Here is a 55660-nt window from a genome sequence, read left to right as displayed (position 1 = left end):
GGCAATGCCCTCGAAAGGCCGAACTTGAGCGCCGCACGGCCCCGGAGCAAGAACTGGCACACATAGTGCTCAGGTAATACCCGGTAGCCAACGGCGGCTGCCCCACCCCGACAAAGACGTCGCATTTCCCTTCGTGAAAACGAGCAGGGATGCGGCGTTTTTTTGTTTCTGGCGTCGGCAACAGGGCACAGGCGGCCGGTGAAATCCCCCCGTCCACAAGCCCCAGGCCTTCGTCGAACCCCTTGGCAGATGAGGTGTTAGATGCACAACAGTTTCTGGAAAGCCGGCCATACACCGACCCTGTTCGCCGCGTTCTTGTATTTCGACCTGAGCTTCATGGTCTGGTACCTGCTCGGGCCGCTGGCGGTGCAGATCGCCACCGACCTGCAGCTGACCACCCAACAGCGCGGCTTCATGGTCGCCACGCCGATCCTGGCCGGCGCCTTCCTGCGCTTCATCATGGGCATGCTCGCCGACCGCCTGTCACCGAAAACCGCCGGCATCATCGGCCAGGTGATTGTCATCGGCGCCCTGCTGATGGCCTGGAAGCTGGGCATCCACAGCTATGAACAAACGCTGCTGCTGGGGGTGTTCCTCGGCATGGCCGGGGCCTCTTTCGCCGTGGCCCTGCCGCTGGCCTCACAATGGTATCCACCGCAGCACCAGGGCAAGGCCATGGGCATCGCCGGGGCCGGCAACTCCGGCACCGTGATCGCTGCATTGGCGGCGCCGCTGCTGGCCGCCGCGTTCGGCTGGAGCAACGTGTTCGGCCTGGCCCTGATCCCCTTGGTGTTGACCCTGGTGCTGTTCAGCCTGCTGGCCCGCAACGCCCCCAACCGCGCCAAGGCCAAATCCATGGCCGACTACCTGAACGCCCTGGGCGACCGTGACAGCTGGTGGTTCATGTTCTTCTACAGCGTCACCTTCGGCGGCTTTATCGGCCTGGCCAGCGCCCTGCCCGGTTACTTCCACGACCAGTACGGCCTCAACCCGCAAACCGCCGGCTACTACACCGCGGCCTGCGTGTTCGCCGGCAGCCTGATGCGCCCTTTGGGCGGCGCCCTGGCGGATCGTTTCGGCGGTATTCGCGCCCTGCTCGGCACCTACACCATTGCCACCCTGTGCATCGGCGCGGTGGGCTTCCACCTGTCCAGCTCGGTGGCGGCCCTGGCACTGTTCGTCAGCGCCATGCTTGGCCTCGGCGCGGGCAACGGCGCGGTGTTCCAACTGGTGCCGCAGCGCTTTGCCAAGGAAATCGGCGTGATGACCGGTCTGGTCGGTATGGCCGGTGGTATCGGCGGCTTCCTCCTCACCGCGGGCCTGGGGGCGATCAAGCAGAGTACCGGTGACTACCAGCTCGCCCTGTGGTTGTTCGCCAGCCTCGGGCTGATCGCCTGGTTCGGCCTCTACGGGGTCAAGCGGCGCTGGAGAACCACCTGGGGTTCGGCGGCCTTCTCCGCCGCCCGGGTCTGAGCCAAGCTCATGGGCCTGCAACTCAGCTATGCCGAGGCCAGCGCCAGCGGCCCCCGGGAGCAGAACCAGGATGCGACGCGCCTGGTCATCCCGGTGCCCGCCCTGGCCGCCAGCAAGGGTTACCTGTTCGCCCTGGCCGACGGTGTCAGCCACTGCGCCGACGGCGGCCTGGCCGCGCGCTCGACCTTGCAGGCCCTGGCGCTGGATTACTACGCCACCCCGCCGACCTGGGGCGTGTCGCAAGCGCTGGACCGGTTGCTGCTGGCACAGAATCGCTGGCTGCATGCCAATGGCGGCCAGTCACCACTGTTGACCACCCTCAGTGCGCTGGTGCTGCGCGGGCGTTCATTCACCCTCGCGCATATCGGCGACTGCCGGGTGTATCGCTGGTTTGCCGGGCAGTTGCAGCGCATCAGCGAGGACCACGTCTGGGGCCAGGCCGGCATGCAACATGTGCTGAAACGGGCCCTGGGCCTGGAACAGCACCTGGTGGTCGACTACCTGGAAGGCGAGTTGCGCCAGGACGAACAGTTCCTGATCCTCAGCGACGGTGTCTGGGCGACCCTCAGCGACGCCTCGATCAGCGGCATCCTGCAGCGTGACCTGCCGCTGGAAGACGCCACCCAGGCCCTGGTCGAGGCGGCGCATCAGTCCGGCAGCCAGGACAATGCCAGTGCCGTGCTGGTGCGCGTCGACGAACTGGCCGACACCGACCTCGACGACCTGCTCGGGCAAGCCGACCAATGGCCGCTGCCGCCATCATTGAAGCCGGGACAACTGTTCGAAGGCTGGCAGGTCGAGGGTCTGTTGAAACAGAGTCGCCAGTCACTGCTGTACCGGGTCCACGACGCCCAGCAACAAGCCTGGCTGTTGAAAACCCTGCCAACCCAACGACAGGACGACACGGCGGCGGCCCAGAGCCTGTTGCTGGAGGAATGGTTCCTGCGACGCATGGCCGGCCGCCACTTCCCCGAAGTGCACCCCGCCGACCAGCGCCAGCACCTGTATTACCTGATGCGCGAATACCCGGGGACCACCCTGGCCGAACACTTCAACGCCCACGGCAACCTCGGACTCAACCAATGGCTGGAGCTGGCGTCGCGACTGCTGCGGGCCGTGGGCCTGATGCACCGGCGCAACATCCTGCACCGTGACATCAAGCCGGAGAACCTGCTGCTGGGGGTCGACGGCGAACTGCGGGTGCTGGACTTCGGCCTGGCCTACTGCCCCGGGCTGACCCGCCAGCGCGATGGCGAACTTCCAGGCACGCCCAGCTACATCGCCCCGGAAGCCTACAACGGTGTGCCACCGAGTCCGGTGCAAGACCTGTATGGCGTCGGCGTCAGCCTGTATTACCTGCTGACCGGGCACTACCCCTATGGCGAAATCGAAGCCTTCCAGCGTCCACGGTTCGGCTCGCCGGTGCCGGCCAGCCGCTATCGTCCGGACCTGCCCGACTGGCTCGAACGCAGCCTCGACAAGGCCCTGGCCAGCGACCCGACGCAGCGCTACGAAACCGCCGAGGAATGGCTGCTGGCCCTGCAACAGGCCGAGCACCTGCCGCCACCGCGCCCCCGGCCCTTGCTGGAGCGCGAGCCGGTCAAAGTCTGGCGCGCCCTGGCGCTGGGCTCCCTTTTACTGAACCTGGTCCTGCTGGCCTGGCGGCTGCACGGCTGAAGCGAACGCCCCTCTGGAGAAATGAACATGCATGGCAAAGTCTGGTTGGTTGGCGCGGGCCCCGGTGACCCGGAACTCTTGACCCTGAAGGCCGCGCGCGTCCTGCGCGGCGCCCAGGTGGTGATGGTCGATGACCTGGTCAATCGCGCCGTACTCGAACACTGCCCCGAAGCCCGGGTGATCGCCGTGGGCAAGCGCGGCGGCTGCCGTTCCACGCCCCAGGCGTTCATTCATCGGCTGATGCTGCGCTATGCCCGCCAGGGCAAATGCGTGGTCCGCCTCAAGGGCGGCGATCCGTGCATCTTTGGCCGCGCCAGCGAAGAAGCCGACTGGCTGCAGGCCCGCGGGATCGAGGTCGAAGTGGTCAACGGCATCACCGCCGGCCTGGCCGGCGCCACCCATTTCGGCATCCCGTTGACCTTGCGCGGCGTGGCCCGTGGCGTGAGCTTCGTCACCGCCCACACCCAGGACGACAGCCCGCTGGACTGGACCGCCCTGGCGCAAAGCGGCACGACCCTGGTGGTCTACATGGGGGTGGCCAAGCTGGCGGAAATCCGCGGCAACCTGATCGCCGCCGGGCTCGCCGCCAGCACCCCCGTGGCACTGATCGAGAACGCCTCGCTGCCGCAGCAACGCGAATGCCGCAGCGACCTGGCGAACATGCACGAGGATGCCCTGGCCTTCGAACTGAAAAGCCCGGCGATCCTGGTGATCGGCGAGGTGGCGGCCAGCGCGTCAGGCAGCGTTCAAGCCGCCCGCTCGTCCCCGGGGCTGCGTTCGAAGTAGCGCTTGTACTCGCGGCTGAACTGCGAGGAACTCTGGTACCCCACCCGATGCGCGACCTGGGCCACGCCCAGGCCGTCGGCCAGCAACAACTGCTGCGCCTTGAGCAGGCGCAGGCGCTTGAGGTATTGCACCGGCGACAGCAGGGTGACGCGCTTGAAATGCTCGTGGAAGGTCGACAGGCTCATGTTCGCGCAACTGGCCAGGGTCTCGACGTTCAACGGCTCGGTGTAATGGGCATGCAGGTGGCCCAGGGACGCCGCGATCCGGGAAAAATGCCCCTGCTGCTCCACCAGCGCGCGCAGCACTTCCGACTGTGGCCCGCGCAAGGCGGCGAACAACAACTCGCGCACCCGCGCCTCCCCCATGACCCGGCACTCCAGCGGATCCTGCAGACAACGCAGCAAACGCTCGACACAGCCGCGCATCGTGTCGTCCAGCACCACCGAGGCCATGGACTCCGGCGTCTGGGCCGCCGCCGGGCTGTCATGGTTGATGCCCATGGCCAACACCAGTTCACCGAGCATCCCCCGGTCGATCGCGACTGAAATCCCCAGCAGGGGCGCGCCGTCGCCGCCGGCAAAGGTCTCGCACTCGAACGGCACCGCCAGCGCCTGGATCAGATAGTGTCCGGCGCCATATTCCAGGGTCCGCACGCCCAGGTAGGCCAGCTTGCTGCCCTGGACGATGATCATCAGGCTGGGCTCATAGATCTGCGGACCACGGGCCACGTCACAACCGACCCGCAACACCTGCACGCCCGGCAACAAGGTCGGCACGAAGCCGTCGCGAGTGGCCAGGGGTTCGATCAGCGCAACCAGGGGGGCATTGGCGTCCAGATGACGGGTCAACAGCATGGCAAAAACTTCACGGAAAAAGGGATGGGAGCATCTTCGCAGGTCCGGGGACACAGGCGAATGGCGAAAACGCGATACCGGAGGAATAGGCAAGATACGCGGAGGAATCGCCATGGCCGTCCCCGCGCTCGACGCCGAGAATGACTCGCCTCAACCGTCACAGCTTTGCGAGGTTCCTCATGTACACCGCCATCGGTTACGCCGCCCAATCGTCTACCACCCCCCTCGCCCCCATGACCTTCAAGCGTCGCTCGCCGCGACCCGACGATGTCGCCATCGAGATTCTCTACTGCGGCGTCTGTCACTCCGACATCCACCAGGCCCGCAACGAGTGGGGCATTGCCGTCTACCCGCTGATGCCCGGCCATGAAATCGTCGGCAAGGTCACCGCCGTGGGTGCCAACGTCACCCGGCACAAGGTCGGCGACCTGGTGGGCGTCGGCTGCATGGTCGACTCCTGCCGCCACTGCGAAGCCTGCCACGCCGACCTCGAGCAATACTGCCTCGAAGGGGCGACCATGACCTACGCCACCCCCGACCGGGTCGACGGCAGCAACACCATGGGCGGTTATTCCGACAGCATCGTGGTCAGCGAACACTTCGTCGTGCGCATTCCGGAAAAACTCGACCTGGCCAGCGCCGCGCCGATTCTCTGCGCCGGTATCACCACCTACTCGCCCCTCAAGCACTATGGCGTCAAGCCCGGCGACAAGGTCGGGATTCTCGGCATGGGTGGCCTGGGCCACATGGGCATCAAGTTCGCCAAGGCCATGGGCGCCGAGGTCACCCTGTTCACCCGTTCGGCGAGCAAGGCCGAGGAAGCGCGTCGCCAGGGCGCCGATCATGTGATCGTGTCCACCGATGCCGGGCAGATGGCCGCGGCGGCGGGTCGCTTCAATTTCCTGCTGGACACCATCCCGGTGCAGCACGATCTCAACCCCTACCTCGACACCCTGGCCTTCGACGGCGTGCACATCCTGGTGGGCCTGATCGAACCGGTGGACCCGGCGCTGCATGCCGCCAAGCTGGTGCTCAAGCGCCGGGTACTGGCCGGCTCGCTGATCGGCGGCATTGCCGAAACCCAGGAAGTGCTGGATTTCTGCGCCGAGCACGGCATCACCTGCGACATCGAGATGCTCGACATCCGCCAGATCAACGAGGCCTACAGCCGCATGATCGCCGGTGATGTGAAGTACCGCTTCGTGATCGACATGGCGACCCTCAAGGTCTGATAAAAACCCGTGCTCCGGCGGTGCTCATTGCACCGCGATCGCCAGCAAGCTGGCTCCTACAGTATCCGCGTCGCACGCAGAAATTGCGTCAGACGCAACATTGTGGGAGCCGGCTTGCCGGCGATGAGGCCCGCAAGACTGGCATCAACCTTAACCCACGTCACCGTCGGCACTACGGCCGCATGTTATATTCCCGTCCCTTTCCGACCCTCAGAAGGAATGCCGACGGTGAACAAGAAGACCGGCATCAGAGCCCAGCAAGCCGACCAGACCCGCGCGCGCATCCTCAAGGCGGCGGTGAAGGTGTTCACCCGCGATGGTTATTCCGGTGGCCGGGTCGAAAGCATTTCCCGTGAGGCCGACTCCAACGACCGCATGCTCTATTACTATTTCGGCAGCAAGGAACGCCTGTTCATCTGCGTGCTGGAACACATCTACGAGCAGTTCAACAAAGCCGAAAGCAAGCTCAAGCTGAATCTGGAAGAGCCGCTGCAGGCCTTGCAGGCGCTGGTGGCCTTCGTCTGGAACTACTACGTCAAGCACCCCGAATTCGTCGCCATCCTGAGCATCGAGAACCTGCACAAGGGCCGGCATGCCCAGCAGTCGGGCGAGCTGCGGCGCCTTTCCGGCGAAGCGGTGGGCGTGCTGCGCCCGATCATCGAGGCGGGCCAGGCCAAGGGCCTCTTTCGCCAGGACCTGGACATCAAGCATGTGTACCTGATGATTGCCTCGCTCTGCTATTTCTATAACTCCAACCAGCACACCCTGAGTTCGTTCCTCGGTGAGCCGCTGGCGGAGAAGCGCCAGCAGCAGGACTGGCTGGCGTTTATCAGTGACCTGGTGGTGCGCGGCGTACTGCGCCTGCCGTAACTCTTCTGCCTGACACAAAACCTTGTAGGAGCGCCGGTCGACGCTCGATTGCCAGCGATGAGGCCCTCAAGCCTTGCAGCGCCCTTTCGGCCGCCATCGCCAGCAAGCCGGCTCCCACAAATCCGCGCTTCGCCGAAAATTATCGTCGTACCCAAAACCCTGTGGGAGCTGGCTTGCCAGCGATGAGGCACTTGAGCCTTGCGCCGCCTGTGCGGATGCCATCGCCAGCAAGCCGGCTCCTACAGGTTTTGCGGCGCGGCAATGAACAGCGCCAGTCAGTGAGTGCCGGGGTTGGCTCGTAGGTGGGCCACCGTTTTCTCCAACCCTTGCCATGGCGCCGCTTCACCGGCAAACCGACTGCGCAGATACGCCGCCAACTCCGCCACCTGGGTATCCGACAGGCTGTCCTTGAACCCCGGCATATAACCCAGGTCCCGGGTCGCCGGATTCTGAATCCCCTGCAGGATCACCTTGAGCAGGTTGTCCGGCACATCGCTGTGTACATTGCTGTTGGTCGCCAGTGACGGGCTGACCCCGAACAGCTTCGGCCCCAGCCCGTCGGCATGACAGCCCTGGCAGGAACCCTCGAACAACCGCTGGCCATTACTCAGCGACACCTTCACCTCCGGCACCGCCCGCACGACCGTCGCCACCGGCCGGGTCGCCCTCTCCACCACCTGCGCCTCAGCCTGCGCACCGTTGAGCGATGCCAGGTACACCGCCATCGCCCGCACATCCTCTTTCGGCAATTTCGCCAGCTCCGTGACCACCGGCCCCATCGGCCCCGTCGCCACGCCGTGGGCCTCGGAGTAGCCCGTGCTCAGGTAGGTGAACAACTGATCCTCGGTCCAGGGCGTCGGCGCCTTCGACAAGCCGTTCAGCGCCGGAGCCTCCCAGCCATCGACCATCGCCCCCGCGAGAAACGCCGCCCCGCCCTTCTCCGCGCCCAGGAGATTGCGCGGCGAATGACAGGCCGCGCAGTGCCCCAGACCATTGACCAGGTAGGCCCCACGATTCCATTGCTCGCTACGCTGCGGCTGCGCCTGGATCTCCCCCTTGCGCAGGAACAAGGCATTCCAGCCGGCCATCAACGGCCGCTGGTTGAACGGAAAACGCATGGCATTGGCCTTGGCCGGTTGGCTGACCGGTGCCTGAGACATCAGGTAGGCATACAGCGCCTGCATATCGGCATCGTTGATATTGCGAAACGCCGTATAAGGAAACGCCGGGTACAGATTCCGCCCGTCACGGCCAATGCCTTCGCGCATCGCCCGCTCGAAGGCCGGATAGGACCAACTGCCGATGCCGGTCTGCACATCCGGAGTGATATTGCTGCTGTAAAGCGTGCCGAACGGCGTCTCCATCGCCAACCCGCCGGCATTGGTCGTGCCGCCCGGTGCCGTGTGGCACACCGCACAGTCACCGACCGCCGCCAGCAAGCGCCCGCGCTCAAGGGTCGCCGCCGACCAGGTCCCGGCGCTCGGCGGCGCGATGGGGGCGATTTCGCCATGCCAGGGCCAAGCCGTGGCGGCCATCCCGAGCAGCGCGCCGAAGGCCGCGAACAGCGAACCGAACAACCACTTCGAGCGCTTGCCTGGCGACTTCGGCGGGTCCCCGGCGGTCCCGGCATTGAGCGCCTGCAACACCCGCTCCGGGGTGATCGGCAGCTCGCGAAAGCGAATCCCGGTGGCATCGAAGATCGCATTGGCAATCGCCGCCGCGCTCGGCACCGAGGCCGATTCGCCGGCGCCCATGGGCGGCTCGCTCTGGCGCGGCATCATCAGCACATCGATCGGCGGCACCTCGGGAAAGGTCAGGATCGGATAGCCGCCCCACTCCTTGCTCGTCACCGTCGACTCCTCGAAGGTCACCCGCTCCTTGAGCACCCGGCTGGTGGACTGGATCACGTTGCCGTGGATCTGGTGCCGCACCCCGTCGGGGTTGATCATCATCCCCGAGTCGTGGCCGATCACCACCCGGGTCACCGAGACATCGCCGGTCTGCCGGTCCACCGCCACATCCGCGACCCAGGCCGCCCACGCCGCGCCGAAGCCGGGGAACTTGCTGTGGATATAACGCGCATAGGCGAAACCGCGACCGCGCAGCAGATGGTCTTCGCTTGGCGTTTGCATGGGCGCGGTGCGCGGGGTCCAGGCGGCCCGTTCGGCGGTGGACTTCACCAGGTCCACGGCCCGCTGGTCCGGCAGGTAACGCAGGCGATACTCCACCGGATCGACCCCGGCGGCGAAGGCCAGTTCATCGATATAGGACTCATGGGCAAAGGTGTTGGGCAAGGCCGACACCCCGCGCATCCACGAGGCCCGGACAATCGGCGACATGTCGTTGATGCTCACCCGCATGTGCTCGTAGGCGTAGGGTGGGATCGAGGTGCGGTCGCCCATTTCGAACATCGCCGCCACCGGCTCGACCCGGCCGGTCAGCAGCAAGGCCAGGGTCGGCGCACCGTTGGACGGGTAGCTGGTCTGGAAATCGTAGGCGGCCACACTACCGTCGGCATTCAGACCGCCATCGATGTCCATCAGCTGCGCCGTGCCCTTGGGCTCCCAGGCGTGTTCCTGCTCGCGGGTCAGTTGCACCCGCACCGGCTTGCCCACCGCCCGGGACAGCAGCAAGGCGTCGGCGCAGACATCATCGGCGCAGTTGCGGCCATAACAGCCGGAGGCCTCCATGCGGATGATCTCGATGCGCTCTTCCGGGTACTCCAGCAGCCAGGCCAGGTCAGCCCGCAACAGATGCGGATTCTGGCTGCCGGACCAGACCCGGATACCCTCCTCGCGATAGTCCGCCAGGCCGCAGGACGGGCCGATGGAGGCATGCATCTGATAGGGCCATAGGTAAGTGCGCGGCATGCGCTGGCTGGCGCCGGCGAGTGCCGCGTCCACGTTGCCCTGGTCCAGCACCGTGCGCTTGATTCGCGGGTTGTCGCGAATCGCCTGCTCGACATTGCTCAGGTCCGGCAGCTTCTGCGTCCAGTCCTTCCAGCGCACCCGCAGTTCCCGGGCGGCCTTCGCCGCCTGTTCCTCGCGCAGCGCAACCACCCCGACAAAGTCGCGGATCACCACCACCGCGACGATCCCGGGGATATGCGCGATGGACGACTCGTCGACCTCCAGCAGGCTGTTGCCGACAAAATCGCCGCTGTCGAAACCGGCATAGGGTGGGCGCACGACCCGGCCATGGAGCATGTCCGGCACACGCATGTCATGGACATAGGTCAACTCGCCGGTGGCCTTGCCCGGAATATCCACCCGCGCCGTGCCCTTGCCCACCAGCCGATAGTCTTGCGCCGGCTTGAGCGGTGCGTTGCCGCTGATGCGCAACCGGTCATGCGCGCCCGCCACCAGTTCGCCGTAGCTCAGGCTCCGGCCATCTGCCGCCTTGACCACACCCTGTTCGACCCGCAGCGCCTGCGCGCTCAACGACCAGCGCGCGGCGGCCCGCTCCAACAGGAAGCGCCGGGCTTCGGCCGCGGCATTGCGCAGGGGAATCGCGGAAATCTGCAAGGTGGCGCTGGCAATGGTCGCGCCCTGGTTCGGCGCGCGCTCGGTGTCGCCGAGCACCATGCACACCTGCTCCAGCTCCAGGTCCAGCTCTTCGGCGACGATCTGCGCCAGCGAGGTGCGAATGCCGGTGCCCAGGTCCACGTGACCGTTGAAGGCATAGACCCGGCCATCGTCGTTGACCGCGATGAACAGCCCCAGCTCCTTGGGTTTTACCAACGGCGTACCGCCCTTGGCCACCGGCCCCGAGGGCGGCAGGATGTCGTCGACGATCAGCAGCACGCCGGTCTTGGCCAGCCATTGATCGCGGGTGGGGATGGCGTCGCTCATGGTCGTCGATCCTGGTTCAAGGCAATGGACGGGCGGCACGCAGCACCGCGCGAAGGATTTCGATATGGGTGCCGCAGCGGCAGAGATTGGCCGAGAGTTCCTGGCGGATCTGCGCTTCGCTGGGGTGAGGATTGCGGTCGAGCAAGGCCTTGGCGGTCATGATCATGCCGTTCAGGCAATAGCCGCACTGGGCCGCCTGTTCGTCGATAAAGGCCTGCTGCACCGGGTGCGGCGCCTCGCGACTGCCGAGGCCTTCGAGGGTGACGATCTGCCGATCCGCCGCGCCGGCCAGGGGAAAGACGCAGGAGCGCGCGGCCACGCCGTCGACGATCACCGTGCAGGCGCCGCACTCCCCCAGGCCGCAGCCGTACTTGGGGCCGTTGAGCCGCAGGTCGTTGCGCAGCACCAGCAACAGCGGCGTATCGGCCATGGCCGTGACCGAATGGCGCTGGCCGTTGACCTCGAGGGTCAGGGTGATTTCCTGCGTCGTCATGGGGTGCGCCCGCTTCATTTGATGAAGTGATTACTTCATGAAAAAGGCGTGGGTCGAGGACTATGTCTCCTGACGACACACTTTTTCCATGAAGTAGTTACTACATGAATGGAGAGCAAGAAGAGTGCCAGCCAGCCTTGCAGGCCAAAACACAGAACCTGTGGGAGCCGGCTTGCTGGCGATGAGGCCTTCATGTCCTGCGCCAACAGGACGGGCGCTATCGCTGGCAAGCCAGCTCCTTGTATCTCGACTAACGCCTCGTCAGAGGCGATAGTTCTCGACTGATCATCGAGGGAAGACCGAGAAGCCGTCCAGCTCCTAGGGCCTCGAGCCCGCATTATAGATACGTGCTCCGGCCTTCCACACTCACTCAGCAAGTTCGAACGGTATCTAGTGGCCCGCTTCGGCGTGAGCACGTATTGGCAAGGCAGAACCGAGTGCAGTGGTGATCTTTTCGGATTTCAGGGAGAAGACCATGTCCGCTTTCGTGGGTATCGACACAGCCAAAAACACCTTCGACATCGCTACGCCGTTGGACAACGGCAAGTTCCGTACGAAGGCCAAGCTGCCCAATAACGCTTCAGGCTTCAGCGAGGTCGAGGCCTGGCTGGAGAAACATGCCGATCCGCAAGCCTGGGTCGTCATGGAGGCTACCGGCACCTATCACGAGGCTCTCGCAGACTTCCTGCATGCAAAAGGTTATCGAGTTTGCATCGTTAACCCTGCCGTCATTCATGCGTTCGGCAAGGAGGATTTGCGTCGGGTCAAAACCGACAAAGCCGATGCCAAACTGATCGCCGCCTATGCCCAGCAGAAGCAGCACAAACTCAGAGCCTGGGTACCAGAACTGCCTGCTCGCCGTCGTTTAAGGGCTTTAGTCCGGCGACTGGAGGATCTCCAGGAAATCCTGCAAATGGAGACCAACCGCCTGGACGTCGCCCAAGCCAACGTCCAAGCCTCGATCCTGTCCGTGATCAATCACGTGAAAAGTGAGATTGCCGCGACTCAGAAGGCCATCAAAGACAACATTGATGACGATCCTGACCTACGTCAGAAGCGTGATTTGATCGTGTCCATCGACGGGTTGGGTGAAACGAGCGCCGCCTTGATCCTCGCCGAACTGGGCGACCCTCTGGACTACAGTGGCCCTCGCGCTGTTGTGGCATTTGCAGGCCTGAATCCATTGATAGACCAATCAGGTAACTACGTTGGTCCGACGCCGATATCCAAGACCGGCTCGGCCAGCCTACGGACCGGAATGTACATGCCTGCGATGGTGGCGATGAGATGGAACCCGGCGGTCAGGGCACTGAGCGAGCGCCTGAAAGCCAAAGGAAAGGCCCCTAAACAGATCATCTGTGCAGCAATGCGCAAGCTGTTACATCTGGTCTACGGAGTGCTCAAATCAGGCATACCGTTTGACCCAAACATCGCGCTTGCGCGATGAGGGTCAAGACGGTATCTACAAGGGAACGCGTCAGGTCGGCAGATAGCGTCAATAATGCAAGAGCGGATTCCGGTGACGGTCAGCCGGAGTCCACAGTGGAACAACAACAATAATCACTGTGGCCCCCAGGGCCGAGGACAGGGCAAATGTCGGACTACATTGAGCAGCCGGTGAGTGCAACCGTGAGCACCGGCAAGGAAGAACGGAAGATCATCTTTGCGTCATCCCTCGGGACGGTTTTCGAGTGGTATGACTTTTTTCTCTATGGCGCCCTGGCGGCGGTGATCAGCAAGCAGTTCTTTGCAGGGGTCAACGACACCACGGCGTTTATCTTCGCCCTCATGGCCTTCGCCGCGGGCTTCCTGGTCCGGCCTTTCGGCGCCCTGGTGTTCGGGCGCCTGGGGGACATGATCGGGCGCAAATACACCTTCCTCATGACCATCGTCCTGATGGGCCTGTCCACCTTTGCCGTCGGCCTGTTGCCGACCTACACCAGCATTGGCATCGCCGCGCCGATCATCCTGGTCCTGCTGCGCATGCTCCAGGGCCTGGCGCTGGGCGGTGAATACGGCGGTGCCGCGACCTATGTGGCGGAACACGCCCCGACGGGCAAGCGCGGCTCGCATACCGGCTGGATTCAATCCACCGCCACCCTGGGCCTGCTCCTGTCCCTGCTGGTGGTGCTCGCCAGCCGCGCGATCAGCGGCGACCAGTTCGAAGTCTGGGGCTGGCGCCTGCCGTTCCTGCTGTCGATCTTCCTGCTGGCGATTTCCACCTGGATCCGCCTGAGCATGCACGAGTCGCCGGCCTTCGTGAAAATGAAGGCCCAGGGCAAGGCCAGCCGCTCGCCGATCCGCGAATCCTTCGGCTCCTGGCAGAACCTGAAGATCGTCCTGACCGCCCTCTTCAGCATCAACGCCGGGCAGGCGGTGACCTTCTACACCGCACAGTTCTATGTGCTGTTCTTCATGACCCAGATGCTCAAGATGGACCCGACCCAGGCCAATACCCTGCTGATCATCAGCGTGGTGATCGGCGCGCCGTTCTTCGTGCTGTTCGGCTGGCTGTCGGACAGGGTCGGCCGCAAGCCGATCCTGATGCTCGGCCTGTTGTTGGCGACACTGTGCTATTTCCCGCTGTTCAAAGCCTTGAGCCATTACGCCAACCCGCAGATCGACGCGGCCAGCCGGCAGGCGCCGATCGTGGTGATGGCCGATCCGGCGACTTGCACCTTCCAGTTCGACCCGGTGGGCAAGGCGCGTTTCGACAGCCCGTGCGACAAGGTCAAGACCTTCCTGGTCAAGCAGGGCCTGCCCTATAGCTCACAGGCCGCGGCGCCCGGGGCGAACGTGATGGTGTCGGTGGGTGAACAGAAGATCGGCGGCTTCGACGAAGCGGCGATGCGTTCGGCGATCACGGCGGCAGGCTACCCGGCCAAGGCCGATAGTGCCTCGGTGAACGAACCGATGGTGGTACTGCTGATCGTGTTGATGATCCTGATTGCCACCATGACCTATGGCCCGCTGGCGGCGGTGATGGTCGAGCTGTTCCCGACGCGCATCCGCTACACCTCCATGTCGCTGCCCTACCATATCGGCAACGGCTGGTTCGGTGGGTTCCTGCCCACGGTGTCCTTTGCGCTGGTGGTCTACACCGGGGATATCTTCTATGGCCTGTGGTACCCGGTGCTGATTACCGGGGGCAGCCTGTTGGTGGGGTTGTTCTGCCTGAAGGAAACCAAGGGCGTGGATCTCGACAAGGTCTGAGGTATTCCACGATCCTGCGGATACCGCAGAACCTTGTAGGAGCCTGGCTTGCCAGCGATGAGGCCGTCATGAGCGATGCAAGTCTCAAGGGCCCCCAACGCCAGCAAGCTGGCTCCTACAAGTACCCTGAAAGACCGGCATCAAAGCCGGTTTTTTTATCGCCAGAAAAAACTTATGCACGATTTACAGCAGAAAGTCATACAGAAAAATAAGCAATAAAATCATCTACTTACGTTATTTTTCTGAAGACAATCCAAATCTTGTGCACAAGTTATCCACAATCGCGTCAAACCGCGACAGGCGTCTCTGCCGCAGGCGCCGGTGGCAAGGACCCCATGTCCCGCTGGGTCTGCTCGTTCCAGGCCTGGACCCGGTCATTGAGCTCGGCAATCGCCCGTGGCCCGCTGCCTTCGGCCGTCATCGGCGCACCGATCACCACCGTGATGGTGCCGGCTTTCTTCGCCCAGCCGGTCTTCGGCCAGAACTTGCCGGCGTTGTGGGCAATCGGCAGTACCGGCAGTTCGGCGTTCACCGCCAGTGCCGTACCGCCCCGGGAAAACTTGCCGACCGTGCCGTACGGCACGCGGGTGCCTTCCGGGAAGATCAGCACCCAGACATGGTCCTTGAGCAGCTCATCGCCCTTCTTCGCCACGTGCTTGAGCGCCGCCTTCGGGTTGTCCCGGTCAATGGCGATCGGCCGCAGCATGGCCATGGCCCAGCCGAAGAACGGCACATACAGCAGCTCGCGCTTGAGCACCTGGCTCAAGGGCGAGAAGTAGGCCGACAGGAAGAAGGTTTCCCAGGTGCTCTGGTGATTCGACAGAATCACGCAAGGGCGCTCGGGTACGTTCTCCGCGCCCTTGATCTCGACCGTGATCCCCAGGAAGACCTTGGTCAGCCATAGGGCACAGCGGCACCAGAACACGTTGATAAAGCGATAACGTGCCTTGAACGGCAGGAACGGCGCGATAAAAAAGCTCAGGGAGCACCACAGCAGCGAACTGGTGCCCAGCAGCAGGTAAAAGAAAAAGGTTCTGATGGCCTGCAGGATCGACATAGCGGCATTTACCGTTGCGGGCATTGCCCGCCTATAAAAAGCGCTTCCTGAACAGTCCTTGGTCAGGAGGTCAGAAGAGCTTCAGTTGTGGATAAGTTCTGCGGCAACCGCCGCCAGATCGTCAAAAACCAGAGTGCCCACCGGCAGGGTTTTACCCAGTGTCTTTTCGCCTTTACCGGTTTTTACCAAAACGGGCTGACAGTCGACGGCGTATGCGGCCTCCAAGTCACCGAGGCTGTCGCCGACAAACCATAGCCTAGCCAACGGCACGCCGTAATGCTCGGCGATGGTGTGCAGCATGCCCGGCTTGGGTTTGCGGCAAGCGCAGCCTTCGTCCGGCCCATGGGGGCAATACACCACCAGGCCGAGCTCGCCGCCCTGCTGCGCCACCAACGAACGCAGGCGCTCGTGCATGGCTTCCAGGGTGGCGATGTCGTAGTAGCCGCGAGCGATACCGGACTGGTTGGTGGCCACCGCCACCGTCCAGCCGGCCTTGCTCAACTGCGCGATGGCTTCGATCGAGCCGGGGAGTGGAATCCATTCCTCCACCGACTTGATGTAGGCGTCGGAGTCCTGGTTGATCACCCCGTCCCGGTCGAGAATCAGCAGCTTCAAGACGCGTCCTCAGCCCAGCAGCGAAATATCGGCGACACCCAGGAACAGGCCTCGCAGACGCGCCAGCAGCGCATAACGGTTGGCGCGCACCTTGGCGTCTTCGGCATTGACCATCACCGCTTCGAAGAAGGCGTCGACCGGCTCGCGCAGGGCGGCCAGGCGCGCCAGCGACTCGTTGTACTGGCGTGCCGCGGCCATCGGCTGGACCGCCTGGTCCGCCTGCTGGATCGCCGAGTACAGCGAGAACTCGTTGGCGTTGTCGAAGTACTTGGCTTCCACGGTGGTCGGAACGCTGCCTTCGATCTTGCTCAGCAGGTTCGACACGCGCTTGTTCACCGCCGCCAGGGCAGCCGCTTCCGGCAACTGGCGGAACTTCTGCACGGCCTGTACGCGCTGGTCGAAGTCCAGGGCCGAGCCCGGCTTGAGGGCGCGCACCGACAGGTAGGTCGCCACATCCACGCCTTCGTCTTCGTAACGCGCACGCAGACGGTCGAAAATGAACTCCAGCACCTGGTCGGCCAGGCCTGCGGCCTTGACCCGGGCACCGAAGGCCTTGACCGCGAACTCCACGGTCTCGATCAGGTCGAGGTCCAGCTGCTTGTCGATCAGGATGCGCAGCACGCCCAGGGCGGCGCGACGCAGGGCGTAGGGGTCCTTGCTGCCGGTGGGCAGCATGCCGATGCCGAAGATGCCGACCAGGGTGTCGAGCTTGTCGGCAATCGCCACCGCCGCACCGGTCAGGGTGCTTGGCAGTTCGGCGCCGGCGCCGCGCGGCATGTACTGTTCGTTCAGGGCCAGGGCGACGTCTTCCGGCTCGCCGTCATTGAGGGCGTAGTAGTAACCGGCGATACCTTGCATCTCCGGGAACTCGCCGACCATCTCGGTGGCCAGGTCGCACTTGGACAGCAGGCCGGCGCGAGCCGCGCGCTGGGCGTCGCCGCCGATGCGCGGGGCGATGAAGGCGGCCAGTTTCGACACGCGCTCGGCCTTGTCGTAGACGCTGCCCAGTTTTTCCTGAAACACCACGTTCTGCAGGCGCAGGTTGAACTGTTCAAGCTTCTGCTTCTTGTCCTGCTTGAAGAAGAACTCGGCGTCGGTCAGGCGCGGGCGAACGACTTTCTCGTTACCGGCGATGATCTGTTGCGGGTCCTTGCTCTCGACGTTGGCGACGGTGATGAAGCGCGGCAGCAGCTTGCCGTCGACGTCCAGCAGGCAGAAGTACTTCTGGTTGTCCTGCATGGTGGTGATCAGGGCTTCCTGCGGCACGTCGAGGAAACGTTCCTCGAAGGAACACACCAGCGGCACCGGCCATTCGACCAGGGCGCTGACTTCGTCGAGCAGGTCCGCCGGCATGATGGCCGTGCCTTCCTGCAAGGTCGCCAGCTCCGTGGTGCGCTTGCTGATGATCTCGCGACGTTCGGTGGCGTCGGCCAGCACGTAGGCGGCGCGCAGGTCGTCCAGGTAGTTGGCCGGCGAAGTGATGCGCACGCTGTCCGGGTGGTGGAAGCGGTGGCCACGGGAATCGCGACCGGCTTTCTGGGCGAGGATGGTGCAGTCGATGACCTGGTCACCGAGCAGCATCACCAGCCATTGGGTCGGACGCACGAACTCTTCCTTGCGCGCGGCCCAGCGCATGCGCTTGGGAATCGGCAGGTCGTTCAGCGAATCCTCGACGATGGTCGGCAACAGGCTGGCGGTCGGCTTGCCCTGGATGCTCTGGGTGTAGCGCAGTTTCGGCCCGCTCTGGTCGATCTCGCTCAGTTCCACGCCGCATTTCTTGGCGAAGCCCAGGGCCGCCTGGGTCGGGTTGCCTTCGGCGTCGAAGGCGGCCTGGCGTGGCGGCCCGTCGAGGTTGATGCTGCGGTCCGGCTGCTGGGTCTCCAGCTTGGTCAGCAGAACGGCCAGACGGCGTGGCGCGGCGTAGACCTGTTTGCTCTCGAAGCTCAGGCCGGCGCTTTGCAGGCCCTTTTCGATACCGGCGAGAAAAGCCTCGGCCAGGGTATTGAGGGCCTTGGGTGGCAGCTCTTCCGTGCCCAGTTCAACCAGAAAATCTTGAGCACTCATTGTGCAGCCTCCAACTTAGCCAACACTTCGTCACGCAAATCCGGGGTCGCCATCGGGAAGCCCAGCTTGGCCCGGGCCATCAGGTAGGCCTGTGCCACGGAACGGGCCAGGGTGCGGACCCGCAGGATGTACTGCTGGCGCGCGGTCACCGAGATCGCCCGGCGTGCATCCAGCAGGTTGAAGGTGTGCGAGGCCTTCAGGACCATTTCGTAGCTCGGCAACGGCAGCGGCTGGTCCAGTTCGATCAGGCGCTTGGCTTCGCTTTCATAGAAATCGAACAGTTCGAACAGCTTCTCGACGTTGGCGTGCTCGAAGTTGTAGGTCGACTGCTCCACTTCGTTCTGGTGGAACACGTCGCCGTAGGTCACCTTGCCGAACGGGCCGTCGGCCCAGACCAGGTCGTAGACCGAATCGACGCCCTGCAGGTACATCGCCAGGCGTTCCAGGCCGTAGGTGATCTCGCCGGTCACCGGGTAGCACTCGATGCCGCCTGCCTGCTGGAAGTAGGTGAACTGGGTGACTTCCATGCCGTTGAGCCAGACTTCCCAGCCCAGGCCCCAGGCGCCGAGGGTCGGCGATTCCCAGTTGTCCTCGACGAAACGGATGTCGTGCACCAGCGGGTCGAGGCCGACGCGCTTGAGCGAGCCCAGGTACAGCTCCTGGAAGTTGTCCGGGTTGGGCTTGAGGACGACCTGGAACTGGTAGTAGTGCTGCAAGCGGTTCGGGTTTTCGCCGTAGCGGCCGTCAGTCGGGCGACGGCTGGGCTGTACGTAGGCGGCGTTCCAGGTTTCCGGGCCGATGGCGCGCAGGAACGTGGCGGTATGAAAGGTGCCGGCGCCTACTTCCATATCGTAGGGCTGAAGTACCACACAACCTTGCTCGGCCCAGTATTGTTGCAGGGCGAGGATCAAGTCTTGGAAGGTACGCACGGCTGGCGTAGGCTGGCTCACGAAATTCACCTGTTACTTGGGCTGCGATTCAAAAGGCGGGAGTATACCCGATTCGGCCACGCGCACGCCTCCTGGAGCCTTATGCCACGCTGCTTTTGGTGCAACGACGATCCTTTGTACATGGCCTATCACGATCAGGAGTGGGGCGTGCCGCTGCGCGATGGGCAGCGTCTGTTCGAGTTGCTTTTGCTCGAAGGGTTCCAGGCCGGGTTGTCCTGGATCACTATCCTGAAGAAACGTGAGCACTACCGGAAGGTCTTGTTCGGTTTCGACGTGCGAAAAGTAGCGGCCATGAGCGACGCCCACCTCGAGCAACTGATGCTCGACCCCGGGATCATCCGCAATCGCCTGAAACTCCAGGCCGCGCGGCGCAATGCCCAGGTCTGGCTGACCCTGGAAGATCCGGTGGCGCTGCTCTGGTCCTTTGTCGACGATGTGCCCAGGGTCAATCATTTCAACGGGCGCGGCGAGGTCCCGGCCGTCACGCCCCAGGCCGAGGCCATGAGCAAGGCCCTGAAGAAACTCGGCTTCAAATTCGTCGGTCCGACCATCTGCTACGCCTTCATGCAGGCCTCGGGCATGGTCATGGACCACACCACCGATTGTGATCGCTACGCCACATTGGCTACACCACGGTTACAATAGCCGGCTGATGACAAGCTCGATCACGACAGGAGTGGCCTGTGGAAAAGTTTAAAGGCGCCATGCTGGTGGGGGCGTTGCGGTTGTTTGCGCTGCTGCCCTGGTGTGCCGTGCAGCGGGTGGGCGCAGCCATCGGCTGGGTGATGTGGAAGCTGCCCAACCGTTCCCGCGACGTGGTGCGGATCAACCTGGCGAAATGTTTTCCGGAACTGGACCCGGTGGCCCGCGAGCAGCTGGTGGGCCGCAGCCTGATGGGGATCGGCAAGTCCTTTACCGAAAGCGCCTGCGCCTGGATCTGGCCGGCCCATCGGTCGATGGAGCGGGTGCGCGAAGTCGAAGGCCTCGACATCCTCAAGGAGGCCCTGGCCTCGGGCAAGGGGGTGGTGGGCATCACCAGCCACCTGGGCAACTGGGAAGTGCTCAATCACTTCTATTGCAGCCAGTGCAAACCGATCATTTTCTACCGTCCGCCCAAGCTCAAGGCGGTGGACGAACTGTTGCGCAAACAGCGGGTGCAGTTGGGCAACCGGGTTGCCGCCTCCACCAAGGAAGGCATCCTCAGCGTTATCAAGGAAGTGCGCAAAGGTGGTGCGGTGGGCATTCCCGCCGACCCGGAACCGGCCGAATCCGCCGGGGTTTTCGTGCCGTTCCTCGGCACCACGGCGTTGACCAGCAAGTTCGTGCCCAACATGCTGGCCGGCGGCAAGGCGGTGGGCGTGTTCCTGCACGCGCTGCGCCTGCCGGACGGCTCGGGCTTCAAGGTGATCCTGGAAGCCGCGCCCGAAGCCATGTACAGCACCGATACCGAGACCTCCGTGGCCGCCATGAGCCAGGTGGTGGCGCGTTATGTGCGGGCTTATCCGGACCAGTACATGTGGAGCATGAAGCGCTTCAGGAAACGTCCGGCGGGTGAGAAACGCTGGTACTGAGATCCGGTTGGCATGATCTGTGGATAAGTCGGTGCGACTGATTTATCCACAGCTGCACCTTTCAAGGACGCAACAGATGTCCGATCACAAAAATTCGCTGCGTATCAAGATCCAGCACCCCAGCATCGGCGAGTGCCTGGGACAGACACGCAACCTGTCCAGCAAGGGCGTGTATGTGACGCACCCGAGCTTGTCGCGCCTGACCACCGGTGCGGTGGTCTATGGCCAGGTGCAGGATCTGCCGGCGGCGGCGCCGCGGATTCGGATGGAAGTGGTACGGGTCGACGCCGAGGGCATCGGCCTGCGCTTCATCGATCTTTGAGCGCGGCTTTTTCCAGCTTTTTCAGAAACACCGTCATTTCCTTTTCCGCCTGCTTGTCGCCATGGGCGCGGGCGGCTTCCAGTCCCTGTTCCCAGGCCTCTTTGGCAGCGGCGTTGTCGCCCGCGGCCTGATGCGCCTTGCCCAGCAGTTTCCAGGCGGCGGAGTATTTCGGGTCGAAGCCGACACAGCGTTGCAGGTGGTCGACGGCCTTGGTGTTTTCCCCCAGATCCAGATAACCCTTGCCGAGGCCGAAGCGCAGCAGTGAGTTATCCACACCCTTGGCGAGCATTTTTTCCAGTGATTCGAGCATGGCGAGCCTCCGGTAGGGTCACAGGTCAGAAAAAGCTCAGACCGACATGAAACAACTTTTCCACATCGCGGATCTGCTTTTTATCCACAAGGAACAGAATGACATGGTCGCCGACCTGGATCACCGTCGCATCGTGGGCGATCAGCACCTCTTCATCGCGAATGATCGCGCCGATGGTCGCCCCCGGCGGCAAGGCGATGTCGGCGATGGCCCGGCCAATCACCCTGCTCGACTTCGCGTCGCCATGGGCAATCGCCTCGATAGCCTCCGCCGCCCCGCGCCTGAGGGAGTGCACGCTGACGATATCGCCCCGGCGCACATGGGCCAGCAAGGTGCCGATGGTCGCCAGTTGCGGGCTGATGGCGATGTCGATCTCGCCACCCTGGACCAGGTCGACATAGGCCGGGTTGTTGATCAGGGTCATGACTTTCTTCGCCCCGAGGCGCTTGGCCAGCAGCGACGACATGATGTTGGCTTCATCGTCGTTGGTCAGGGCCAGGAACACATCGGTGTCGCCGATGTTCTCTTCCAGCAGCAGGTCGCGGTCCGACGCGCTGCCTTGCAGCACCACGGTGCTGTCCAGGGTGTCCGAGAGGTGGCGGCAGCGCGCCGGGCTCTTCTCGATGATCTTGACCTGGTAGCGGCTTTCGATGGCTTCGGCCAGCCGCTCGCCGATCTGCCCGCCGCCGGCGATGACGATGCGCTTGTAGGTCTCGTCAAGGCGGCGCATTTCACCCATCACCGCGCGGATATGCGCCTTGGCGGCGATGAAAAAGACTTCGTCGTCGGCTTCGATCACCGTGTCGCCGCGGGGCAGGATCGGCCGGTCGCGACGGAAGATCGCCGCCACGCGGGTGTCGACGTTGGGCATGCGTTCGCGCAACTGGCGCAGTTGCTGCCCCACCAGCGGCCCGCCGTAGTAGGCCTTGACCGCCACCAGCAAGGCCTTGCCCCCGGCGAAATCGATCACCTGCAAGGCGCCCGGATGTTCGATCAGGCGCTTGATGTAGTGGGTGACCACCTGTTCCGGGCTGATCAGCACGTCCACCGGAATCGCGTCGTTGTCGAACAGCCCGGCGCGGGTCAGGTAGGCCGCTTCGCGGACCCGGGCGATCTTGGTCGGGGTGTGGAACAGGGTGTGGGCGACCTGGCAGGCGACCATGTTGGTTTCGTCGCTGTTGGTCACCGCCACCAGCAGGTCGGCATCATCCGCGCCGGCCTGGCGCAGGATCGTCGGGAACGAGGCGCGGCCCTGGACGGTGCGGATGTCCAGGCGGTCGCCGAGATCGCGCAGGCGTTCGCCATCGGTGTCGACCACGGTGATGTCGTTGGCTTCGCTGGCCAGGTGCTCGGCCAGCGTGCCGCCGACCTGCCCGGCACCGAGAATGATGATTTTCATCGGGTCGCTCCGTTACCCCGGCTCAGCCGCGTGCGGCGGCGATCTTGATCAGTTTGGCGTAGTAGAAGCCGTCGTGGCCGCCTTGCTGGGCCAGCAACTGGCGCCCGTGGGGCTGCTTGACGCCGAACGTCCCGGCGATGTCCAGCTCGCGAGCCCCGGAGGTGCGGGCGAGGAACGCTTCGATCACCTCGGTGTTCTCGGTCGGCAGGGTCGAACAGGTGGCGTAGAGCAGGATGCCGCCGACTTCCAGGGTCGTCCACATCGCGTCCAACAGCTCGCCTTGCAAGGCGGCCAGGGCGGCGATGTCGTCGGGCTGGCGAGTCAGCTTGATGTCGGGATGGCGACGGATCACGCCGGTGGCCGAGCACGGGGCATCCAGCAGGATCCGCTGGAACGGCTTGCCGTCCCACCAGGTGGCCGTATCGCGGCCGTCGGCGGCGATCAGTTCGGCGTCCAGGCCGAGGCGCTCCAGGTTCTCGCGCACCCGTACCAGGCGCTTGGCCTCCAGGTCCACGGCGACCATGCCGGCCAGTTGCGGCTGGGCTTCGAGGATATGGCAGGTCTTGCCGCCGGGGGCGCAGCAGGCGTCGAGCACCCGTTGGCCCGGCGCCAGGTCCAGCAGGTCGGCGGCCAGTTGCGCGGCTTCGTCCTGGACGCTGATCCAACCTTCATTGAAACCGGGCAGGTTGCGCACATCGCAGGCCTCTTCCAGGACGATGCCGTCCTGGCTGTAGGCACAGGCCTGGGCGCCGACACCGGCCTCGCCCAGCAGCTTGAGGTAGGCATCGCGCGGGTGATGGCGGCGATTGACCCGCAGGATCATCGGCGGATGGGCGTTGTTCGCCGCGCAGATGGCTTCCCACTGTTCGGGCCAGAAGGCCTTGAGAGATTTCTGCAGCCAGCGCGGGTGGGCGGTGCGCACCACCGGGTCGTGCTCCAGCTCGGCCAGCAGCGCCTCGCTTTCCCGTTGCGCGCGGCGCAGCACGGCGTTGAGCAAGGCCTTGGCCCAGGGCTTTTTCAGCTTGTCGGCGCAACCGACGGTCTCGCCGATGGCGGCGTGGGCCGGTACACGGGTGTAGAGCAGCTGATACAGGCCGACCAGCAGCAAGGCTTCGACATCGGCATCGGCGGCCTTGAAGGGTTTCTGCAGCAGCTTGGTCGCCAGTGCCGACAGGCGCGGTTGCCAGCGCGCGGTGCCGAACGCCAGGTCCTGGGTCAGGCCGCGATCGCGCGCCTCGACCTTGTCCAGTTGCAGCGGCAGCGAGCTGTTGAGCGAGGCCTTGCCGCTGAGGACGGCGGCCAGTGCCTTGGCGGCGGCCAGACGTGGGTTCATTGGCCGAGCACCGTACCGAGGGCGAATTTCTCGCGACGGCTGTTGAACAGGTCGCTGAAGTTCAGCGCCTTGCCGCCGGGCAGTTGCAGGCGGGTCAGGCACAGGGCGCCCACGGCGGTGGCGACGATCAGGCCGTCCTTGCTGGCGGCGAGGATTTCCCCCGGTTGGCCCTGGCCTTCGGCGACGCCGGCGGCGAGGACTTTCAGGGCTTCGCCATTGAGGGTGCTGTGGCAGACCGGCCAGGGGTTGAAGGCGCGAATCAGTCGCTCCAGCTCGACCGCCGGGCGATTCCAGTCGATGCGCGCCTCGTCCTTGTTCAGCTTGTGGGCGTAGGTGGCGAGGCTGTCGTCCTGGACTTCACCGTCCAGGGGCGCGGCAGCGAGACCGGCGATGGCCTGGAGCACGGCGGGCGGGCCGAGTTCGGCCAGGCGGTCATGCAGGGTGCCACCGGTATCTTCGGCGCTGATCGGGGTGACGGTCTTGAGCAGCATCGGCCCGGTGTCGAGCCCGGCCTCCATGCGCATCACGGTCACGCCGCTTTCGCGATCGCCGGCTTCCACGGCGCGCTGGATCGGCGCCGCGCCGCGCCAGCGCGGCAGCAGCGAGGCGTGGCTGTTGATGCAGCCCAGGCGCGGGATATCCAGCACGACCTGCGGCAGGATCAGGCCGTAGGCGACCACCACCATCAGGTCCGGCTTGAGCGCCGCCAGTTCGGCCTGCGCCTCGGCGTTGCGCAGGGTCGGCGGCTGCAGGACGGCGATGTCATGCTCCAGGGCGAGTTGCTTGACCGGGCTCGGCATCAGCTTCTGCCCACGGCCCGCCGGACGATCCGGCTGGGTGTAGACCGCGACGATCTCGTAGGGGCTGTCGAGCAGGGCCTTGAGGTGTTCGGCGGCGAATTCGGGGGTGCCGGCAAAGACGATGCGCAGTGGCTCAGTCATAAAAAGCTCGCTTGAAAAAGAAAAGGCTTGCCGTAGCAAGCCTTTGGTATTGAGAGGGATCAGGCGTTCTGGCGATGCAGCTTTTCCAGCTTCTTCTTGATCCGGTCGCGCTTGAGCGTAGACAGGTAATCGACGAACAGCTTGCCGTTCAGGTGATCGCACTCGTGCTGGATGCACACCGCCAGCAGGCCATCGGCCTCCAGCTCGAAGGGCTGGCCGTCGCGATCCAGGGCCTTGATCCGCACCCGGGTCGGGCGGTCGACGTTCTCGTAGAAGCCCGGCACCGACAGGCAGCCTTCCTGGTACTGCTCCACGTCCGTGGTCAGGGTTTCGAACTCGGGGTTGATGAACACCCGGGGTTCACTACGGTCTTCGCTCAGGTCCATGACCACGATCCGCTGGTGCACATTGACCTGGGTCGCCGCCAGGCCGATGCCCGGGGCTTCATACATTGTTTCAAACATGTCATCGATCAGCTGACGCACCTTGTCGTCCACCACGGCCACGGGTTTGGCGATGGTGCGCAGACGCGGGTCTGGAAATTCGAGGATGTTTAAAATGGCCATAGGCGTATTTGCTGCACATGTGAGGTAAAGTCAGAGACGGTCGCCGAAATGTCCCGGTGGGATCGGCTACCGTTGTAAAACGTTCTCCCTGGGAGCGAGCCGCGGGGGCTCTGGCGTTTCACGCGAAGGCACATAATAAAGGGATTCACTGCATGAGGAAAACACTACTCGCCCTGTTGCTGGCCGTTAGCGGCGTCGTGCAGGCGCAAGTGCAGCTCAAGGAGGGTTATCCACAGCGCTATACCGTCGTGCGTGGTGACACACTTTGGGACATTTCCGGGAAATTCCTCCGCGAACCGTGGAAGTGGCCGGAGATCTGGCACGCGAACCCCCAGGTGGCCAACCCGGACCTGATCTACCCCGGCGATACCCTGACGCTGCAGTTCGTCGACGGCCAGCCACGGCTGGTGGTCGATCGCGGCGTCTCCCGGGGGACCGTCAAGTTGTCGCCGCAGGTGCGTCGCTCACCGGTGGCCGAGGCGATTCCGAGCATCCCGCTGGAAAAGATCAATGCCTTCCTGTTGAGCAACCGCATTGTCGATGATGCGGCGGACTTCCAGAAGGCCCCGTATATCCTGGCCGGCAACAACGAGCGGGTGCTCAGCGGCATGGGCGACCGGATCTATGCCCGTGGCGTGTTCGATCCGGCGCACTCGGTGTATGGCCTGTTCCGCCAGGGCAAGGTCTATACCGACCCACAGACCAAGGAATTCCTGGGGATCAACGCCGACGACATCGGCACCGGCGAACTGGTGGCGACCGAAGGCGATGTCGGTACGCTGAACCTGCGGCGCACCATCGAGGAGGTTCGCCTGGGTGATCGCTTGTTCGTCAGCGAGGAGCACCCGGTCAATTCGATGTTCATGCCCAGCGCGCCGCAAGCGCAGATCCACGGCACCATCATCGATGTGCCACGAGGTGTTACGCAGATCGGGGTCATGGACGTGGTCACGATCAACAAGGGACGGCGCGATGGCCTGGCCGAAGGCAACGTCCTGGCGGTGATGAAGACCGGCGAGACGGTGCGCGACCGGGTGACCGGCGAGGCCGTGAAGGTCCCCGATGAGCGTTCGGGCCTGCTGATGGTGTTCCGCACCTACGAAAAGCTCAGCTATGGTTTAGTACTTACTGCCACGCGGTCCCTGGCGGTCCTGGACAAGGTGCGCAATCCGTAGCGCCGGACGATAACGTGGGCCGATTCCGTTAGCGGGTTAAACAGGTTACACACAGAGTTATCCACAGCTTGTTCCGCCGTTTGAGGATCGCCACCGATCAAGGATGATCCGATGTCGCTGTCCACCTGTACCTCCCTGTCCCCGGCGGAGCTGGAAGCCCGTCTGCGCCTGCATCGTCTACCGGAACTCGGTCCACGGCGCTTTCGAACCCTGATCGATGCCTTCGGCTCGGCCTCGGCGGCCCTCGGCGCACCGGCCGCTGCCTGGCGGGCGCTGGGGTTGCCGGCGGCCTGTGCCGAGGCTCGCCGCAGCCCTGACGTCCGTGACGGCGCCAGCGCTGCGTTGCGCTGGCTAGAGCGTCCGGCCCGGCATCTGCTGATGTGGGACGGGGCCGACTACCCCGCTCTGCTGGCCGAGCTATGCGACGCCCCGCCCTTGCTGTTCGTCGCCGGCGACCCTGCCCTTCTGGAAAAACCGCAGTTGGCGATAGTCGGCAGCCGACGGGCCTCCAAGCCGGGCATGGACACGGCGGCGGCCTTTTCCCGGAGCCTGGCCGGTGCCGGTTTCGTCATCACCAGCGGATTGGCACTGGGCATCGACGGGGCGGCCCATCAGGCCGCCCTGGACATCGGCGGGCGGACCATCGGCGTCCTCGGCACCGGTCTGGAAAATTTTTATCCACAGCGCCATCGCCGACTGGCGGAGGCCATGATTGCCCAGGGCAGCGCCGTGGTTTCCGAGTTGCCCCTGGAGGCACCGCCGCATCCGGGCAACTTTCCCCGGCGCAATCGGATCATCAGCGGCTTGTCCCTGGGCGTGCTGGTGGTGGAGGCGAGTGTCGCCAGTGGCTCGCTGATCACCGCCCGGCTGGCGGCGGAACAGGGGCGCGAGGTGTATGCGATTCCCGGTTCCATCCATCACCCCGGTGCCAAGGGCTGTCATCAGTTGATCCGCGACGGTGCGGTGCTGGTGGAAAGCGTCGAACATATCCTCGAGCCCCTGCGCGGTTGGCAGCGGGTGACGGCCAGCCCGATCCCCGCCGCGTCCGAGCATCCGCTGTTGGGTTTGCTACACGCCGCACCGCAGAGCAGCGAGGCCCTGGCCCGGGCGTGTGGCTGGACATTGCCGCGGGTGCTGGCGGCGTTGACCGAACTGGAGCTCGAAGGCCGGGTTGCCAACGAAAGCGGGCGCTGGTTAGCTCGCGCGAGGTAGGGTTACCTGAGTAAACTGCAAATAGCGTTAAATCCGGAGAGCAAGCAATGGTCAAGAGTTGGCGTGTGCAAGAAGCCGCACGAGAAATTCGCGCAGGGGCGGTGATTGCCTATCCAACCGAGGCGGTCTGGGGGCTGGGCTGCGATCCGTGGAATGAAGAGGCGGTGGATCGCCTGCTGGCGATCAAGAATCGCTCGGTGGACAAGGGACTGATCCTGATCGCCGACAATATCCGCCAGTTCGACTTTCTTTTCGAGGATTTCCCGGAAGACTGGATTGCCCGCATGGCCAGTACCTGGCCGGGACCCAATACCTGGCTGGTGCCGCATCAGGACCTGTTGCCGGAGTGGATCACCGGCCGGCATGACACCGTGGCCTTGCGGGTCAGCGATCATCCGCTGGTGCGGGACCTGTGCTCGTTGGTGGGGCCGCTGATTTCCACCTCGGCCAATCCCCAGGGACGGCCGGCGGCGCGCACGCGGATTCGCGTGGAGCAGTATTTCCGCGGGCAGATCGACCTGGTGCTGGGCGGTAACCTGGGCGGGCGCAAGAACCCGAGCCTGATTCGCGACCTGGTGACGGGGAATATCGTTCGTCCGGCGTGATCGTCCTGGAGACCGCGTTATCGTTCATCGCGAGCAAGCTCGCTCCTACAGGGGCCGTGTCGATCACAAAAAAGTGCTACGACACGGATATTGTAGGAGCCGGCTTGCTGGCGAACCGCTGTGCAGCAGCGGCCAGACTCTGCAAAGTTAAGGCAACAGCACCGTCGACCCGGTGGTGTGCCGCGCCGCCAGTTCGGTCTGGGCCTTGGCCGCGTCCGCCAGGCTGTAACGGGCGCCGATCTCGATCTTCAGCTTGCCGCTGGTGATCATCCCGAACAGATCGTTGGCCATGGCCTGCAGGTTTTCCGCGTTGTTGGCGTAGCTCGCCAGCGTCGGCCGGGTCACATACAGCGAGCCCTTGGCCGACAGAATCCCCAGGTTGACCCCGTCCACCGCGCCCGAGGCGTTGCCGAAGCTGACCATCAGCCCACGGGGAGCCAGGCTGTCCAGCGAGGTCAGCCAGGTGTCCTTGCCGACGCCGTCATACACCACCGGCACCTTCTTGCCGTCCGTCAGCTCCAGCACCCGCTTGGCCACATCCTCGTGGCTGTAGTCGATGGTTTCCCAGGCCCCGAGGGACTTGGCCAGGGCGGCTTTTGCCGGGGAACTGACCGTACCGATCAGTTTCACGCCCAGGGCCTTGGCCCACTGGCAGGCGAGCAGGCCGACGCCTCCGGCCGCCGCATGGAACAGCACGGTTTCGCCCCCTTTCAGCTCATAGGTCTGGCGAAACAGGTACTGCACCGTCAGGCCCTTGAGCATCACCGCAGCGGCCTGTTCGAAGCTGATGCCTTCCGGCAGCTTTACCAGATTCGCCTCCGGCAGCACATGCACTTCGCTGTAGGCGCCGAGCGGACCGCTGCCGTAGGCCACGCGGTCGCCGACCTTGAAACGGCTGACCTCGCTGCCGACCGCCTCGACAATGCCCGCGCCCTCGGAGCCCAGGCCCGACGGCAAGGCCGGTGGCGCATACAGCCCGCTGCGGAAATAGGTGTCGATGAAGTTCAGGCCGATGGCGTGGTTGCGTACCCGCACCTGCTGCGGGCCCGGCTCGGCGGGGGTGTAGTCGACGTATTCAAGGACTTCGGGGCCGCCATGGGCGCGAAACAGGATACGTTTAGCCATCTTTCTCTCCTTGGACATTGCTCAAAGGGGCGCCGTGCAGCGCGATGCAAGGACCCTATCGGACTCCTTCGCTTGACCTTCGTCAACAGCGACAGTCACAAACGCGGTGCTATGCTACGCGCCTCTTTGCTACCGGCCGTCCGATGTGCCGTGTAGCTTTGCCCGATTCAAGGTGATGCCATGACTACCCGCACCGAGGCCGTGAAAGCCTACCTGCTCGACCTGCAAGACCGCATCTGTGCCGCCCTGGAAGCCGAAGACGGGGGCGCGCGCTTCGTCGAAGACGCCTGGACCCGCCCCGCCGGCGGCGGCGGTCGGACCCGGGTGATCGCCAACGGTCAGGTGGTCGAGAAAGGTGGCGTCAACTTCTCCCATGTCTTCGGCAGCGGCCTGCCGCCTTCGGCCAGTGCCCATCGTCCGGAACTGGCCGGACGCGGCTTCGAGGCCCTGGGCGTGTCCCTGGTGATTCACCCGCACAACCCCCACGTGCCGACGTCCCACGCCAATGTGCGCTTTTTCATCGCCGAGAAGGCCGGTGAGGAGCCGGTCTGGTGGTTCGGCGGCGGTTTCGACCTGACGCCCTACTACGCCAACGAGGAAGACTGCGTGCACTGGCACCGGGTGGCCGAACGGGCCTGTGCGCCGTTCGGCGCGGATGTCTACCCGCGCTACAAGGCCTGGTGCGACAGCTACTTCCATATCAAGCACCGCAACGAGCCACGGGGTATCGGCGGGCTGTTCTTCGATGACCTGAACGAATGGGACTTCGACACCAGCTTTGCCTTCATGCGGGCGATCGGCGATGCCTATATCGAGGCGTACCTGCCGATCGTGCAGCGTCGCAAGGCCCAGGCCTGGACCGAACAGCAGCGCGAGTTCCAGGAATTCCGTCGCGGTCGTTATGTGGAATTCAACCTGGTGTACGACCGTGGCACCCTGTTCGGCCTGCAATCGGGCGGTCGTACCGAATCGATCCTGATGTCGTTGCCGCCGCAAGTGCGCTGGGGCTACGACTGGAAGGCCGAGCCGGGCAGCGAGGAGGCACGCTTGACCGAGTACTTCCTGCAGGACCGCGACTGGTTGGCGGAGGGCAATGCCTGATGGACCGTTATGTCGTCTTCGGCAACCCCATCGGCCACAGCAAGTCGCCGTTGATTCACCGCCTGTTCGCCGAGCAGACTGCCCAGAAGCTGGACTACAGCACTTTGTTGGCACCTCTCGATGATTTTTCCGGTTGTGCCAGGGCTTTTTTCCAGGACGGACTCGGGGCCAATGTGACGGTGCCGTTCAAGGAGGAGGCCTATCGCCTGGCTGACAGCCTGACGGCCCGGGCGCAGCGGGCCGGGGCGGTGAATACCCTGAGCAAGCTGGCCGACGGCAGCCTGCTGGGCGACAACACCGACGGTGCCGGGCTGGTACGTGACCTGACGGTCAACGCCGGGTTCGGCCTGCAGGGCAAGCGCATCCTGCTGCTGGGCGCCGGCGGTGCGGTACGTGGGGCGCTGGAGCCATTGCTGGCGGAACAGCCGGCTTCGCTGATCATTGCCAACCGGACGGTGGAGAAAGCCGAGTTGCTGGCTGAGCTGTTCGCCGATCTGGGGCCGGTGTGCGCCAGCGGGTTCGACTGGCTGCAGGAGCCGGTGGACCTGATCATCAATGCCACCTCGGCCAGCCTGTCGGGCGATGTGCCGCCGATTGCGCCGAGCCTGATCGAACCCGGCAAGACTGTCTGCTACGACATGATGTACAGCAAGGAGCCGACCGCCTTCTGTCGCTGGGCCAGCGCGCACGGCGCGGCGGTCTCGATGGATGGCCTGGGCATGCTGGCCGAACAGGCGGCGGAGGCGTTCTTCCTGTGGCGCGGTGTACGCCCGGATACCGCGCCGGTGCTGGCGGAGTTGCGGCGCTTGCTGGCCTTGTAGGGGCAATCAATCCTCAAAGCGGATCGGGCACTTATCCACACCCTCGAGCTTGATCAACTCCTCCACCACCGGCGCCCGCGCCCGCCTCAGGGTCAGGCTGCGGCCTTCCCGCGCCAGGCGCCGGGCTTCCTGGTGCAGCATTTCCACCCCCGAGTAATCGATGAAGTTGATCTGCTGCGCCTCGATCACCACCTTCTGCCCGTTCAACCGTTGCAGCCGGACTTGCAGGTAATGGCTGGCGCCGAAAAAGATCGATCCGCCGACCCGCAACACATCCTCCTCGCCATCGCGCCAATGGTGTACCCGCGGCTGCGAGGTGCGCTTGAGGTAGAAAAACAGCGAGGCCAGCACCCCGGCATAAATCGCCGTCTGCAACTCCAGCAGCAAGGTCGCCACGCAGGTCAGCGCCATCACCGCGAACTCGGCGTGACTGACCCGCAATAACGCACGGATACCGCGCCGGTCCACCAGCCCCCAACTGATCAGCAGGATGCTGCCGGCCATCGCCGGGATCGGGATGTGCGCGATCAGCGCCGAACCGGTCACGGCGAACAGCGCCACCCAGAGGGCGGAAAACACCCCGGCCAGGGGCGAGTAGGCGCCGGCCTCATAACTCAGCGCGGCACGGGTGAACGAACCAGCCGACAGGTAGCCGGAAAACAGGCTGCCAACCATGTTCGACAGGCCCTGGGCGCGGACTTCCTGGTTGGCGTCGAGCAACTGTTGGGAACGCGCGGAGATCGAACGGGCAATCGACAGGCTGGTCACCAGCCCGAGCATGCCCACCGCGACGGCACTGGGCAGCAGGCGCAGGATGGTTTCCAGGTCCAGCGGCAAGGGGCTGAACGGCGGCAGCCGGCCGATGAAGCCCTTGACCAGCTGCACATGCCCGAACAGGCCAGGACACAGCCAGACCAGCGCACTGGCCAGTACCAGGGTGATCAGCAGGGTCGGCCAGCGCGGCAGCAGGGATTTGAGCGTGAAACCGAGGATCAGGGTGCCCAGCCCCAGCAGCAGCGAGGGTTTGTCCAGTTCGCCAAGATGCTGGCTCAGTTGCAGCAGGCTGTTCAGGGCGGTCGCCTGGTTGGGGATGTCGAGCCCCAGCAGGTTGGGCAGTTGCCCGAGGGCGATGACCACGGCGGCGCCCAGGGTGAAACCCAGCACCACCGAATGCGAGACGAAATTCACCAGGGCGCCGAAGCGCAGCATGCCCAGCAGCCACTGGAAGATCCCGGCGATGCAGGTCAGCAGCAGGATCAGGGTGATGTAGTCCTGGCTGCCGGGTACCGCGAGCGGGCTGACACTGGCGAACAGGACAATCGAGATGGCCGCCGTGGGCCCGCAGATCAGGTGCCAGGACGAGCCCCAGAGACAGGCGATCAGCACCGGGACGATGGCGGCGTACAGGCCGTATTCGGGCGGCAGGCCGGCGATCAGCGCGTAGGCGACCGATTGCGGCAAGGCCAGGATCGCCCCGCTCAGGCCGACGATCAGGTCACGGCTGACGCTGGCGCGGGTTTGCCGGGGCAGCCAGCTGAGAAATGGCAGGAGTTTGTGGCGGTTGGTCCAGCCCATGGGGCCCTCGGTTGGATGAGTCGGCTTCAGCGTGAGGAGTGTCTCTGGAGTTTACGCGGTGAAACACTGACCTGTAGGAGCCGGCTTGCCGGCGATGGCGGCCTGAAGGGCGCTGCAAGGCTCAAGGGCCTCATCGCCGGCAAGCCGGCTCCTACAATGATCGCGTTCATCACCGTTAGACGGTATCCACAGGTTTTGTGTTGACCTTTAGAGCTTGGCCTTCACCACCGGCAACGCATCCTGGCCATCCACGGTCTTCACCCCATCCAGCCATTTATCCAGCACCGCCGGATTGGCCTTGATCCAGGCCCGGGCCGCATCGGCATTGCTCAGCTTCTTGTTTGCCACCTCGGCCATGATGCTGTTTTCCATGTCCTGGGTGAAGCTCAGGTTGCTCAGCAACTTGCCGACGTTCGGGCAGGCCTGTGCATAACCCTTGCGGGTCACGGTATAGACGCTGCCGGTATCACCGAAGTACTGCTCGCCGCCCTTGAGATAATGCATCTTCATCTGCACGTTCATCGGGTGCGGGGTCCAGCCGAGGAAGACCACGAACTTCTGCTTCTTCACCGACCGGGCCACCTCGGCCAGCATCGCCTGCTCGCTGGACTCCACCAGTTTCCACTGGCCCAGGTCGAACTGGTTCTTCTTGATGATCTCCGCCAGCGAGGCATTGGCCGGTGCGCCGGAACCGATGCCGTAGAGTTTCTTGTCGAACTTGTCCGCGTACTTGTTCAGGTCGGCAAAGTTATGCACACCCGCGTCCCAGACATAATCCGGGACCGCCAGGGTGAATTCGGTGCCGTCGAGGTTCTTCGCCAGCTGCGTGACATCGCCGTTGGCCACGAACTTGTCGTAGAAACCCTGCTGCGCCGGCATCCAGTTGCCGAGGAACACATCCACCTGGCCGTCCTTGAGACCGCCATAGGTGATCGGCACCGCCAGGGTATCGACCTTGGCCGTGTAGCCCAGGCCACCCAGCAACAGGCTGGTGATGGCGTTGGTCGCGGCGATATCGCTCCAGCCCGGATCGGCCATTTTCACGGTGTCGCAGCTCTGTTCGGCATAAGCACTCAGGCAGCTCGCGGCCAGCAGGCCGGCCGTCAGTGCTGTGGATAACTTTTTCATCGCCTTCCCCTCTCGTTCGTTATTGATGTTGGCAGGGTTGTGGATAACGCGCCTTGCGTTCCAGATCGTCGAGGTCGATATGGTTGCGCATGTATTGCTGACTGGCGTCCACCAGTGGCTGGTGATCCCAGCTCTTCAGCTTCCCTTGGGTCAGTGCGGCGGCGACGAAACGCCGTCGGCGCTGACTGGCGAGCACCTGTTGGTGGATCGCCGGGATGTTCCATTTCGCCCGGGCTTCGGCCAGGAAGTCGTTGAAGAGTGTCTGATGCGGCGCGGACTGGCTGAGTTCTTCTGCTTCGCGGGGGTCGTTGTGGACATCGAAGAGCAGGCAGGGGTCGTCTTCGCTGTAGATGAATTTGTAGGCCCCGCGACGAATCATCATCAGCGGGCCGATGGTCCCTTCGGCCATGTATTCGCCGAACACTTCGTCGTGGCCGCCCTCCCCGCTGAGGTGTGGGACCAGCGAGCGGCCGTCCAGCGGCAGCTCGGCGTGCAGCGTGCCGCCGGCCAGTTCCACCAGGGTCGGCAGCAGGTCGGCGGTGGAGACGGCCGCGCTGACGCGCCCGGCGGCGAACTGCCCCGGGGCGCTGATCAGCAGCGGTACCCGGGCGGACATTTCGAACCAATGCATCTTGTACCAGAGGCCGCGCTCGCCGAGCATGTCGCCGTGGTCGCCGGAGAACACGATCAGCGTGTCCTCCGATAGGCCGGTTTCCTCCAGGGTTTGCAGGAGTTTGCCGACGTTGCTGTCGATATAGCTGCACGCGCCGAAGTAGGCACGGCGGGCGTCGCGGATCTTATCCACAGGCAGCGGCTTGTCCCACAGGTCATAGACCTTGAGCAAGCGCCGGGAATGCGGGTCGAGGCTGTCCTGGGCCGGTGTCTCCGGCAGCGGGATGTCCTCGTCGCGATACAGGTCCCAGAATGCCTTGGGAATGGTGTAGGGATCGTGGGGATGGGTCATGGACACGGTCAGGCAGAACGGCCGGTCGCCGTCTTCACGCACGTGATCGAACAGGTATTGCTGCGCCTTGAACACCACCTCTTCATCGAAGTCCAGCTGGTTGGTGCGCACACAGGGACCGGCCTGCAGCACCGAGGACATGTTGTGGTACCAGCTGGGCCGCACGTCGGGCTCGTCCCAGTTCACCGCCCAGCCGTAGTCCGCCGGGTAGATATCGCTGGTCAGGCGTTCTTCATAACCATGCAACTGGTCCGGCCCGCAGAAGTGCATCTTGCCCGACAGCGCGGTGCGATAGCCCAGGCGCCGCAGATAATGGGCGTAGGTCGGCACATCGGCGGGGAAATCGGCGGCGTTGTCGTAGGCGCCGATCTTGCTTGGGAGCTGGCCGCTCACCAGGGTGAAGCGCGACGGCGCGCAGAGCGGGCTGTTGCAGTAGGCGGCATCGAAGACCACGCCCTGGGCGGCCAGGCGGCTCAGGTTCGGAAGCTTGATGGGCGATGCCCCGTAGAGCGGCAACAGGGGCGCGGCCATCTGATCGGCCATGATGAAGAGAATGTTCTTGCGCTTCATGGTATCGCGGCATTCCATAGTAAATTGTTATGCGATAGTGCTGATATCCAGCATGTGTCCCATGGAATTTGTGGTAAAGCCCCTGCCAAACAATGACTAGGATAAGTACAGCTTATGTATGAATCGCTGGGTGACCTGTCCCTCGATCTGCTCCGGGCCTTCGAAGCGGCGGCGCGTCATCACAGCTTTACCGCCGCGGCGGTGGAGCTGGGCACCACCCAACCGGCCATCAGCCAGCAGATCAAGCGCCTGGAAGAGCAACTGACCACCCGCCTGTTCGACCGTATCTACCGGGGGATCGAGTTGACCGAAGCCGGCTCGATCCTGTTCGAGCAGGTCCAGGCCGGTCTGCAGAGCATCGACAGTGGCTTGAGCGCGGTGACCGCCCAGCGTCAGCACGAGGTGCTGCAGGTCGCCACCGACTTTGCCTTTGCCGCCTATTGGTTGATGCCGCGCCTTCATCGCTTTCATGCGGCCAATCCCCAGGTCGATGTCAGCCTGGTGACCAGTGAGCGCAGCCACAACATGCTGCGCACCGACATCGATGTGGCGGTGTTGTTCGGCAAGGGCCGCTTCAAACAGGGCGAGAGCCATTGGCTGTTCAGCGAGGAAGTGTTTCCGGTGTGCAGCCCGCAATTGCTCAAGGGGCGCGAGCTGCCGTTGCCCACCGAGGCCCTGCTGGAGTTTCCCCTGCTGCATCTCAAGGGCGAAAACAGCAGTCACTGGTTCGATTGGACCGGTGTTTTTCGCGAACTGGGGCTCACCGCGGCACCGGCGCCGGGGCAATTGCGCTTCGACAACTACACCTTGCTGATCCAGGCGGCGATTGGTGGCCAGGGCGTAGCCATCGGCTGGCGGCACCTGGTGGATAACCTGCTGGAGCAGGGGTTGTTATGCCGACCGATCAGCCAGACGGTGATGTCCACCTTTGGTTACTACGTGGTCTTGCCCCAGCGTAAACGGCGCGGGGCGCTGATCCAGCGCTTCTTCGACTGGCTGATGGCCGAGCAGGCCGACAGTGCGCAATCGCTGGTGGGGCTGGGCTTACCCTCGATTGCGGTGTAGCCTTTTCCAAGGTTGAACGAACGAGAGCGGCATGCAACGTATCAAGGGCTACCACGCCCATATCTATTTCGATGCCTCGACCCTTGAGCAGGCCCGTGAGCTGTGTGAAACGGCAGCGGCGACCTTTCCGCTGAAGATGGGGCGCATGCACCAGCGCCCGGTGGGGCCGCATCCGGATTGGAGTTGCCAGTTGGCGTTCGATGCGCAGTACATCGGCGTGGTCTTGCCGTGGCTGGCGTTGAACCGCAAGGGATTGGTGGTGTTCATGCACCCCTTGACCGGCGATGACCTGGCCGACCACCGCGATCACGGGATCTGGATGGGGGCGGTCAGGCCATTGGATCTGTCGATTTTCTAGGCGGTCAGTTCAGCACACCCTCGAGAATCTCGTAGACGACCCCGGTGCCGATGGCGATCAGGACCACGTCGTCGCCCATGCGCCGCCACTCGTAACCTTCATACCTCGGCAGGCGCTCCAGCTCCCAGCCACCCAGGCGTTCGCCTTCATAGCCACGTGGCAGCGGTCGGCCGCGCTCTACGCGAAAGCCCGGTGGCAGTGGCGCGCCGCGGCGGAAATGCTCGTGGTCTTCATGAATCATCTGCCGGACCGGGCCGAAGTCCCGGGGTGGGCGGTGTTCATAGCGTTCGTCATGCTCGCGGTCCCGTCCCCTGTCGTCGCCCCTGTCCCGATGCTCATAGCCACCGCGATCATGATCTTCGCCGCGCCATTGGTCCTCGGCATGCAGCAGGGGGCTGGTGCTGAGCATCAACAGGCCAAGGCCGGCAATCAGGCGTTTGGGCGTTTTCATCGGGGGCATTCCTCACCACACAGGCAATACATCGAAAGGGGGGAAGATGTGGCTTCAAACCCCCGGGTCTCGCAATATTAGTCAGTGGGGCGAGGCATAGATTCCTTTGTATCAGGAACTTTACCTTGGGTGGAGGCCGGTGTCCGAGGCCAGGTTCGTGGTGCTGGGCGTCAGGGGTTCGAACGCGAACAGGCTGGACAGGTTCTGTCGCGGCGGCGGTGTTTTTCGTGGGTTGGAAGCAACCGACCTGAGCCGCTTCGGGCCAGGGGTTTCTGGGGTGGGTAGTTGATCGAGGAAGGTGCGGGCGATAGCGAGCGTCATAGGGGCATCCATTTTCATAGGTAACGATCCGGCGCTCCTGCGCGGTCGTCTCTCGCCGGTATTGCCCGCTATTGCCGACAATCCCGGAAAGAGAATGAAATGATTGCCCCTTTGACAGTGGAGTTCTGTCAATAAACGCTCAGGGTGACTCAGCGTGCTGTACGCACCCCTTCGGCGAGGGCCGCGCACAGGCTCAGCACGCCATCGACGGCCTGCTCGTCGCTGGTGGCGTTGGCGATGTGATCGATCAGCGCCGAGCCGACCACCACGCCATCCGCCAGCCGGGCGATTGCCGCGGCCTGTTCCGGGGTCCGGATACCGAAACCGATGCTGATCGGCAGGTCGGTGTGGCGACGCAGGCGGGCCACCGCTTCTTCGACGTGTTCCAGGGTCGCCGAACCGGCACCGGTCACGCCGGCCACCGAGACGTAGTAGACGAAGCCGGAACTGCCGTTGAGCACGGTGGGCAGGCGGGTGTCGCCGGTGGTCGGGGTGGTCAGGCGGATAAAGTCCAGGCCGGCGGCCTGGGCCGGGTCGCACAGCTCGCCGTTATGTTCCGGCGGCAGGTCGACCACGATCAGGCCGTCGACACCGGCGGCCTTGGCGTCGGCGATAAAGCGCGGCACGCCGTAGTGGTGGATCGGGTTGAAGTAACCCATCAGCACCAGCGGGGTGTCGTTGTTCCCGGCGCGGAATTCGCGAACCATCTGCAGGGTTTTCGCCAGGTTCTGCTTGGCGGCCAGGGCACGGATGTTCGCCAGCTGGATCGCCGGGCCATCGGCCATCGGATCGGTGAAGGGCATGCCCAGCTCGATCACGTCGGCACCGGCCTTGGGCAGGCCCTTGAGGATCGCCAGGGAGGTGTCATAGCCCGGGTCGCCGGCGGTGACGAAGGTCACCAGGGCGGCGCGGTTCTGTTGTTTCAGCTCGGCAAAGCGGGTTTGCAGGCGGCTCATCAGTGTTTCTCCTGCTGGGACTGTTGCATATGGTGCATGACGGTTTGCATGTCCTTGTCGCCGCGACCGGACAGGTTGACCACCATCAGGTGATCCTTGGGCAGGGTCGGCGCGCGCTTGAAGACTTCGGCCAGGGCGTGGGCGCTTTCCAGGGCCGGGATGATGCCTTCGAGGCGGCAGCACTGGTGGAATGCAGCCAGGGCTTCATGATCGGTGATCGAGGTGTACTGGACCCGACCGATATCGTGCAACCAGGCGTGTTCCGGGCCGATGCCGGGGTAGTCGAGGCCGGCGGAAATCGAGTGGGCGTCGATGATCTGGCCATCGTCGTCCTGCAGCAGGAAGGTCCGGTTGCCGTGCAGCACGCCCGGAACGCCGCCGTTCAGGCTGGCCGCGTGCTTGCCGGTCTCGATACCGTGGCCGGCCGCTTCGACACCGATGATTTCGACGCTGGTGTCATCGAGGAACGGGTGGAACAGGCCCATGGCGTTGGAGCCGCCACCGATGCACGCCACCAGGCTGTCGGGCAGGCGCCCTTCCTGGGCCTGCAACTGCTCGCGGGTTTCCTTGCCGATCACCGCCTGGAAGTCGCGGACCATGGCTGGGTACGGGTGTGGGCCGGCAACGGTGCCGATCAGGTAGAAGGTGGTGTCGACGTTGGTCACCCAGTCGCGCAACGCTTCGTTCATCGCGTCTTTCAGGGTGCCGGTACCGGCGACCACGGGGATCACTTCGGCGCCCAGCAGCTTCATGCGGAACACGTTGGCCTGCTGGCGCTCGATGTCGGTGGTGCCCATGTAGATCACGCACTCCAGGCCGAAGCGCGCGGCCACGGTGGCGGTGGCCACGCCGTGCATGCCGGCGCCGGTCTCGGCGATGATGCGTTTCTTGCCCATGCGCCGCGCCAGCAGGATCTGGCCGATGCAGTTGTTGATCTTGTGGGCGCCGGTGTGGTTCAGCTCTTCGCGCTTGAGGTAGATCTTCGCGCCGCCACAGTGTTCGGTCAGGCGTTCGGCGAAGTACAGCGGGCTCGGACGACCGACGTAGTCGCGTTGGAAGTAGGCCAGTTCCTTGATGAACGCGGGATCGGTCTTGGCGGCTTCGTATTCGCGGTTCAGGTCGAGGATCAGCGGCATCAGGGTTTCGGCCACGTAGCGGCCGCCGAATGCGCCGAACAGGCCGTTGGCATCGGGACCGTTGCGCAGGTTGGACTGGGTCATGGGAGGCTCCAGGTGGGCGATTGAATGAGCGATGGGTTCACTCTAACCATGACAGGCACGGATGAAAACCGATAAGATCGCTGCGACCTGTCAGGAAAACTCACAGATATCATGAGCCGCGACCTTCCCCCGCTCAATGCCCTGCGTGCCTTCGAGGCGACCGCCCGCTTGAACAGCGTCAGTCAGGCGGCCGAGCAGCTGCATGTGACCCACGGAGCCGTCAGCCGGCAATTGAAAGTGCTCGAGGAACACCTGGGCCTGAGCCTGTTCGTCAAGGAAGGGCGCGGCCTGAAACTCACAGATGCGGGGATACGCCTGCGCGATGCCAGTTTCGAGGCGTTCGAGCGGCTGCGGGGTGTCTGCGCCGAGCTGGCCCAGAGCACGGTGGATGCGCCCTTTGTGCTGGGCTGTTCCGGGAGCCTGCTGGCACGCTGGTTTATTCCCCGGCTGGGGCGACTGAACGCCGACCTGCCCGACTTGCGCCTGCACCTGTCGGCGGGTGAAGGCGATCTCGATCCGCGCAAGCCGGGGCTCGATGCCCTGCTGCTGTTCGCCGAGCCACCGTGGCCGGCGGATATGCAGGTCATTGAGCTGGCGAGCGAGCGCATCGGGCCGGTCATGAGCCCGCATTTTGCCCGTTACGAGTCATTGCTGCGGGCGCCGGCCCGTGGACTGGTGGGGGAAGCGTTGTTGCACACCACCTCGCGACCGCAGGCCTGGCCCAGCTGGGCGCGGCAGAACGGCATCGAAGCGACGCAGCTGAAGTACGGGCAGGGTTTCGAGCATCTGTACTACCTGCTCGAAGCGGCCGTGGCCGGGTTGGGGGTGGCGATCGCGCCGCAGCCGCTGGTGGCGGACGATCTGCGCGCCGGTCGCCTGGTGGCGCCCTGGGGTTTCAACGAAACCCCGGGGCGGCTGGCGTTATGGTTGCCGCGCCGCGCCGCGGACGGACGCGCCCGGCAGTTGGCCGACTGGCTCAAGACCGAGTTGGAGCACGGCGTTGCCTGACAGACCGGATGGGATCTTGAAAGCGCCGCGAACCCTGTAGGAGCCGGCTTGCCGGCGATTGCGGCCGATTAGACGATGCAAGCCTTCAGGGCCTCATCGCTGGCAAGCCAGCTCCTACAAGTCGGTACTCCATCCCCCCCGTTTGCACGGCAGATAGGTTGCCCGGGCTATGGGAAAAATCACTGCTAGGCTCTTTGAACAGCCCTTGGGACTTAGGAGAGCAGCATGAGCGACCATCACACCTACAAGAAAATCGAACTGGTGGGTTCTTCCCCCACCAGCATCGAGGAAGCCATCAACAACGCCCTGGCCGAAGCCGGCAAAAGCATCAAGCACCTGGAATGGTTCGAGGTGATCGACACCCGCGGGCATATCAGGGACAACCAGGCCGCGCACTTCCAGGTCACCCTGAAGGTCGGGTTCAAGATCGCCAATAGCTGAACAAATGCTGGCCTTTTGAACTTATAGGCTGGCCGACTGCCATATTGATTGCTATACAGAGGGCGCTGAATAGCCCCAGGTGCGTCGCCCAAAAGCCGACGCACTTTTTTTGATCTGACCAGGGAATATGATCGATGAAGAAGCTTTTGCTGGCTGTAGGTTTGTTGAGTCTGGCGGGAACCGCCTTGGCGGCGGGCAAGCCATGCGATGTGGTGGAGAAGGACATCAAGGACAAGCTTGAAGCCAAGGGTGTTCACGGTTATTCGCTGCAGATCGTCGATAAGGCCGGCAACACCGGTGCCGATGGCAAGACCGTTGGCAGCTGCGCTTCGGGCAAGAAGGAAATCGTCTACAAACGCAAATAAGCGTGGGTGGACATCGACGAGGCCGGCGCTATGCGCCGGCTTTTTTTGTCGCTGCCGTCAGCCCTTCATGACCTGCGCCAGTAGTTCGTAGGAATGCAGTCGATCGGCATGCTCATACAGGTCACAGGTGAAGATCAGTTCATCGGCCTGGGTCTGCTCGATCAACACCTCCAGTCGAGCGCGGATCTTCTCCGGACTGCCGACCATCGCCAAGCCGAGGAAGCTCGCCACCGCTTCTTTCTCGTGGGGCAGCCACAGGCCATCCATGCTCTGCACCGGAGGCCGTTGTACCAGGCTCTGGCCGCGCATCAGGGCGAGGATGCGCTGGTAGACCGAGGTCGCCAGGTAGTCGGCCCGCTCATCGGTATCCGCGGCCACCAGCGGCACACCGAGCATCACATAGGGTTTGTCGAGCACCGCCGAAGGCTTGAAGTGATTGCGATAGACGCGAATCGCCTCGTGCAGGTAGCGCGGTGCGAAATGTGAGGCGAAGGCGTAGGGCAAGCCCCGCTCGCCGGCCAGCTGTGCACTGAACAGGCTCGAACCGAGCAACCAGATCGGCACCTGGGTGCCGGTGCCCGGCATGGCGATCACCCGTTGTTCGGGGGTACGCGGGCCCAGGTAGCCCATCAGCTCGGCGACGTCCTCGGGGAAGTCGTCGGCGCTGCCCGAACGCTCGCGGCGCAAGGCCCGGGCGGTCATCTGGTCGGAACCCGGGGCGCGCCCCAGGCCCAGGTCGATACGGCCGGGGTAGAGACTTTCCAGGGTGCCGAACTGTTCGGCGATCACCAGGGGCGCATGGTTGGGCAGCATCACGCCGCCGGAACCGACGCGGATGGTCGAGGTACCGCTTGCCAGGTAACCCAACAGGACTGAAGTGGCCGAACTGGCGATGCCGTCCATGTTGTGGTGCTCGGCGACCCAGAAGCGATGGTAGCCGAACTTCTCCACATGACGGGCCAGATCCAGCGAATTGCGCAGCGATTGCGCCGGACTGCCGTCCTGGCGCACGGGCACCAGGTCGAGGGTGGAAAACTTGATGTCGGACAGTCGCTTCATGAGCCTGCTACTCCTGTGAGGGTACGCAGGCTTCGTCTGCTGTCGAAAAACCTGCCGGTCTCCAGGGAATGTGGGCATATACCCGAGTTTCAAGGGTTGATCTGTTTTTAACCTGCATTTTTTTCAGATGAGTCTTACAGGATGAACCTTGAGGCAGCGACTATCCTCAGAACCTTGACCCCGGCGTGAACCCGTCGCGCCGGCTTTTGAGGAGGCAGCTATGAGTATCAAGAGGAAAGCATCGGCTCATTGGGCGGGCGACCTGAAAACCGGCATCGGTTCCATTTCCACGGAAACCGGGGTGTTGCGCGAAGCGCCTTACGGCTTCAAGGCGCGTTTCGAGGGCGGCAAGGGCACCAACCCGGAAGAACTGATCGGCGCCGCCCATGCGGGGTGTTTCTCCATGGCCTTTTCGATGATTCTCGGCGAGGCCGGGCTCAAGGCCGACAGCATCGACACCCAGGCCGAAGTGACGCTGGATCAGGTGGACGGTGGTTTTGCGATCACCGCGGTGCACCTGGTGCTCAAGGCGAAAATCCCCGGCGCCAGCCAGCAGCAGTTCGATGAACTGAGCAAAAAGGCCAAGGAAGGTTGCCCGGTGTCCAAGGTGTTGAACACGAAGATCAGCCTGGACGGGACCCTGGTCAACTGACCCGGCTGCCGCAAGCGCCAGGGATGTGAGGTGCATCAGAACTTGGCCCGCGCAATTGTGGTCGAATGAGCAGTGGCAGTTTGCGCGTACGCCCTTGTGACGTGCTGCCGTAGTCAAGGAGTTCGACCATGAAACGTATTGCCCTGGGGATTTTCTGTTGCATGCTGGCCACCACGGCGCTGGCTGCGACCAAGCCTTGTGAAGAACTCAAGAAGGAGATCGAAATCAAGATCCAGGCGGCTCGCGTCAGCTCCTACACCCTGGAAATCGTCACCAACGATGAAGTCCACGACCAGAACATGGTCGTGGGCAGTTGCGACGGCGGCAGCAAGAAAATCATCTACCAGAAGAATGACCGCTGAAGCCGGCCATACGCGCTACTCGCTACGGGATGCAGAACACGTTGTTTTGTTCGGCCACCTCTTCACCCTTGTCGTTGTATAACCGCGCGCTGGCGTTGAAGCCCAGGGCAATGCCCTCCAGGCGGTAACGCTGGCCGGCTTCGAAGTGGTCATAGTGCACGCTCAGGTAGCACAGGCGATTCGGCAGCTCGGTGTTCATCGCCATGCCGCCGATATAGACCTCGTAATCGAAACGCGCCACGAGGTCATGGCTGCCCGGCGTTACCTGGAAAAAGCGCCCGTCGCGCAGACGGTGCTTGTCCAGGCTTTCGGCCATGATCAGCTTGCCGGTCTGGGTCTCCAGGTCGACCCAGGCCATTTGCGGATTGACCGGTGGTAAAGGACTGATACAACCGCTCAGGCTGGTGAGGGCGAGCAGTACGGGGAGAGTCTTGCGCATGATGGTTTCCACTCTGTCAGAGGCTCAGCATACCCGCGTTCAGGGGTATCGGGATGCCTTGGGCGTCAACCTTGTGGTGGGACCGCCTCATTACAGTGAACACCTCAACCTCGATAATCATTCATGGAAAAGTGTTCAGTACGCACGATAGTCTTGCGTCAGCTCCTTGCAGGATGACTTCGATGATGTTCAGGCCCGTGCTACGCGGTTCGATAGGCGCCGTGCTGCTGGTGTTGCTCGGTGGTTGCAGCAGCACCCATTATTATAGCCAGTTGGCCGGTGGCCAGTTGAGCCTGCTGCGTGCCCGGGAACCGGTGGCCGAGGTGATTGCCGATCCGGCCCGGGACCCCAAGCTGCGCGAGCACCTGGCCCAGTCCCAGCGGGCGCGGACTTTCGCCAGCGAGCATCTGCACCTGCCCGACAACCGCAGTTACCGATTGTATGCGGACATCAAACGCCCTTATGTGGTCTGGAATGTCTTCGCCACGCCGGAGTTTTCCCTGACCCCGCAACAGCATTGTTTTCCCATTGCCGGGTGTGTGGCCTATCGCGGTTATTACAACCAGGGAGAGGCGCGGGGTGAAGCGGCGCTGCAAAAACAGCAGGGTATGGACGTGTACATCAGTGGGGTCGAGGCCTACTCGACGCTGGGTTGGTTCGACGATCCGATTATCAGTTCGATGATGACCTGGGGCGACGAACGCCTGGCGACGCTGATCTTTCACGAGCTGGCGCACCAGCGCTTCTATGTGAAGGATGACACCGAGTTCAACGAGTCCTATGCCAACTTCGTCGAACAGGAAGGCACGCGCCAATGGCGGACGGCGCGGGGCTTGGCGCCGGCCAAGGTCGACGAGGTGAAGCAGAAGGATCAGTTTATCGAGTTGGTGCTGAACACGCGGGCGCGGTTGCAGCAGTTGTATGCGCAGCCCTTGCCGGTGGAGCAGATGCGTGAACGCAAGGCGCAGGAGTTCCAGCACTTGCGCGACGAGTACCATCGGCTGCAGGCGAGCCAGTGGGCGGGCGACAAGCGTTATGACGCCTGGATCAACGCTCCGCTGAACAACGCCAAACTGCTGCCCTTCGGGCTGTATGACCAGTGGGTGCCGGCGTTTTCGGCGCTGTTCAGGCAAGTGAACGGAGATTGGCCGACGTTTTTCAAGTCTGTGGAAAAGCTCGGTGGCTTGCCGGTCGACGAGCGCACGGCGGCGTTGCGTCAATTGATGCCTGGCTGAAGGACGCCATCGTGAGCAATCGAGCGTCGACCGGCTGCTCCTACAGGTCCGTGTCGTGCCAATAAATGGCGGACGACCGATGTTTTGTAGGAGCAAGCTTGCTCGCGATGCAGGCGACACGGTTCCACGCCTTACACAAACGCCCGATGCAACTCAGCCAATGTCTGGAAATGATAAGCCGGTTTCTGAGCACTCAACTCCTCGAAACTGCCGAACCCATAACCCACCGCCGCCGCGTCCAGGCCATTGCGTTGCGCGCCGATCAGGTCGTGCTTGCGGTCGCCGATCATCAGCGTATCGCTCGGCTCCAGCCCTTCTTCGGCGATCAGGTGGGCAATCAACTCGACCTTGTCGGTACGCGTCCCGTCCAGCTCACTGCCGTAGATCACCTTGAAGTGCCGGGCAAAATCGAAATGCCGGGCGATCTCACGGGCGAATACCCAGGGCTTGGACGTGGCGATATACAACGTGCGCCCCTGCCCTCCGAGGGTTTCCAGCAGCGGCGTGACCCCTTCGAACACGCGGTTCTCATACAGACCGGTGACCTTGAAGCGCTCCCGGTAGAAGTTCACCGCCTCCCAGGCCTTGGCCTCGTCAAACCCGTAGAACTGCATGAAGGCCTGCAACAACGGCGGGCCGATGAAGTGTTCGAGCTTGCCGAGGTCCGGCTCGTCGATACCCAGTTTGCCCAGCGCAAACTGGATCGAACGGGTGATGCCCTCGCGTGGGTCGGTCAAGGTGCCGTCGAGGTCGAAGAGAATCGTCTGGTAATGCATGGGGCTGTCCTGGGCAGTACAAAAAATGATCAAACGGCCTGGTGGTAACCTTCGGCCAGGTGCTGATCCTTGAGCTTCACGTAGTTCGCGGCACTGTAGGTGAAAAAGGCCCGTTCCTTGTCCGTCAGGGCCCTAGCCTGCTTGACCGGGCTGCCGACGTAGAGAAAACCGCTTTCCAGCGTCTTGCCCGGCGGCACCAGGCTGCCGGCTCCGACTATCACTTCGTCCTCGATCACCGCGCCATCCATGACGATGCTGCCCATGCCGATCAGGACCCGGCTGCCCACCGTGCAGCCATGCAGCATGACCTTGTGGGCGATGGTCACATCGTCGCCGATCAGCAGCGGGAAACCCTCGGGGTTGAAGGGGCCGGCGTGGGTGATATGCAGCACGCAGCCGTCCTGCACGCTGGTGCGTTGGCCGATGCGGATGCGGTGCATGTCGCCGCGGATCACGGTCAGCGGCCAGATGGAGCTGTCGGCGCCGATTTCGACGTCGCCGATCACCACCGACGAACGGTCGACAAAGGCCCGTTCACCCAGTGCCGGCGTGAGGTTCTGGTAGGTACGAAGGGTCACGATAGGCGCTCTCTCTCTGGTTGATAGCTGCGGTCGGCGTCGATTGTAATTAAGATGGGGGCATGTTTCTTCCAGCCAAGGTGTCAACCGTGAGCGTGAACAACCCTCTTCTGCAGCCCTACGACCTGCCGCCGTTCTCGGCGATCCGTGCCGAACACGTGCTGCCGGCCATCGAACAGATCCTGGCGGACAACCGCGCGGCCATTGCCGACATCCTGGCGACCCAGGGCAAACAGCCGACCTGGGCCGGGCTGGTACTGGCGATGGATGAGCTCAATGATCGCCTGGGCGCGGCCTGGAGCCCGGTCAGTCACCTCAATGCGGTGTGCAACAGCGCCGAACTGCGCGAAGCCTACGAGGCCTGCCTGCCGGCCTTGAGCGCCTACTCCACCGAACTGGGCCAGAACCGCGAACTGTTCCAGGCCTTCGAAGCCCTGGCGAACAGCCCGGAGGCAGCCAGCTTCGACGTGGGCCAGAAAACCATCCTCGAACACTCCCTGCGCGACTTCCGCCTGTCGGGTATCGACCTGCCGCCCGAGCAGCAGAAACGCTACGCCGAGGTGCAGAGCAAGCTCTCCGAGCTGGGCAGCCGCTTCTCCAACCAGTTGCTCGACGCGACCCAGGCCTGGACCCGGCACGTTACCGACGAGGCCGGTCTCGCCGGGCTGAGCGACTCGGCCAAGGAGCAAATGGCTGCCGCGGCCAAGGCCAAGGGGTTGGACGGCTGGTTGATCACCCTGGAGTTCCCAAGCTACTACGCGGTCATGACCTACGCCCAGGACCGCGCCCTGCGCGAAGAGGTGTACGCCGCCTACTGCACCCGCGCCTCGGAACAGGGCCCGAATGCCGGCCAGTTCGACAACGGTCCGGTGATGGAAGAGATTCTCGACCTGCGCCAGGAGCTTGCTCAATTGTTGGGCTTCGCCAGCTTTTCCGAATTGAGCCTGGCGACCAAGATGGCCGATTCCAGCGACCAGGTGTTGACCTTCCTGCGGGACCTGGCCAAGCGCAGCAAGCCGTTTGCCGCCCAGGACCTGCAGCAGCTCAAGGCCTACGCCGCCGAGCAAGGCTGCGCCGAATTGCAAAGCTGGGACAGCGGGTACTACGGCGAGAAGCTGCGTGAACAGCGCTACAGCGTTTCCCAGGAAGCCCTGCGTGCCTACTTCCCGATCGACAGGGTACTGGGCGGGCTGTTCGCCATCGTCCAGCGCCTGTACGGCATCGAAATTGCCGAACAGAGCGGTTTCGACAGCTGGCACCCGGATGTCCGCCTGTTCGAAATCAAGGAGAACGGCCAGCACGTCGGGCGCTTCTTCTTTGACCTCTACGCCCGCGCCAACAAGCGCGGCGGTGCCTGGATGGACGGTGCCCGCGACCGTCGGCGCAAGGACGACGGCGTGCTGCAAAACCCGGTGGCCAACCTGGTGTGCAACTTCACCCCGGCCGCCAGCGGCAAGCCCGCGCTGCTGACCCATGACGAAGTCACTACCCTGTTCCACGAGTTCGGTCACGGCCTGCATCACCTGCTGACCCGTATCGAGCATGCCGGTGTGTCCGGTATCAACGGCGTGGCCTGGGATGCCGTGGAACTGCCGAGCCAGTTCATGGAAAACTGGTGCTGGGAGCCCGAAGGCCTGGCGCTGATCTCCGGTCACTACGAAACCGGCGAGCCGCTGCCCCAGGACCTGCTGGAAAAAATGCTGGCGGCGAAGAACTTCCAGTCCGGGCTGATGATGGTTCGCCAGCTGGAATTCTCGCTGTTCGACTTCGAACTGCATGCCACCCATGGCGACGGCCGCAGCGTGGCGCAGGTGCTCGAAGGCGTGCGCGACGAGGTCTCGGTGATGCGTCCGCCGGCCTACAACCGCTTCCCCAACAGCTTTGCGCACATTTTCGCCGGCGGTTACGCGGCGGGCTACTACAGCTACAAATGGGCCGAAGTGCTGTCGGCCGATGCCTTCTCCCGGTTCGAGGAAGAGGGTGTGCTGAACGCGCAGACCGGGCGGGCCTTCCGTGAAGCCATCCTGGCGCGCGGCGGTTCCCAGGAACCGATGCTGCTGTTCGTCGACTTCCGTGGCCGCGAACCGTCGATTGACGCACTCTTGCGTCACAGCGGCCTCAGCGAGGAAGCCGCGGCATGAGCGAGGTAGCCGTGATCAAGACCAAGAAACGCTTTATCGCCGGGGCGGTCTGCCCGGCGTGCAGCGAACAGGACAAGCTGATGATGTGGAGCGAAGACGACGTTCCGCACCGTGAGTGCGTGGCCTGCGGCTATGCCGATACCCTGAATGAGCAGGGCCTGTCGGTGCCCAAGGAGCTGGGTACGCGGGTCAATACCGTGGCGGCCAAGCCGGCGCAGGACAACAAGGTCCAGACCGTGCAGTTCTTTCCCAATCCCAAGCTGAAGAAGCCGGAAGGCCAGTAGGCGCCGCAGTGCTCTGCGCCGAGCCGGGCCCTGCCCGGCTCATCCGGGGTAATCACTCGAAGCTGGCGGACTTGAGCCAGCTCCTCACCGCGCAGGTGGCGTAGGGGTTGGTGCTGCAGGCGCCGCTGGCCAGGGCTTCGCGCAGCTTGTCGACATGCGCCTGCATCATGTAGCGGATGCTGTCCTTGAAGTGCGGGCTGTCGCCGAACCCCCCCATGATCATCTCGCTCAAGGCTTCCTCCTTGGTCCAGCCCTGAACCACCACGCGGTACATCGCCGCCATCAGGCCGGTACGTTCCGTGCCCTGCCTGTCGTGTATCAACACCGAACCCTTGTCCTCGGCCTCCCTGATCGCCCGCAAGACCGCCAGCACGTCGGCGTCGTCGACATGGCCGATCCGGTAAGGCAGTTGCACCTGCTTGATCTCGGGGGCCGCCAGCCAGCTGGAGTCGGCCTCCGGCTGGAAGTTGATCACGGTGGTGATGTTCAGCTTGAGCAGCATCGGCACGGCGTTGCTGTCCGGCAAGGTGCTGCGGTAGAGCGTCGGGGTCATCTGGTAGAGGTTGTACTGGTTGCCCACCGGGGTGGCCCATTGCGGTGGGCGTTGAGCGTTGCCGTCGTCTGCCTGGACCGCGGGCAACACCAGGCCTGCGAGGCAGATCAGGCCCAGGGCGCAAAGGAAACGAACGATCGACATGTGGACGGCGCCCGAAAAGAGAGAACTCGATATTGCCCTATAGCATTGATTTTTCCGAATCAAAAGCCTGTGAGTCGAGTGTCAAAGATTTGTAAGAATTGGAGGCAGTCCACTGTCCTGCCGGACGGCGCTAGGCAGATTCTTTGAACTCCATTACTGTATATAAATACAGTAATGGAGCCTTCTCCAATGTTCACCCCTCTCCCACCCCGTGGCCGTGGCACCGCGACCAACCCGCACAACCGCTTCGCGCCCAATCGCTCGGTGGCCGAGGACGACGGTTGGTACCAGGAGGTTCCGCTGACCCAGGGCACCGAGGTGCGCATCGAGACGGCGAAATCCATCATCACCCGCAACAGCTCGCCCGACCTGCCCTTCGATCGCTCCATCAATCCCTATCGCGGCTGCGAGCACGGCTGCATCTACTGCTACGCCCGCCCCAGCCATGCGTACTGGGATCTGTCACCGGGACTGGATTTCGAAACCAAACTGATCGCCAAGACCAACGCGGTGGCGGTGCTGGAACAACAATTGTCCAAGCCGGGTTATCGCGTTGCCCCGATCAACCTGGGCTCCAACACCGATCCCTATCAACCGATCGAGCGCGAGCACCGGCTCACCCGGCGGATTCTCGAGGTATTGCTGCGCTACCGGCATCCGGTGACGATCGTCACCAAGGGCTCGCTGATCCTGCGGGACCTGGACCTGCTGACGGAACTGGCGCAGCAGCGACTGGTGGCGGTGATGATCAGCCTGACCAGCCTCGACGACGAACTCAAGCGCATCCTCGAGCCCCGGGCGGCGGCGCCCAAGGCCCGCTTGCGGGCCATCCGGGTCATGCATGAAGCGGGTATTCCGGTGGGCGTGCTGTGTTCGCCGATGATTCCGATGATCAACGACAGCGAGCTGGAAAGCCTGCTCACCGAGGCCCGTGACGCCGGCGCCCAGAGCGCCGCCTACATGATGCTGCGCCTGCCGCTGGAGGTCGCGCCGCTGTTCGAGGAGTGGCTGGCCGCCCATTACCCGCAACGAGCGGCCCATGTGCTGAGCCTGATTCGCCAGACCCGTGGCGGTGAGCTCTATGACAGCCGGTTCGGTGCCCGCATGCGCGGCGAAGGGCCGTTTGCCGACCTGCTGGCGCAGCGGTTTGCCAAGGCCATCAAGCGCCTGGGGCTCAACCGGCGCGAAGGCTTCAACCTCGATTGCAGTGCGTTCTGTCCCCCCGGAGGGCAGATGTCGTTACTCTGAGCCATGACCCGGCCCCAGGTCGTTTGGTGGCGTTTAGCCTGCACCTATACTCTGGGGTAAGCAGCGTAGGAACCTTCTGGAACGTACGTCCTAGAGCCTTTGATTCAGCTTGAGTTAAGTTATCACGGCTAGGGTGAAGCGGCCTGTTTCGTACAGGTGGCGTTCAAGGAATCGGACGCATTGATCTGATGAGTGCTGGCCGTGAGCGAGCCAAATCAGGAAAATCCCCTTAAATCCGTCAGAAAAGAGGATGAATCATGAGTGACAAGGATAAACAGCCGTCAGCTGCGTCGGCTTCAGGGCTTCCCGGCTCGGAAAGTGCCGATGCGGCGCTGCAGCATATCGTCGATGGCTTCCTGCATTTTCACCGTGAAATCTTTCCGCAGCAGGAAGAGCTGTTCAAGAAACTTGCCACGGCCCAGAGTCCCCGGGCGATGTTCATCACCTGCGCCGACTCGCGGATCGTGCCCGAACTCATTACCCAAAGCGCCCCCGGCGACCTGTTTGTGACCCGCAATGTCGGCAACGTGGTGCCGCCCTATGGGCAAATGAACGGCGGCGTCTCGACCGCCATCGAGTACGCGGTGCTGGCCCTGGGCGTGCAGCACATCATCGTCTGCGGGCATTCGGATTGCGGTGCCATGCGCGCGGTGCTCAACCCCGACAGCCTGGAAAAGATGCCCACGGTCAAGGCCTGGCTGCGCCATGCGGAAGTGGCGAAGACCATGGTCCATGAGAACTGCAACTGCGCCAACGAAAACGAAAGCATGCACGTGCTGACCGAAGAAAACGTCATTGCCCAGTTGCAGCACTTGCGCACGCATCCCTCGGTGGCCTCGCGCATGGCCAACGGTCACCTGTTTATCCATGGCTGGGTCTACAACATCGAAACCAGCGAAATCAAAGCCTACGACGCTGATCGGAGCTGCTTCCTGCCACTCGATGGCACTCATCCGATCCCCAGTGCGACACCCAAGGCCCGCTTCTAACACCTGAAGCCTCCCCAATCCATCAGGTTCAGCCACGACCGGCGTCAGAGCGGTCGGGCTTTGCCATGCCTGAAGAAATCCTCAGGAGATTCATCATGCGTGCTGCGCAATTGAAAGCGCTTTTGCCACGGGAGCTGTTGGCTTCGGTGGTGGTATTCCTGGTGGCCCTGCCGCTGTGCATGGGGATCGCCATTGCCTCCGGCATGCCGCCGGCCAAGGGGCTGATCACCGGCATCATCGGCGGGCTGGTGGTGGGCTGGCTGGCGGGGTCGCCGTTGCAGGTCAGCGGTCCGGCCGCGGGCCTGGCGGTGCTGGTGTTCGAACTGGTGCGCCAGCACGGCATGGCCATGCTCGGGCCGATCCTGTTGCTGGCCGGCCTGCTGCAACTGCTGGCCGGTCGCCTGCGCCTGGGCTGCTGGTTCCGGGTGACCGCGCCGGCGGTGGTCTACGGGATGCTCGCCGGTATCGGTGTGTTGATCGTGCTGTCCCAGGTCCATGTGATGCTCGACGGTTCGCCCCGGCCCTCGGGACTGGGCAACCTGCTGGGCTTTCCCGCGGCCCTGGGTCGGGCCCTGTCGCTGTCCGGCGAAGGGGGCGGCTGGCAGGCCGGTGCGCTGGGCCTGGCGACGATGCTGGTGATGTGGCTATGGGACAAGCGCAAACCCCACGTCTTGCGCTTTGTACCGGGCGCACTGCTCGGCGTGGGGCTGGCGACCCTGGCGAGCCTGGCGCTGGCCCTGTCGGTCAAGCGCGTGGAGGTTCCGGCCAACCTGGCCGAGGCCATCGACTGGCTGCGCCCCGCCGACCTGCTCAACCTGGCCGATCCCGGTGTGCTGGTCGCGGCCTTTGCCGTGGCCTTTATCGCCAGCGCCGAAACCCTGCTGTCGGCCGCCGCCGTGGACCGCATGCACGACGGCCAGCGCTCGGACTTCGACCGCGAGCTGTCGGCGCAGGGCGTGGGCAATATGCTGTGCGGCTTGCTCGGGGCGCTGCCCATGACCGGCGTGATCGTGCGCAGCTCGGCCAACGTCCAGGCCGGTGCCCGCACTCGTCTGTCAGCCATGTTCCATGGCCTGTGGCTGCTGGCCTTCGTGCTGCTGCTGTCCGGCGTGCTGCAAAGCATTCCGGTGGCGAGCCTGGCGGGCGTGCTGGTGTATACGGGCATCAAGCTGGTGGATCTCAAGGCCTTTCGCGGCCTCGGTCGCTACGGGCGCATGCCGATGCTGACCTATGTGGCCACGGCCTCGGCCATTGTCTTGACCAACCTGCTGACGGGGGTGTTGATCGGTTTCGGCCTGACCCTGGCGAAGCTGGCCTGGAAAGCCTCGCGCTTGAAAATCAGCCTGGTGGACCTGCCCGGTGAGGGCGAGATGGAGCTGCGGTTGGTGGGGGCGGCAACCTTCCTCAAGGTGCCGGCGCTGACCCGGGTGCTGTCGACGATTCCGGCGGGCACGGTGGTGCATGTGCCGCTGGGCAACCTGAGCTACATCGACCACTCGTGCCTGGAACTGCTGGAGGAATGGGGCCGCGCCAACGGGGCCAAGGGCTCGCGGTTGGTGATCGAGTCCCACGGGTTGAAACGGCGCCTGGAGGGGCGGCTGCGGACCACTTCGGGTGTCGGTTCCGCCACGGCCTGATTGCGACCGTGAAAGCGCCGCAAAACTTGTAGGAGCCGGCTTGCCGGCGATGGCGTCCGGATGGACAGCACAGGACTCAAGGGCCTCATCGCTGCGATGCGGCGTCCCGACAAGCCAGCTCCTACAGGGGATCGCGTTCGACCGCGATCAATTGCACAGCCGGCTCAAGCGCCGGGCTGTTCGAGCTCCAGGCCCACGCCCAGTTGGCGCGACAGGCACGGCCAGCGTTTCCACGCCGCCTCGGTGTCCGGGCTGTACAGGCGGTCGCGATAGGCTTCCACCGACTCCAGGGCAAAGCTCTCTTCGTCGAGCATCTCATCGACCGCGTGATGCACCGCTTCATCCAGCTGGTTGGCGAACGTCTCGCCGATCAACTGGTGGGCGATCAGGTTGGCCACGGTGATGTCCGAGGGAATCAGCGGCTGGCCGAAATGCTTGATGTACAGGTCGTTGACCTCCTCCACCAGGCGGTGGGCCAGATAGGCTTCGTCCAGCAGGCCGTCGAGCCCGACATGCCCTTCCAGGATCGCCGGGGGTTGCAGGAAAAACTGCTCGGCGATGGTCAGCACCGGCTTGATCTGCGATTCGATACCGGCTTCGCGCGCCACCTCATTGGCCGCATCCAGCAAGTCGGGAACCAGGTCGATATAGGCTTTGACAAACCGCGTCAGTACACCTTTTGCGTCGACATCCGGCAGTTGTATGGCGGGGTGAAGGTGCGGCAATTGAATCTCGAGTTGACGGGTCAGTTGGCCGCTGGCGGCCTCGTGTTGGTGGGCACGTTGAATCTGCTCGCGCAATGCGGCGGTGTTCATGAAAACTCCAGGGGGGTACGACAAAGGGAAAAAGGGAGAATACAAAGTAGCTGGGTTATAAAAGATGTTCAGATGCATTTGTAATAATTATTTCATGCTTATATGCATGGGTTATATCGATTTGCCATTGCCTCTGGCCTACCCCAGGTAATCCGAGGCCTGCAGCCCTTTTCAAGGCCGCTTCCAGTTCATTTCCCAGATCGCATGGCGCGCTCCCGGTCGCTGTCTATACTCGGTTTTGTATGGAGTCAGCTGATTTCGCCCGGCTGCCGTTGCAGGCCAGGCCGAATGGTCCGCTTACGCAGTACGACCATTCCCTTGGCCGCAGGTGAACGCCGGCGGGATAACAAGAACGATAAGGGGAACCCGCAATGATGCGACATCCACGAGTCTGGATGGGCCTCCTGTTGTGGTCGATATTCAGCCGGGCGCAGGCGGCCTGGGACGTGAATATGACGCCTGGAGCGACGGAAGTCAGTCACGAGATCTTCGATCTGCACATGACCATTTTCTGGATCTGTGTGGTGATCGGGGTCATCGTGTTCGGCGCGATGTTCTGGTCGATGATCCTGCACCGACGCTCCACGGGCCAGGTGGCGGCCAAGTTCCATGAGAGCACCACCGTCGAAATCCTCTGGACCATCGTCCCTTTCCTGATCCTGGTGGTCATGGCGGTTCCCGCGACCGCGACGCTGATCAAGATGTACGAC

General features: G+C 63.7%; 55 protein-coding genes (1 of these 55 cut by a window edge). 30 read left to right on the top strand and 25 right to left on the bottom strand.

The genetic code is table 11. The features are described from left to right. Positions 1-261: 261 nt before the first annotated feature. The 3 genes from UCMB321_RS00535 to cobA are packed head-to-tail and all read left to right on the top strand — an operon-like array spanning position 262 to position 3936. Positions 262-1473 (top strand): nitrate/nitrite transporter, encoded by a 1212-nt coding sequence (locus UCMB321_RS00535; protein WP_040063005.1) that lies wholly within the window; start codon positions 262-264, stop codon positions 1471-1473. A gap of 9 nt (positions 1474-1482) precedes the next feature. Continuing rightward, positions 1483-3150: a bifunctional protein-serine/threonine kinase/phosphatase gene (locus UCMB321_RS00530; RefSeq protein WP_040063004.1), complete on the top strand. Its 1668-nt coding sequence runs from the start codon at positions 1483-1485 to the stop codon at positions 3148-3150. A 27-nt stretch (positions 3151-3177) separates the two neighbouring features. Beyond that, complete coding sequence (gene cobA, locus UCMB321_RS00525) at positions 3178-3936, top strand: uroporphyrinogen-III C-methyltransferase (RefSeq protein WP_052451033.1); 759 nt, start codon at positions 3178-3180, stop codon at positions 3934-3936. Here cobA and UCMB321_RS00520 read toward each other — a convergent pair. Then, positions 3897-4790, bottom strand: a complete 894-nt coding sequence (locus UCMB321_RS00520; protein ID WP_040063003.1) for an AraC family transcriptional regulator — start codon at positions 4788-4790, stop codon at positions 3897-3899. The genes cobA and UCMB321_RS00520 overlap by 40 nt on opposite strands. Positions 4791-4969: 179 nt before the next feature. On the opposite strand from UCMB321_RS00520, the gene UCMB321_RS00515 reads away from it, so the two are divergent. Next, the gene (locus UCMB321_RS00515) at positions 4970-6022 is read left to right on the top strand and encodes an NAD(P)-dependent alcohol dehydrogenase (RefSeq protein WP_040063001.1); all 1053 of its coding nucleotides are present in this window, start codon (positions 4970-4972) and stop codon (positions 6020-6022) included. Between the two features lie 219 nt (positions 6023-6241). Further along, positions 6242-6892: a TetR/AcrR family transcriptional regulator gene (locus UCMB321_RS00510; protein WP_040063000.1), complete on the top strand. Its 651-nt coding sequence runs from the start codon at positions 6242-6244 to the stop codon at positions 6890-6892. Positions 6893-7167: 275 nt separating this feature from the next. Here the strand turns inward: UCMB321_RS00510 and UCMB321_RS00505 are convergent, their stop codons facing one another. Continuing rightward, complete coding sequence (locus tag UCMB321_RS00505; RefSeq protein WP_040062999.1) at positions 7168-10743, bottom strand: molybdopterin cofactor-binding domain-containing protein; 3576 nt, start codon at positions 10741-10743, stop codon at positions 7168-7170. A gap of 16 nt (positions 10744-10759) precedes the next feature. Continuing rightward, the gene (locus UCMB321_RS00500) at positions 10760-11236 is read right to left on the bottom strand and encodes a (2Fe-2S)-binding protein (protein WP_040062998.1); all 477 of its coding nucleotides are present in this window, start codon (positions 11234-11236) and stop codon (positions 10760-10762) included. A gap of 475 nt (positions 11237-11711) precedes the next feature. On the opposite strand from UCMB321_RS00500, the gene UCMB321_RS00495 reads away from it, so the two are divergent. From UCMB321_RS00495 to UCMB321_RS30515, 3 genes are all read left to right on the top strand, one after another. Beyond that, on the top strand, positions 11712-12683 hold the full coding sequence (locus UCMB321_RS00495; protein ID WP_040063012.1) for an IS110 family RNA-guided transposase: 972 nt from the start codon (positions 11712-11714) through the stop codon (positions 12681-12683). Positions 12684-12829: 146 nt separating this feature from the next. Then, entirely contained in the window at positions 12830-14449 is a 1620-nt protein-coding gene (locus UCMB321_RS00490) for an MFS transporter (RefSeq protein ID WP_040062996.1), read from the top strand. A gap of 68 nt (positions 14450-14517) precedes the next feature. Next, a complete protein-coding gene (locus UCMB321_RS30515) occupies positions 14518-14661 on the top strand; it encodes a hypothetical protein (protein WP_157015831.1) in 144 nt (47 codons plus the stop codon). Between the two features lie 74 nt (positions 14662-14735). On the opposite strand, the gene UCMB321_RS00485 is transcribed toward UCMB321_RS30515, so the two are convergent. The 4 genes from UCMB321_RS00485 to glyQ are packed head-to-tail and all read right to left on the bottom strand — an operon-like array spanning position 14736 to position 19135. After that, positions 14736-15530, bottom strand: coding sequence for a lysophospholipid acyltransferase family protein (locus tag UCMB321_RS00485; RefSeq protein WP_209437115.1), 795 nt, complete (start codon positions 15528-15530; stop codon positions 14736-14738). A 57-nt stretch (positions 15531-15587) separates the two neighbouring features. Next, positions 15588-16121, bottom strand: a complete 534-nt coding sequence (gene gmhB / locus UCMB321_RS00480; RefSeq protein WP_040062992.1) for a D-glycero-beta-D-manno-heptose 1,7-bisphosphate 7-phosphatase — start codon at positions 16119-16121, stop codon at positions 15588-15590. Positions 16122-16130: 9 nt separating this feature from the next. Next, positions 16131-18185, bottom strand: a complete 2055-nt coding sequence (gene glyS / locus UCMB321_RS00475; RefSeq protein ID WP_040062990.1) for a glycine--tRNA ligase subunit beta — start codon at positions 18183-18185, stop codon at positions 16131-16133. Then, complete coding sequence (glyQ, locus tag UCMB321_RS00470; protein ID WP_040062988.1) at positions 18182-19135, bottom strand: glycine--tRNA ligase subunit alpha; 954 nt, start codon at positions 19133-19135, stop codon at positions 18182-18184. Before glyQ ends, glyS begins: the two co-directional genes overlap by 4 nt. An 81-nt stretch (positions 19136-19216) precedes the next feature. On the opposite strand from glyQ, the gene UCMB321_RS00465 reads away from it, so the two are divergent. From UCMB321_RS00465 to UCMB321_RS00455, 3 genes are all read left to right on the top strand, one after another. Beyond that, positions 19217-19780 carry a DNA-3-methyladenine glycosylase I gene (locus UCMB321_RS00465; protein ID WP_040062987.1) on the top strand — a complete coding sequence of 188 codons (564 nt, stop codon included), beginning with the start codon at positions 19217-19219 and terminating at the stop codon, positions 19778-19780. A gap of 38 nt (positions 19781-19818) precedes the next feature. Beyond that, entirely contained in the window at positions 19819-20706 is an 888-nt protein-coding gene (locus tag UCMB321_RS00460; protein WP_040062985.1) for a lysophospholipid acyltransferase, read from the top strand. A 76-nt stretch (positions 20707-20782) separates the two neighbouring features. Further along, positions 20783-21028, top strand: a complete 246-nt coding sequence (locus tag UCMB321_RS00455) for a PilZ domain-containing protein (RefSeq protein WP_040062983.1) — start codon at positions 20783-20785, stop codon at positions 21026-21028. On the opposite strand, the gene UCMB321_RS00450 is transcribed toward UCMB321_RS00455, so the two are convergent. The 5 genes from UCMB321_RS00450 to def are packed head-to-tail and all read right to left on the bottom strand — an operon-like array spanning position 21015 to position 25577. Continuing rightward, complete coding sequence (locus UCMB321_RS00450; RefSeq protein WP_040062981.1) at positions 21015-21338, bottom strand: hypothetical protein; 324 nt, start codon at positions 21336-21338, stop codon at positions 21015-21017. The two genes, UCMB321_RS00455 and UCMB321_RS00450, sit on opposite strands and share 14 nt — an antisense overlap. Positions 21339-21363: 25 nt before the next feature. Next, a complete protein-coding gene (gene trkA / locus UCMB321_RS00445) occupies positions 21364-22737 on the bottom strand; it encodes a Trk system potassium transporter TrkA (protein WP_040062978.1) in 1374 nt (457 codons plus the stop codon). Between the two features lie 22 nt (positions 22738-22759). Next, positions 22760-24070 (bottom strand): 16S rRNA (cytosine(967)-C(5))-methyltransferase RsmB, encoded by a 1311-nt coding sequence (rsmB, locus tag UCMB321_RS00440; RefSeq protein WP_040062977.1) that lies wholly within the window; start codon positions 24068-24070, stop codon positions 22760-22762. Then, positions 24067-25011 carry a methionyl-tRNA formyltransferase gene (gene fmt, locus UCMB321_RS00435; RefSeq protein WP_040062976.1) on the bottom strand — a complete coding sequence of 315 codons (945 nt, stop codon included), beginning with the start codon at positions 25009-25011 and terminating at the stop codon, positions 24067-24069. Before fmt ends, rsmB begins: the two co-directional genes overlap by 4 nt. 59 nt (positions 25012-25070) lie before the next feature. Further along, entirely contained in the window at positions 25071-25577 is a 507-nt protein-coding gene (def, locus tag UCMB321_RS00430; RefSeq protein WP_040062975.1) for a peptide deformylase, read from the bottom strand. Between the two features lie 152 nt (positions 25578-25729). On the opposite strand from def, the gene UCMB321_RS00425 reads away from it, so the two are divergent. The 3 genes from UCMB321_RS00425 to tsaC all read left to right on the top strand — a co-directional run bounded on the left by UCMB321_RS00425 (position 25730) and on the right by tsaC (position 28569). Beyond that, positions 25730-26752, top strand: coding sequence for a LysM peptidoglycan-binding domain-containing protein (locus UCMB321_RS00425; protein WP_040062973.1), 1023 nt, complete (start codon positions 25730-25732; stop codon positions 26750-26752). A 111-nt stretch (positions 26753-26863) separates the two neighbouring features. Next, on the top strand, positions 26864-27964 hold the full coding sequence (gene dprA / locus UCMB321_RS00420; RefSeq protein ID WP_040062971.1) for a DNA-processing protein DprA: 1101 nt from the start codon (positions 26864-26866) through the stop codon (positions 27962-27964). Between the two features lie 47 nt (positions 27965-28011). After that, positions 28012-28569: an L-threonylcarbamoyladenylate synthase type 1 TsaC gene (gene tsaC / locus UCMB321_RS00415; RefSeq protein WP_040062966.1), complete on the top strand. Its 558-nt coding sequence runs from the start codon at positions 28012-28014 to the stop codon at positions 28567-28569. A gap of 147 nt (positions 28570-28716) precedes the next feature. Here the strand turns inward: tsaC and UCMB321_RS00410 are convergent, their stop codons facing one another. Continuing rightward, positions 28717-29694: a quinone oxidoreductase family protein gene (locus tag UCMB321_RS00410; RefSeq protein ID WP_040062964.1), complete on the bottom strand. Its 978-nt coding sequence runs from the start codon at positions 29692-29694 to the stop codon at positions 28717-28719. A gap of 180 nt (positions 29695-29874) precedes the next feature. Here UCMB321_RS00410 and hemF point away from each other — a divergent pair, with 180 nt between their 5' ends. After that, the gene (gene hemF, locus UCMB321_RS00405; protein ID WP_040062961.1) at positions 29875-30795 is read left to right on the top strand and encodes an oxygen-dependent coproporphyrinogen oxidase; all 921 of its coding nucleotides are present in this window, start codon (positions 29875-29877) and stop codon (positions 30793-30795) included. Continuing rightward, complete coding sequence (gene aroE / locus UCMB321_RS00400) at positions 30795-31616, top strand: shikimate dehydrogenase (RefSeq protein ID WP_040062959.1); 822 nt, start codon at positions 30795-30797, stop codon at positions 31614-31616. Before hemF ends, aroE begins: the two co-directional genes overlap by 1 nt. Before the next feature lie 6 nt (positions 31617-31622). Here the strand turns inward: aroE and UCMB321_RS00395 are convergent, their stop codons facing one another. The 3 genes from UCMB321_RS00395 to betC form a co-directional block, all read right to left on the bottom strand. Further along, complete coding sequence (locus UCMB321_RS00395; protein ID WP_040062957.1) at positions 31623-33191, bottom strand: SulP family inorganic anion transporter; 1569 nt, start codon at positions 33189-33191, stop codon at positions 31623-31625. 207 nt (positions 33192-33398) lie between these two features. Then, a complete protein-coding gene (choX, locus tag UCMB321_RS00390; protein ID WP_040062955.1) occupies positions 33399-34319 on the bottom strand; it encodes a choline ABC transporter substrate-binding protein in 921 nt (306 codons plus the stop codon). 19 nt (positions 34320-34338) lie between these two features. After that, a complete protein-coding gene (betC, locus tag UCMB321_RS00385; RefSeq protein WP_040062953.1) occupies positions 34339-35853 on the bottom strand; it encodes a choline-sulfatase in 1515 nt (504 codons plus the stop codon). A gap of 114 nt (positions 35854-35967) precedes the next feature. Here betC and UCMB321_RS00380 point away from each other — a divergent pair, with 114 nt between their 5' ends. Together UCMB321_RS00380 and UCMB321_RS00375 are read left to right on the top strand one after the other, a co-directional pair. Next, on the top strand, positions 35968-36918 hold the full coding sequence (locus tag UCMB321_RS00380) for a choline sulfate utilization transcriptional regulator (protein WP_040062952.1): 951 nt from the start codon (positions 35968-35970) through the stop codon (positions 36916-36918). A gap of 31 nt (positions 36919-36949) precedes the next feature. Further along, the gene (locus tag UCMB321_RS00375) at positions 36950-37276 is read left to right on the top strand and encodes a DOPA 4,5-dioxygenase family protein (RefSeq protein ID WP_040062950.1); all 327 of its coding nucleotides are present in this window, start codon (positions 36950-36952) and stop codon (positions 37274-37276) included. Between the two features lie 4 nt (positions 37277-37280). Here the strand turns inward: UCMB321_RS00375 and UCMB321_RS00370 are convergent, their stop codons facing one another. From UCMB321_RS00370 to trpB, 3 genes are all read right to left on the bottom strand, one after another. After that, entirely contained in the window at positions 37281-37727 is a 447-nt protein-coding gene (locus UCMB321_RS00370) for an anti-virulence regulator CigR family protein (protein WP_040062948.1), read from the bottom strand. A 470-nt stretch (positions 37728-38197) separates the two neighbouring features. Beyond that, positions 38198-39004: a tryptophan synthase subunit alpha gene (gene trpA, locus UCMB321_RS00360; protein WP_040062945.1), complete on the bottom strand. Its 807-nt coding sequence runs from the start codon at positions 39002-39004 to the stop codon at positions 38198-38200. Further along, entirely contained in the window at positions 39004-40224 is a 1221-nt protein-coding gene (gene trpB / locus UCMB321_RS00355) for a tryptophan synthase subunit beta (RefSeq protein WP_040062944.1), read from the bottom strand. The genes trpA and trpB overlap by 1 nt, the downstream gene beginning before the upstream one ends. Before the next feature lie 111 nt (positions 40225-40335). Between trpB and UCMB321_RS00350 the strand changes: the two genes are divergently transcribed. The 3 genes from UCMB321_RS00350 to UCMB321_RS00340 all read left to right on the top strand — a co-directional run bounded on the left by UCMB321_RS00350 (position 40336) and on the right by UCMB321_RS00340 (position 42038). Then, positions 40336-41232: a LysR family transcriptional regulator gene (locus UCMB321_RS00350; protein WP_040062943.1), complete on the top strand. Its 897-nt coding sequence runs from the start codon at positions 40336-40338 to the stop codon at positions 41230-41232. A 225-nt stretch (positions 41233-41457) separates the two neighbouring features. Then, positions 41458-41673: a dodecin gene (locus tag UCMB321_RS00345; protein WP_040062941.1), complete on the top strand. Its 216-nt coding sequence runs from the start codon at positions 41458-41460 to the stop codon at positions 41671-41673. Positions 41674-41807: 134 nt separating this feature from the next. After that, positions 41808-42038, top strand: a complete 231-nt coding sequence (locus tag UCMB321_RS00340) for a DUF1161 domain-containing protein (protein WP_040062940.1) — start codon at positions 41808-41810, stop codon at positions 42036-42038. Between the two features lie 57 nt (positions 42039-42095). Here the strand turns inward: UCMB321_RS00340 and UCMB321_RS00335 are convergent, their stop codons facing one another. Next, the gene (locus UCMB321_RS00335) at positions 42096-43097 is read right to left on the bottom strand and encodes an LLM class flavin-dependent oxidoreductase (RefSeq protein WP_040062939.1); all 1002 of its coding nucleotides are present in this window, start codon (positions 43095-43097) and stop codon (positions 42096-42098) included. Positions 43098-43317: 220 nt separating this feature from the next. Here UCMB321_RS00335 and UCMB321_RS00330 point away from each other — a divergent pair, with 220 nt between their 5' ends. Beyond that, complete coding sequence (locus tag UCMB321_RS00330; RefSeq protein ID WP_040062938.1) at positions 43318-43749, top strand: OsmC family protein; 432 nt, start codon at positions 43318-43320, stop codon at positions 43747-43749. Positions 43750-43877: 128 nt separating this feature from the next. After that, positions 43878-44111, top strand: coding sequence for a DUF1161 domain-containing protein (locus UCMB321_RS00325; RefSeq protein ID WP_040062937.1), 234 nt, complete (start codon positions 43878-43880; stop codon positions 44109-44111). A 22-nt stretch (positions 44112-44133) separates the two neighbouring features. Here UCMB321_RS00325 and UCMB321_RS00320 read toward each other — a convergent pair whose 3' ends face one another. Further along, positions 44134-44550, bottom strand: a complete 417-nt coding sequence (locus tag UCMB321_RS00320; protein ID WP_040062936.1) for a PA0061/PA0062 family lipoprotein — start codon at positions 44548-44550, stop codon at positions 44134-44136. 185 nt (positions 44551-44735) lie between these two features. Between UCMB321_RS00320 and UCMB321_RS00315 the strand changes: the two genes are divergently transcribed. After that, positions 44736-45785, top strand: coding sequence for an aminopeptidase (locus tag UCMB321_RS00315; RefSeq protein WP_425338512.1), 1050 nt, complete (start codon positions 44736-44738; stop codon positions 45783-45785). 131 nt (positions 45786-45916) lie between these two features. Here the strand turns inward: UCMB321_RS00315 and UCMB321_RS00310 are convergent, their stop codons facing one another. Both UCMB321_RS00310 and UCMB321_RS00305 read right to left on the bottom strand, forming a co-directional pair. Next, entirely contained in the window at positions 45917-46561 is a 645-nt protein-coding gene (locus tag UCMB321_RS00310) for an HAD family hydrolase (RefSeq protein ID WP_040062933.1), read from the bottom strand. Positions 46562-46590: 29 nt separating this feature from the next. After that, entirely contained in the window at positions 46591-47139 is a 549-nt protein-coding gene (locus tag UCMB321_RS00305) for a gamma carbonic anhydrase family protein (RefSeq protein WP_040062932.1), read from the bottom strand. Between the two features lie 62 nt (positions 47140-47201). On the opposite strand from UCMB321_RS00305, the gene prlC reads away from it, so the two are divergent. Both prlC and UCMB321_RS00295 read left to right on the top strand, forming a co-directional pair. Further along, positions 47202-49280, top strand: coding sequence for an oligopeptidase A (gene prlC / locus UCMB321_RS00300; protein WP_167337406.1), 2079 nt, complete (start codon positions 47202-47204; stop codon positions 49278-49280). Further along, positions 49277-49564: a YheV family putative zinc ribbon protein gene (locus UCMB321_RS00295; protein ID WP_040062928.1), complete on the top strand. Its 288-nt coding sequence runs from the start codon at positions 49277-49279 to the stop codon at positions 49562-49564. Before prlC ends, UCMB321_RS00295 begins: the two co-directional genes overlap by 4 nt. A gap of 52 nt (positions 49565-49616) precedes the next feature. Here the strand turns inward: UCMB321_RS00295 and UCMB321_RS00290 are convergent, their stop codons facing one another. Further along, complete coding sequence (locus UCMB321_RS00290) at positions 49617-50261, bottom strand: phosphatase domain-containing protein (protein WP_040062927.1); 645 nt, start codon at positions 50259-50261, stop codon at positions 49617-49619. Positions 50262-50450: 189 nt separating this feature from the next. Between UCMB321_RS00290 and UCMB321_RS00285 the strand changes: the two genes are divergently transcribed. The 3 genes from UCMB321_RS00285 to UCMB321_RS00275 all read left to right on the top strand — a co-directional run bounded on the left by UCMB321_RS00285 (position 50451) and on the right by UCMB321_RS00275 (position 54135). Next, complete coding sequence (locus UCMB321_RS00285; protein WP_040062925.1) at positions 50451-51509, top strand: PA0069 family radical SAM protein; 1059 nt, start codon at positions 50451-50453, stop codon at positions 51507-51509. 257 nt (positions 51510-51766) lie between these two features. Then, positions 51767-52498 carry a carbonic anhydrase gene (locus UCMB321_RS00280; protein WP_040062923.1) on the top strand — a complete coding sequence of 244 codons (732 nt, stop codon included), beginning with the start codon at positions 51767-51769 and terminating at the stop codon, positions 52496-52498. 95 nt (positions 52499-52593) lie between these two features. After that, positions 52594-54135: a SulP family inorganic anion transporter gene (locus UCMB321_RS00275; protein ID WP_040062921.1), complete on the top strand. Its 1542-nt coding sequence runs from the start codon at positions 52594-52596 to the stop codon at positions 54133-54135. Positions 54136-54299: 164 nt separating this feature from the next. On the opposite strand, the gene UCMB321_RS00270 is transcribed toward UCMB321_RS00275, so the two are convergent. Continuing rightward, positions 54300-54950 carry a hypothetical protein gene (locus tag UCMB321_RS00270; RefSeq protein WP_040062919.1) on the bottom strand — a complete coding sequence of 217 codons (651 nt, stop codon included), beginning with the start codon at positions 54948-54950 and terminating at the stop codon, positions 54300-54302. Positions 54951-55321: 371 nt separating this feature from the next. Here UCMB321_RS00270 and coxB point away from each other — a divergent pair, with 371 nt between their 5' ends. Continuing rightward, positions 55322-55660, top strand: partial view of a cytochrome c oxidase subunit II gene (gene coxB / locus UCMB321_RS00265; RefSeq protein WP_040062917.1) — the 5' portion only. It continues 789 nt past the right edge of the window; only the first 339 of its 1128 coding nucleotides appear in the window; it begins with the start codon at positions 55322-55324; the stop codon falls past the right edge of the window.

It is taken from the genome of Pseudomonas batumici, from assembly GCF_000820515.1.
Classification (GTDB): Bacteria; Pseudomonadota; Gammaproteobacteria; order Pseudomonadales; family Pseudomonadaceae; genus Aquipseudomonas; species Aquipseudomonas batumici.
This window is presented reverse-complemented; position numbering and strand designations above follow the sequence as displayed.

Excerpts from the sequence above, each read along its gene's own strand:
- UCMB321_RS00535 (WP_040063005.1), top strand. The coding sequence starts at position 262 with ATGCACAACAGTTTCTGGAAAGCCGGCCATACACCGACCCTGTTCGCC.
- UCMB321_RS00530 (WP_040063004.1), top strand. The coding sequence starts at position 1,483 with ATGGGCCTGCAACTCAGCTATGCCGAGGCCAGCGCCAGCGGCCCCCGG.
- cobA (WP_052451033.1), top strand. The coding sequence starts at position 3,178 with ATGCATGGCAAAGTCTGGTTGGTTGGCGCGGGCCCCGGTGACCCGGAA.
- UCMB321_RS00520 (WP_040063003.1), bottom strand. The coding sequence starts at position 4,790 with ATGCTGTTGACCCGTCATCTGGACGCCAATGCCCCCCTGGTTGCGCTG.
- UCMB321_RS00515 (WP_040063001.1), top strand. The coding sequence starts at position 4,970 with ATGTACACCGCCATCGGTTACGCCGCCCAATCGTCTACCACCCCCCTC.
- UCMB321_RS00510 (WP_040063000.1), top strand. The coding sequence starts at position 6,242 with ATGCCGACGGTGAACAAGAAGACCGGCATCAGAGCCCAGCAAGCCGAC.
- UCMB321_RS00505 (WP_040062999.1), bottom strand. The coding sequence starts at position 10,743 with ATGAGCGACGCCATCCCCACCCGCGATCAATGGCTGGCCAAGACCGGC.
- UCMB321_RS00500 (WP_040062998.1), bottom strand. The coding sequence starts at position 11,236 with ATGACGACGCAGGAAATCACCCTGACCCTCGAGGTCAACGGCCAGCGC.
- UCMB321_RS00495 (WP_040063012.1), top strand. The coding sequence starts at position 11,712 with ATGTCCGCTTTCGTGGGTATCGACACAGCCAAAAACACCTTCGACATC.
- UCMB321_RS00490 (WP_040062996.1), top strand. The coding sequence starts at position 12,830 with ATGTCGGACTACATTGAGCAGCCGGTGAGTGCAACCGTGAGCACCGGC.
- UCMB321_RS30515 (WP_157015831.1), top strand. The coding sequence starts at position 14,518 with ATGAGCGATGCAAGTCTCAAGGGCCCCCAACGCCAGCAAGCTGGCTCC.
- UCMB321_RS00485 (WP_209437115.1), bottom strand. The coding sequence starts at position 15,530 with ATGCCCGCAACGGTAAATGCCGCTATGTCGATCCTGCAGGCCATCAGA.
- glyS (WP_040062990.1), bottom strand. The coding sequence starts at position 18,185 with ATGAGTGCTCAAGATTTTCTGGTTGAACTGGGCACGGAAGAGCTGCCA.
- UCMB321_RS00465 (WP_040062987.1), top strand. The coding sequence starts at position 19,217 with ATGCCACGCTGCTTTTGGTGCAACGACGATCCTTTGTACATGGCCTAT.
- UCMB321_RS00455 (WP_040062983.1), top strand. The coding sequence starts at position 20,783 with ATGTCCGATCACAAAAATTCGCTGCGTATCAAGATCCAGCACCCCAGC.
- UCMB321_RS00450 (WP_040062981.1), bottom strand. The coding sequence starts at position 21,338 with ATGCTCGAATCACTGGAAAAAATGCTCGCCAAGGGTGTGGATAACTCA.
- trkA (WP_040062978.1), bottom strand. The coding sequence starts at position 22,737 with ATGAAAATCATCATTCTCGGTGCCGGGCAGGTCGGCGGCACGCTGGCC.
- rsmB (WP_040062977.1), bottom strand. The coding sequence starts at position 24,070 with ATGAACCCACGTCTGGCCGCCGCCAAGGCACTGGCCGCCGTCCTCAGC.
- fmt (WP_040062976.1), bottom strand. The coding sequence starts at position 25,011 with ATGACTGAGCCACTGCGCATCGTCTTTGCCGGCACCCCCGAATTCGCC.
- def (WP_040062975.1), bottom strand. The coding sequence starts at position 25,577 with ATGGCCATTTTAAACATCCTCGAATTTCCAGACCCGCGTCTGCGCACC.
- UCMB321_RS00425 (WP_040062973.1), top strand. The coding sequence starts at position 25,730 with ATGAGGAAAACACTACTCGCCCTGTTGCTGGCCGTTAGCGGCGTCGTG.
- dprA (WP_040062971.1), top strand. The coding sequence starts at position 26,864 with ATGTCGCTGTCCACCTGTACCTCCCTGTCCCCGGCGGAGCTGGAAGCC.
- tsaC (WP_040062966.1), top strand. The coding sequence starts at position 28,012 with ATGGTCAAGAGTTGGCGTGTGCAAGAAGCCGCACGAGAAATTCGCGCA.
- UCMB321_RS00410 (WP_040062964.1), bottom strand. The coding sequence starts at position 29,694 with ATGGCTAAACGTATCCTGTTTCGCGCCCATGGCGGCCCCGAAGTCCTT.
- hemF (WP_040062961.1), top strand. The coding sequence starts at position 29,875 with ATGACTACCCGCACCGAGGCCGTGAAAGCCTACCTGCTCGACCTGCAA.
- aroE (WP_040062959.1), top strand. The coding sequence starts at position 30,795 with ATGGACCGTTATGTCGTCTTCGGCAACCCCATCGGCCACAGCAAGTCG.
- UCMB321_RS00395 (WP_040062957.1), bottom strand. The coding sequence starts at position 33,191 with ATGGGCTGGACCAACCGCCACAAACTCCTGCCATTTCTCAGCTGGCTG.
- choX (WP_040062955.1), bottom strand. The coding sequence starts at position 34,319 with ATGAAAAAGTTATCCACAGCACTGACGGCCGGCCTGCTGGCCGCGAGC.
- betC (WP_040062953.1), bottom strand. The coding sequence starts at position 35,853 with ATGAAGCGCAAGAACATTCTCTTCATCATGGCCGATCAGATGGCCGCG.
- UCMB321_RS00380 (WP_040062952.1), top strand. The coding sequence starts at position 35,968 with ATGTATGAATCGCTGGGTGACCTGTCCCTCGATCTGCTCCGGGCCTTC.
- UCMB321_RS00375 (WP_040062950.1), top strand. The coding sequence starts at position 36,950 with ATGCAACGTATCAAGGGCTACCACGCCCATATCTATTTCGATGCCTCG.
- UCMB321_RS00370 (WP_040062948.1), bottom strand. The coding sequence starts at position 37,727 with ATGAAAACGCCCAAACGCCTGATTGCCGGCCTTGGCCTGTTGATGCTC.
- trpA (WP_040062945.1), bottom strand. The coding sequence starts at position 39,004 with ATGAGCCGCCTGCAAACCCGCTTTGCCGAGCTGAAACAACAGAACCGC.
- trpB (WP_040062944.1), bottom strand. The coding sequence starts at position 40,224 with ATGACCCAGTCCAACCTGCGCAACGGTCCCGATGCCAACGGCCTGTTC.
- UCMB321_RS00350 (WP_040062943.1), top strand. The coding sequence starts at position 40,336 with ATGAGCCGCGACCTTCCCCCGCTCAATGCCCTGCGTGCCTTCGAGGCG.
- UCMB321_RS00345 (WP_040062941.1), top strand. The coding sequence starts at position 41,458 with ATGAGCGACCATCACACCTACAAGAAAATCGAACTGGTGGGTTCTTCC.
- UCMB321_RS00340 (WP_040062940.1), top strand. The coding sequence starts at position 41,808 with ATGAAGAAGCTTTTGCTGGCTGTAGGTTTGTTGAGTCTGGCGGGAACC.
- UCMB321_RS00335 (WP_040062939.1), bottom strand. The coding sequence starts at position 43,097 with ATGAAGCGACTGTCCGACATCAAGTTTTCCACCCTCGACCTGGTGCCC.
- UCMB321_RS00330 (WP_040062938.1), top strand. The coding sequence starts at position 43,318 with ATGAGTATCAAGAGGAAAGCATCGGCTCATTGGGCGGGCGACCTGAAA.
- UCMB321_RS00325 (WP_040062937.1), top strand. The coding sequence starts at position 43,878 with ATGAAACGTATTGCCCTGGGGATTTTCTGTTGCATGCTGGCCACCACG.
- UCMB321_RS00320 (WP_040062936.1), bottom strand. The coding sequence starts at position 44,550 with ATGCGCAAGACTCTCCCCGTACTGCTCGCCCTCACCAGCCTGAGCGGT.
- UCMB321_RS00315 (WP_425338512.1), top strand. The coding sequence starts at position 44,736 with ATGTTCAGGCCCGTGCTACGCGGTTCGATAGGCGCCGTGCTGCTGGTG.
- UCMB321_RS00310 (WP_040062933.1), bottom strand. The coding sequence starts at position 46,561 with ATGCATTACCAGACGATTCTCTTCGACCTCGACGGCACCTTGACCGAC.
- prlC (WP_167337406.1), top strand. The coding sequence starts at position 47,202 with ATGTTTCTTCCAGCCAAGGTGTCAACCGTGAGCGTGAACAACCCTCTT.
- UCMB321_RS00295 (WP_040062928.1), top strand. The coding sequence starts at position 49,277 with ATGAGCGAGGTAGCCGTGATCAAGACCAAGAAACGCTTTATCGCCGGG.
- UCMB321_RS00290 (WP_040062927.1), bottom strand. The coding sequence starts at position 50,261 with ATGTCGATCGTTCGTTTCCTTTGCGCCCTGGGCCTGATCTGCCTCGCA.
- UCMB321_RS00285 (WP_040062925.1), top strand. The coding sequence starts at position 50,451 with ATGTTCACCCCTCTCCCACCCCGTGGCCGTGGCACCGCGACCAACCCG.
- UCMB321_RS00280 (WP_040062923.1), top strand. The coding sequence starts at position 51,767 with ATGAGTGACAAGGATAAACAGCCGTCAGCTGCGTCGGCTTCAGGGCTT.
- UCMB321_RS00275 (WP_040062921.1), top strand. The coding sequence starts at position 52,594 with ATGCGTGCTGCGCAATTGAAAGCGCTTTTGCCACGGGAGCTGTTGGCT.
- UCMB321_RS00270 (WP_040062919.1), bottom strand. The coding sequence starts at position 54,950 with ATGAACACCGCCGCATTGCGCGAGCAGATTCAACGTGCCCACCAACAC.